Raw genomic sequence first — 57,671 nt, forward strand, 5'->3', positions numbered from 1 at the left:
AGGCGATCGGCAGGCCGATGGCCGACCACAGCGAATAGCGCCCACCGACCCAGTCCCACATCGGGAAGATGTTCTCTTCACGGATACCGAAGGCGACGGCGGCGGCCTTGTTGCTGGAGACGGCAATGAAGTGCCGGTACAACTCGGATTCCGCCCCGCCATGGGCCAAGTACCAGGTACGCGCAGCCATGGCGTTCTTCAGCGTTTCGAGGGTGTTGAACGATTTCGACGAAACAATGAACAGGGTGGTTTCGGCGCGCAGGTTGGCCGACAGTTCGTGGAACTCACTGCCGTCGATGTTCGCCAGGTAATGGCAGCGTACGCCGCGTTGTGCGTAGGGCAGCAGCGCTTCAGAGACCAGTTCAGGGCCGAGGAACGAGCCGCCGATGCCGATGTTGACCACGTCGGTGATCGGCTTTTCGCTGTAACCGCGCCACAGACCGTTATGAATGCGTCCGACCAGTTCGGTGATCTGGTTGAGCACTTTGTGCACTTCCGGCATCACGTTGACGCCGTTGACGCTGAGCTTGTCGCCCACCGGGCGGCGCAGGGCGGTGTGCAGCACCGGACGGCCTTCGGAGGCGTTGATGATCTCGCCGCTGAACATCGACTTGATCGCATCCTGCAGGCCGACTTCGTTGGCCAGGTTCACCAGCAGGTCACGGCTTTGCTCGGTGATCAGGTTTTTCGAGTAGTCGAGGAACAGGCCGCAGCTGCTCAGGGAGAACTGATCAAAACGCTTGGCATCGGCGGCGAAGGCTTCGCGCATGCTGAAGTTCTGCATGGCCTCACGGTGGTGCTGAAGCGCCTGCCAGGCAGGGAGGGCCGTCACATCACGGGGGTTACGGTAGTACGGCATTGCGAATGATTTCCTTGATGCATAATCTGTCCATGAACAACAGCCAGCTGCTGCCAATTTCGGCGGGCATTATAGGCACTGTGCTCGCTAGGGGAATGGCTGGCGGGATAAATTGTAAGCTTGGCCGCCATCGTGACATTGACTCTATTAGTCAGCCTCCCTTCAGATCTCAATCGCCCCCAAAAAATGCCGATCTGCCTGTGGAGAGACAGCTGGGACATCGCGCGCCCTATTCAAACCTGACGCAATTGATGCCTTTCGAACAAATCATACAGGCCTCAAAGAACCATCTGAGCCCGTAAGCATCTGAATTCTATAGCCATAATGGATAAATTTTAGCCAGCATTGAGTCCTATTTTGTAGCAATTGTGCTGAGATAACAGTCGATTGAGCAGGTCGCATTGCCAGCGCAATCAGTGGATATCGACGTTATAAGGGCCAAGACGGACCTACCGTGTAAACTGGCACATCCCGAGGTGATATCTTTTTGACATCACTCATAACTATGCAGCGCTTGGGCTACAGCCCCTAATCATCTAGCCCTGCCGACATACGGATCTTGCAGCCAACTATTGAGATGTGCAGAGAGGTGACTGTGTCGCTATCACCACAGATCGAGTGAATCGAGCAGGCTTAAGATTGCAAATTCGCTCAATTTTCTTGACGCTTGCGTCTCATCGAATTACCCTCGCGCACCTTAGAACATGGAAGTATCCGGGAAATCCCCAGCCTACCCGCCAAGGGAATCGGGCCTTTCGTGAAGATGAATTCCGGCGTGCTTAGGCGCGCTGCTTTGCTTTGCGGTAACCATCTTGAAGCCTCGTTCGTCGCTGCAGATTCAGAAATCAGTCATCTTTGCCCTAGTCCTGCGCGAGGCACGAGCCCGCATCGGGGATCGACGCATGGGCGCGGTCTGGATCCTGATCGAGCCAATTTGCCATCTGCTGATTTTCTCACTGCTGTACACCATGATTCGTGGCCGGACGATCTCCGGGGTCGAATATCCCGTTTTCGTGCTGGTGGGCATGGCTCCGTTTTTGCTCTACCGCAACACGGCACTCAGGTTGATGGACAGCCTACGGGAGAACCGATCCCTGTTCGGCTACAAGCAGATCAAACCCCTCGACACCTACATAGCACGCGTAATCGTCGAAGCCTGCATCAGCGGGCTTGTCTACGCCCTTATCGTGTTCGGCTTTGCCTGGTGGGGGTTCGATATGTCTATCAACAACCCACTGATGTGGTTCATGACACTGGCGCTTGGCCTGCTTTTTGCGTTCAGTCTCGGCATGGTATTGGCGCTGATCACGCATGCCTTACCTAGCCTGAAGCTGGTCATACGCATGGTTTTCTTCCCCCTCTATTTCATATCAGGGGTACTCATCCCTGCGGCGTACCTGCCACACGCATTGATGCCGATCCTGCTGCTCAACCCGTTTCTTCACTTGACCGAACTGATTCGCGGCGAGGTACTGCCGCATTACGCAATGGTCGACGGCATCTCAATCGGTTACGTGACTGGCTTCACCCTGGTGCTGTTGTTCATTTCGCTGGGCAGCTACAGGGCACGCAGGCTGCATTTGATTTCCACCAAGAATGGATAAGGCCCGGCTACCGTGTTCGAATTGAGAAACGTCACCAAGTCATATCTGACGCCCAAAGGGCGCCGATATGTCTTTCGGAATCTGTCGCTAGCTATTCCACCTGGGAAGAACATCGGCCTTATCGGCCGTAACGGCGCTGGCAAGTCAACACTCATGCGGCTCCTGGGTGGGGCCGACGTGCCTGACTCGGGCACGATTGTCACCGACAGAAGTATCTCCTGGCCGGTTGGTTTGACGGGTGGGTTCCAAGGCAGTATGTCCGGTAGGGACAACATCAAATTCGTCTGCCGAGTCTATGGCGCAGAAGGCGAAGCAATGCGCGAGAAGATTCGCTTTGTCCAAGAGTTCGCCGAAATTGGCACCTGGATAGACGAACCGATTAAAACATACTCGTCCGGTATGCGCTCTCGCGTTGCCTTTGGCCTAAGCATGGCGTTTGACTTCGATTACTACTTAATCGACGAAGTTATGTCGGTGGGTGACGCTCAGTTCAAACGTAAGTGCAGGAAGATTTTTCGCGAGAAGCTAAAGACCTCCAATGTTGTACTCGTGTCACACTCGATGTCAGAAATCAGCAAACTCTGCGATATCGTTTTGCTCGTGAAAGATGGCGAAATAGAGATTTACGAAGACGTGATCGAAGGCATCAAAGCTTATAGCGCCTAATAATATTTTTTTTGCAAGACTGTTCCATTCAAGGATGCATCACATTATGAGCAGCACGGGTAAATTCAAGGGCTGGGGCCTAGCAATCGCGATGGTCGCCCTACCAATGGTCCTGGCGGTCGTCTACTACGGTGCGTTCGCCGTTGACCGCTTTGTCAGCTCTTCCCAAGTGGTGGTGCGTCAAGACGGCAATAACCAGGCAGCGCAGGTCCCAGGTCTCGCGACTCTTTTGACCGGGACCAACCCGGCGTCGCGAGAGGAAACGCTTTACCTTCGTGAGTACATAACGTCGACAGACATGATGTTGCTACTGGAAGAGCGCGTGCACTGGATTGAACAGTATGCCGCCCAGCGCAGCGACATTTTCTTCTGGCTGGATGAGAATGCCGAACGTGAAGACCTGCTCAAGTACTACCAGCGCATGGTTTCAGCCCACTACGACGAAACGACTGGCCTGCTGCGCGTAGAAGTCCAGGCCTTCACGCCTGAGCTTTCCGAGAAGATGCTTCGCACCATCCTGCAAGCCAGCGAACACTTCGTCAACGAAGTCAGCCATAAGATTGCACGCGAACAAATGAAGTTCGCCCAAGGCGAACTGGAAACCGCACGGCTGAACTACGCCAAGCGCAAAACTCAACTGCTGACGTTCCAAAACGAGAACAAGGTTCTTGACGGCGGCACCACAGCCCAAAGTCGGGCAACTATCATTGCCGACCTCGAGAGCCAATACACGAAGGAGCAGGCCCTCCTTACCGAGATGACCTTCAAACTGCGCAATGATGCCCCTCAGGTCAGGCAGCAGCGTCAGAAGGTTGAATCGATTACTCAACAGCTGAGTAAAGAAAAACGCCTTTTGGTCTCCTCCCCACAAGGTACACAGTTGAACGTGGTGGCCTCGCGCTTCCAACAACTGACGCTGGATGCCGGGATCGCTGAAGAAAGCTACAAGACTGCTGTTGCCGCTGTTGACAACGCCCGCATCGAAGCTAGTAAGAAAATTCGGACGCTAGTAACAGTTGTTAGCCCAAACACCCCACAACTCGCCCTGTACCCAGAACGTTGGTACAACCTGGCGACCATTTTGCTTGGCCTGTTGATGCTCTACGGCATCACCCGCTTCATTCTGGCTTCGATCGAGGATCATCGTGATTAAATCCCTGGCTGTCTCTCGCACCTTCAACCTGAAGCTGGCAGCACTGGCCCTGGCAAGCCTGAGCCTGGCCGGTTGCGGCGGTACGATTTCCGGCGCAGGCCCTTACAAAGGCGCGATCGAAAGTAAAACCGAGGCCTACACCCTCGTCGACATTGACGCGAAGACCATCGCGCCCTACATGCGAGGTGCTGTTCCACCGGTGCTGGCAACGGTCACCAAGCCCGTGCCGCCGGAAGTACGGCTAATGGCAGGTGACACACTCAATGTATTGATCGCTGACACCGCACCGGAAGGTTCGTCTCTGTTCGCCCCGCTGGCTACGGGTGGCACACAGCTCAAGTCTCGTATTGACTCTGAAGGGAAGCTATCTCTCCCTTATGTGGGCCGCCAATTCGTCGCCGGCATGACATTGAATCAAGTTGAAAACATGATCCATCGTCAATTGAAAGGCATTACTACAGACGTGCAGACTCACGTCGAGCTGGTAGGTGACCTGTCGGGCTCGGTACTGGTTGCTGGCGCGGTTAAAACCCCAGGACGTTTCAGCACCCTCCAGGGTCCGCTGACCCTGCTCGACGCTGTCAACCAGGCGGGAGGCCCGGTACTCGAGCCTCACTTGGTTAACGTGACTGTGCGCAACGGCAGCCAAGTCCAACAGTTCAACTATGAAGAAGTTTTGGCAGGCAACAACATGGTTTTGCGCCCGAACTCTGAAGTAGTGCTTGACAGGGCACGACAGCGCTTCGTCGCCATGGGCGCTGTAACATCGCCAGGGCTGAAAGACTTGCCCGACCGCAATACTAGCCTCCTCGATGCATTGGGCAGCGTAGGTGGCCTGCGAGAAGGCAGCGCCAACGCAGAAGGCGTCTTCGTCTTCCGCATGGAGGCTGGCAAACCGAAACCTGTCGTCCTGCGCCTGAACATGCGAGACCCTGCGGCCATTTTCTATGCCCGCCAGGTGATGGTTAAACCAGACGATACGATCTACGTAACAAACGCAGCCGTGTATGAGTGGCAAAAAGTCATCTCCCCGATCGTGCAAACCATGGTTCTGGGACGCGCGACTGGTGTGAATTGATAGCTGGCGTAAACATGCCCGGGCAGCCGGGCATGATTACGCGCAGCGAGTCAGATGGACCACCTCATCGTCACCGACTCTTGAATACACCGGCATAACCGTCAGTCCTGAGTAAACAGCAACCTGAACGATGAATGACATCTCGATTATCGTACCTCTCGACTTATCACAACGTCCGCTGGATATTCTGCGAAAAGCAGTCCGGATGTCGGACGCTGCCGAGAGCGCGCGCATACCTCTGATTTTCTCGCTCAACGATCAGAACAGCCTCAATGACCGGCGCCTCAAAAAAAGCCTAGAGAACAACCGCTATACTACGCTGCTGGCCAAAAAGCACTATACAGGTTCAGTGAACCCATCTTTGCTCCGAAACAGAGCATTCGAAGTAGTGAACACTGAGCTGATTGCCTTACTAGACGTCGACATTTGGCCCGACTTTTCCCTCTTGGAAAAATACAGGGACCTTATAGCCGCTAGGCATTCCCCGTTCTATTTCCTCCCCTGCATGTATCTGACGGCCAAAGGGTCGAAAGACCTTTGCAAGGGGAAAACAACCCCAGCTTTACTGAAAGAAAAATACTTCTCGTTTTCTCGAAAAGAATTCCTGCACCTGGCGAACCCCTCGTCCGTCACTTTGATGAAAAGTGATGACTACGCTGCCATCGGCCAGTTCAACGAATCCTACAGCGGGCATGGTTACGAAGACTTCGACTTCATGATGCGTTTGGCGCAGCATTATGGATCATTGCAGCCCTGCAGAGAAATGATGTCTAACAGGAGTGCGCGCTCGCCATTGTTCACCTCGGGGTTCAGGCGCGCGCTAGGCCGCCTTTCTCTTGATGCTCTATTAAACAAAGATTTTGTTTTCCATCTTTATCATGAACGACCCAATGTAATCGCGCACAAAGAGAGACGGGAATCTAATTACTCAAGATTCGTGGAAACTCACAACAGGAACTGGGGCGACGACATTTCCAAAAGCCTATTGGAAGAATTTATCGAAGCCTGTCGCCTGTCTGATCGAAGCGTCGACGACTACTCAGCGCTTTTCGAGAACAAACCAGGCCACATAGACAGATTCGATACTTTCAAGCGACGTTTGAGATTTTTATTAAATGAATAAAAAGCCAGTGAAGTACAAAAAAATACGGAAATTTCTTCGTGACCCAAACATGTTTTTCTATGACATGTTTCGTAAACGTGTCTTCAAGGATGCTCCACCTGCAGCTATCACCAAGACCGAAGCAAAACCTCAGACGGTGACACGCAGTGTCGACCTTTTAGAGGTGAATCGCCTGGGGCTGCCGGAGTACATTCGCAAGTATCTCAATGCTGGAATAGGCGCCGAGGACGGCGTCAACCCTAACAGCTTGGTACTGTGGAGCGGGTATCTCAACGGCTTGATCAGCTTCATCGCCGGACTAAAAGAATCCACACCGACCAATGTAACAATCTACACCCTGGGCGGTGGATTCAATCTAGCCTCGCGTGCAGATGACCGCTTTGATGTGAAAGCAGTCTGTTCAGCGCTAGCGCAACGTCCAGATTTTGTCGTCGAACTGTGCAATATCCTTGGCGAGACCCATGTTCTGCACTTCTACCTCTACGACCTCGCCGCTACGGGTGAAGCCACCATGCGCTCGGGCCGGGCATGGCAGCGCCGCTTCCCAATAGATATGTTTGAAGAAATCTACGCCCCCAAAGCCAAGCGCGTGGATTATCAGACCATCGACGCGGTTTACACCTGGGTAAACCACACAGACGAAAACTGGCAAACCTTATGGACAGAGTCCTTCCCGGAAGAAGGCTTCGATCCAGACCGCTATACCAATAACGACGAGCTCCGCTATTCGCTACGCTCGCTGAATAAGTACGCACCTTGGTTGAACAAGATCTATGTTGTCTCTAACTGCCAGAAACCAGAATGGCTGCGCGATGACAAAAAGGTAGTATGGGTTGATCACAACGAGATCTTCCCAGATACCGATGTGCTTCCGAACTTCAACTCGCACGCCATCGAAGCCTGCCTGCATCGGATACCAGGACTTAGCGAAAACTTCATCTACCTAAACGATGATTTTGTCCTAGGCCAGCCGTGCCTGCCGACTGATTTCTTCGATGAGATCGGGCGCTCACTTGCCTACTTCGAACCTTACGGAATGGCCGGTGACGCAATCAACGAAGAGACACCAGACTATTTGGTCGCTGCTAGCAACTCACGCAAGTTGCTACGGACTGTTTTCCCGAGTTACGAAGCCAAAAACCTCCATCGGCATGTACCCTACTGCTTGAAAAAGTCGGTATTAGAAAAGATCGAAGGGCTATTCCCAGAAGTCTTCACCTTGACACGATCGGCCAAACGCCGTAGTCCGGATGATATCAACCTAACGTCATTCCTCTATCACCACTTTGCCTACGCATCGGGCCTGGCGGTCAAGGCAGATGCTCCAGGTATCATCATTCGCCCCACCAATATCTCCCGAGTGGTCAACAAAGAGCGCTTCAAGTACAAGCTCATTTGCTTTAACGATGGCAATGGCAGCGCAGAAGACACCACCTATAAGAATCAGACTCAGATTTTCTTCGATCAGCGTCTATTCCAAAGCGCCCCGTGGGAGCGTCACAGCCCCGCACCTAGTGCGTAAGCTTGCCTAGACGACCAGGATCAAGGAAAAATCCAGTGATTGAGAAGCTATTTAAATCAATGTTTCCCGAAACCAGCATCGATACGATGCTGGACGTAGAGACACGCACACTCCCGATCAAGGAGTATGCCCTGAGCGAGTTGGCGGCCAAGCAGATACTGCCGGACTTCTTCGAGCCGAACTGCAAGCTATTCACCACAGCCAAGATCTACAACGATATTCTCCAGCGAAAGAAGAATGTCGAAATCAAGTTCTTGGGAAAGAAGAAAGTTGTCAACTGCACACTCGTCATCCTCAGTGACACCGCCCAGATCCGGGTGATGTTCCGTCAGAGCCACGCAAAGGTATTCATTGGGGCGAAATGCGAAGGAAAGTTTGACATTCGCCTTAACAACCTCAAGCCGTCAATTTGCGTGGGCGATGCTGTTACCTCACGGGGTATGCACATCGCTGTGCATGGCACCGGTATCAGTATTGGCAAGCAATGCCTGATTGGTGAAGATGTCGTGATACAAGGCCATGATGCCCATGGCATCGTCGATATCGACACGCTTGAGCTGATCAACTCTGAAGACGCTCAGACCATCATTGAACCACGCGTCTGGCTTGGCAAGCGCGTCATCGTTCTGCCGGGCAATAGAATCTGCCAAGGTGCGATAATAGGCGCGGCATCCGTGGTCACGAAAGATGTACCCGCGTGCACACTCGCGGTCGGCATCCCGGCAAAAGTCATCAAGCACGGGGTAACGTGGTCTCGATCACGTTACAAAGTCGATGAGGAATGTAAAGACTTTATCAACAGTCTTTGAAGCACTTCGTCCATTAACCATTCGATAACATTTTATCGACTCATAATCAGGAAGATCACATGAGCACTCGTGCTAAAACCGTAATCACCTACGGCACCTTTGACTTGTTCCATGTCGGCCACGTTCGCTTGCTCGAGCGCGCACGCTCCCTGGGCGACCGCTTGATTGTGGCCGTCTCCGAGGACAGCTTCAACGAAGGCAAAGGCAAAAAATCGTACTCTAGTTACGCCGACAGAAGCCAACTCGTAGCAGCCTGCCGTCACGTAGACCTCGTCATCCCCGAACTCACTTGGGAGCAGAAGCGAGAAGACATCATCGCGCATAATGTTGACATTTTTGTGATTGGGGATGATTGGCAGGGCAAGTTCGACTTCCTTAACGACATTTGCGAAGTCGTATATCTGTCTCGCACTCCGGAGATCTCCAGCAGCTTGATCAAATCTCACCTGAAAAACCCAGCGACCCCTGCGGTCGCCTGAGGTCGGATGCGATGAGTGACCGCAAACAGGTTCATTACACCTACGTTGCCAGCGAAAATCTCCGCTTGCTGGAGCAGGAATTTGCTGCGGGCATCGACGCACAGCTGCCCGACTGGGAATCAACGCAAGCGCCCGTGGTCACACGGGCAGGCGCGGTGAACGTAACGTTTTTCATTTATCGACGTGCACACGTCATGATGTCTCATGGCCTTGCCGATAAGAATTACCTGACCCGACGCGACCCTCAACGGGGCTTTGAGATCAACAAGTATCGAACGGTCTGCGTGCCGGGTGATTGGCTCAAGCGTAAGTTGCTCACAACCCGTGGCGTGGAATTGTCGGCTAATCAGATTAAGGTCGTAGGTTGGCCACGAATCGATACGCTGCTGGCTGCCCAGCGTAAGTACTTGTCAGAACGAACGCTGGCGGAGAAGCTCGGAAAACTCTCCCCCTTCCGCAAGATTAAGGTCTTGTGGGCGCCGACGCATAACGCTGAAAGCAAAGCTGGCGTGATTTCCAGCTATCCGGGCATTCTTCACTACGAAGATAGATTGCGTACGCTCTTCGATTACGATGTCTCGCTCCATCCAAACCTACGAGAGTCCAAAAAACCGACTTTTGAAAAGCTCATCGAAGCGGATGTTGTTATCGCCGATCGTGGCACACTTGTTTATGAAGCGTGGGCGCTGGGTAAACCTGTAATCTTCCCGTCTTGGCTTATTGGTGAAGGCAACCTGTATGACGATCTCGGCTCGGCGGAAAGCCATATATTCCATGAGCGTCTAGGACTGCATGCCAACAGCTTTGATGAGATGGTGGACATGATCCGCCAGGTCACCTGCCCAGATGCACGCACTCTACAGTTTATGGAGTCTTACTTACCCCGGCGCACACTCGGCTCATCCTACAAGCTAATTGCGGAAGCGGTAGACGAGGTCTGGGAATCCGGCAATCTCAGGATCGCAAAAAAAGTTCTTGCACCGAGCCGCGGCACGCCTCCCTTGGTCGCTGTTTAAAGTACTTAATGCCCCACCTGTGAACAGGCGGGGCATTAAGTTTGTGTTGCCCACTGGGTGACCATGCTGCACTCTTTAAGCGCTTTGAATTTGCTCCTTATAGGCTTGGGACTTTGAGAACTCCGTGCGGAGGCTTCTCTAGCTCTAAGAAGAATAATTGACATAGTTATAAAGGCACTCGATCATCGGGCGACCTCTACGCTCGGCTACGCTGGCCGGGCCCCACACCGCGCCACGTTGCCACTTGCCGGCGCGCAGCATGAGTAGGAAGTAAAATGATAATAACTCAAGCCCTGGCACAAGAGTTTTGGAATAACCGTATTCTTTTCAAACTCAACTCTCCGAAACCGTCGCAGAAAAAGTACGGCTGGCTGACCCTTGACCAACCGATTCCTTCTTGGCGGGCAGTGACAATAGAGAGCCACTCAGCTCTTTACAAAGGCTCATACAGAGGCAGCATAGGAGGAGGCAAGTACTCCGGCCTGTGCTCCATCGGTTCACTCTCATACTCATATTCAGCCCTGGCTGAATCAATGACGGTAGGGCGATACTGCTCAATCTCGACTGGCCTCGTCATACTTGACTCTCACCACCCCATGGACCTCGTGACTACTTCTATCATCACGTTTAGGCCTGGTAACGATCTCGTCCGCGACTTCACTAACGAAGAGCAGACAAAGCAGTACAACTGGCACAAATATGACAGAAAGGCCTATCCGCAAATTGGAAATGATGTGTGGATTGGTCGCGATGTAACATTGAGGATGGGTATAACCATCGGCGACGGGGCCGTGATAGCCGCAGGTGCACTGGTTACAAAGGACGTCCCCCCCTACGCGGTTGTGGGTGGTAATCCTGCAAAAGTTCTGAAGTATCGGTTCTCGGAGGAAATAATTGCCGAACTGCTCCGACTGCAGTGGTGGAATTACGCCCCCAGCAAGATATGCCAAATAGGCTTTAAAGATGCGGGGAGGTTTTGCACCGAGTTACAGCACTCAATTGACGCGGCAGAGATCGAAGTTTTCAAACCGAAGACATTCACACTGCAACCCAACCCAAACGCTGCGATCAAAAAGTAAAATAAGCCAGCATTAGAAGGGGCACTTAGAATAAGCTCGGCGCCCCTCCCCCCCCCCAAAAAAAACGCCGGGACAAAACCCGGCGTTTTTTCGTTACTGGGCAGCGAGTGCAAAGTCCCCATAAGCGACCGCGTTATATTCGCGAGCATCAAACGGTCGCGGAATAAACTCCCCTTTGATAACTTGTTTAACACCTTCAGCCAAGCCCTCAGGAGTCAACGGGGTGAGTATACCCAAACCGTTCTCCAATACACTGTCAGGGCCAGGGATATCAGTGGAGACACAGGGAACACCCAACGTCATCGCCTCAAGCAAAACTATACCCTGCCCCTCGTAGTCTGAAGACAGCACGTGACACTGCGAAGCCTTCACGAACGGGAAAGGATTGCGCTGAACGCCAAGCAGTACCACTCGATCCTTCAGCTCAAGCTCTTTAATCAGATTTTCCAACTCCGCGTGAAGCGGGCCAGTACCAAGTATATAAAGAGCAACATCATGCCCTTCTTCTACGAGCAACTTGACCATCTCGATAAGTCTTACTTGGTTTTTTTCGGGCCACATGCGCGCCACGTTGACAATCTTGAATCGCGGATCAGATTTAAGCAAATGATAACCAGCGTCATCAGGCTCCAATTCTGCATCAGTGATAATTCGATTTACATCCAAGCCGTTTCTAACGAGATGGAACTGATCAACGATCCCAGGATTTATACCCTTGAAACTATCACGATTGGTTTGCATTGAGCTTTCAGACACATTAAGGAAAGCATCATAGTCTCTATAAAACTCAAAAACTTTTCGCAAATTAGGAAGACGCTTCTCTGACTCCTCCAGCATATCATTATGGAGGTAAATCAAATGACGATTAGCTGGAATAGCCGCCATGAAACCCGCCCAGAATGGGTGATAGCCCTGGTGATCAACACTGATCTCAGCCTCTAGGCCCGCGACCACACGATAGACTTCTTGCTGCATCGCAGATTCGTACACATCGCGCATTGTTTGCGAATAGAAGATACCTTCAGCGTTGAACTTATCAGAGACCCATTGCTGCTCGAGACTCATGGAAGTCCGACCACTTCGGAAGATGACATTCGCCACTTCCTCGAGTTTGCGTATCGCGTCAAACCCAGCCTCCTCCTTACGCAACTCTACTGTATCGAGAAGGAGCACTACATCTTTGCCTTGTGCAGCAAGATTCTGCACTAACGAAATTGCAGAAGTCGCCACACCATTGATAGTACCAAGCGCGGATCGTACAACAATCGGCTTTTTATCGTTACGCGGAGACGCTACTCCCCTTTCTTGGAAGAAAAACTCGACCACTCGCTGAGTCGAACGACCATCTTCAACACCACAGAAGCGCTCATGGAACTCTCGATAGGTTGCATTGACATACAAGCCTGGATCATTCAACGCACTATGAATCAAGCCGCGGAGCTCATCTGTCGTCTGGCATTGTGGCCACGGCAAGTCACTGCGCTCGAAGTACAGCCCGCGCTCGGACTTATACTCATCCCAGTCAGGAATAAAGTGGAGGACAGGACGCTGAAGCGTCATGTAGTCAATAATGATCGACGAATAATCGGAAATCAGAACATCTGCGACGGGCAACAAGGCATTAGTATCAATCGACTGTGGAGCCAGCTTTACTGGCAACTTCATCTCAACGAGCTGCTTTTCGACCAAATGATGGCCTCGGAAAAGCAAAGTGTAATCATCCGAAATAATGCTCTTCAACTGCTCAATCAGCACCTCAGCTTCTAGCTCAGGCGTATTCCAGCTACCGCGATACGTAGGCGCAAACAGGACAACTGGTTTGCGACTTGAAATACCCAAAGTCCGACGAACTTCGTAAAGCTTTTCCTGGTCAATCTTGTAAAGCTGATCATTTCGTGGATAACCACTAATCAACTGAGCGCCGCTCACAATCCGATCAATGCTATGACCTTCAATCTGAGTTAGGCGAGTGTGCTCATTAGGGAAAATCAAATGAGTTGCGTGCAGGAAGTTACGCGCCGTATTGGCACGCGTGTACGGCGGCGTATTCATTGCGCGGCCAAGCGTCTTCAGCGGAGTTCCATGCCAGGTATTCAGGTACTGCTGACCTGGCTTCCGGACAAAGTACTCTGCAAAGGTACCGTTACAAATCAGATACTTACACGAAGCAATCAAACGAAGGTAGAGTGCACTCCCCCGCTTGACAAAGAATACATTCTTTAAATTTCTAAATCTTTGCTCAACTTTAGTAAGATCGTTAATCACCCAGAAATGCTTATGATTGGCATATTCCTCACTAGCGAGAACATGCTCAAAAATTGCAAGCGGGTTACACGCCATTGATGACCCATTATGCACCTCATAGAGGATGCAATCATCCATTACCGGCAGTAGCTCGATATACTCTTTATACGTAGCATGGAAGTTGAGCGTGCTGTCGGTGAGGAACTTGTCTTCATAAGCACTGGTCGGACGCTGGATAATTTTGTACGAACGGAACGCTTCACAAGCTTTGTCAATCGCACCAGAGAGAGCCAACAATCTTCCGAGCTCATAATACAGACCAGCTTCATGCTGATTCGTACGCCAGATAGCCTGCTGGATCGCTTCAGCCGCGGCTGCCAGTTGCCCGACGACTACAAGGGCCTTGCTGTAGGAGATCCAAGTGGCCGGCTGGGTGCAATCTCTCTCCAAACGGCTTTCAATAAACTGAACTTCGGCGAGCTTCGTGTTTAACGAACCTGAAAGAGAGACAAGCTTCTGAACTTGTTCTTCTTGGGCGAAACGCACTGCATTTGCCAAGCTATCTCTTGCCGCGCCGGCCATCCCAAGCTGTAGATTAGCCTCATAAAACTCATACCAAACACTACTCTTCTCCGAGTTGTCGGCCAACTCGGCTTTGATGGTATCGATACGATTTGACATTAGCGATGCTTCATATCGCTTTCTGTCAAAGTCTTGGTGAGCCCCGCTACCCTGCATCGACATAAACAGATTACAGGCCTCGTCTAACCTACCCAACTCCATGAGCAGAATACCAGCCCGATAACGCCACTCGGCAATATTTTTTCCGCCGAGCGTAATCGCGTACTTATACGAAGAAAGGGCTGCTTCGAACTTATTCTGACGCTCCAGAGTAAAGCCAAGTCGGAAATGCGATTCAGCCGATTTCATCCGCAATCCAACGGCATTCCGGAACGAGACTTCAGCGTCAGCCCATAGATAGCATCGTTCCTGGGCACGACCAAGGCGGAAATGCAGATCGAAGTCAAATTTCACCAAGTTCAATTGCTCGGTAAACGAAGCATTTGCTCTGGACCAACGACCAGCGGCGGCATGAAACACGCCTATACCAAACTTACCCGCATTGTGCTTTTTGTCCAGCTCACAGGCTTTTTGATAGGCATTGATAGCAGCAGGCAAGTCAGCCGGCCCCTCATGACATGGTGTTTCATAGCAGTAGCCAAGGCGGTAGTACCACTCCGCAGGCACTGCCTTACTCAGCAAAATAGCATGCTCATAGGCGTTCGCCGCGGAGCGGAAATGCCCCATTTTTTTCTCAGCAACACCCAATCGATGATAAATGTCTGCGCTATTGCGCACTACGCGAACAACAGCTTGCAGTGTGGCAACTACTTGCCACCACTTGTGCTGCCCTTGGTAAGCAAGTGCCAATTTATTATTGAGACTGGCATCCTCAGGATAAACCGAAACCAAGCTCATGAGCGCAGACTCGGCCTGTGCCCACTGATGCTCTTTCAAATATCGCTCAATATCCGCAAGCGTTTTCTCTTCACGCTCTTCCCATTGCGGATCACTTAGGTATTCCAGATGAACACAGATCTTACTGGCGCTATTTGACTCTTCAAAATTGCTCAAATAATCGCGGCAAAAATCTTTGACCTCGGCGCTCACTTCAAGCTTGCTGCCAGCAACTATCAGTTCGAGCAACGCATCAAAACTCTCAGGATGGTAGCCCAGTTTTCGCCGATAGATTTCCGCCTCTGCAGAGTTTGGCGCCTTTTCCAAGATGGCATCCCCGAGGATCCACCGTGGAAAAATCACCGGCTTACCTAGAGCCCACGCCTCATATGCGACCGACGTGTAGTCAGTTATAACAATATCAGCGTCTATCAGCTCACGCGTTACTGGCCGTTTATTGATCTTATTTCGCTGGTCCTCGGAAACGGTTAGCTCGCAGTGATGCCCAAGCTCCTCTAGGTATTGCTGGAGACCCGAGCTAGAGCTCATAGGGTTTCCGGCCGCGTCAAACCAGTTACTGTGAATCGGGGCAAAAAGAACACGGGGAGTCGTTCTCTCACCCGTCTCGCCGGCTTGCTCAGCCAGCGATCTTAGATAGTCAATCCTAGGAGACCCCACAACCAAAACATCTGTGGCCTTTAAGCCGAGCCTTTTGTCGCCCAGCAGACTGCGCGCCATCCACTGCCCTGGAACAAGAATTTTCTTAAAGTTGCTAAGGGCTGACTTACCATCAGCTTGGATTTGATTGAGGTGCTGTCGGTCCGCCAGATCGAACATCAGGAAAACGTCAGCAGGAATGCCTGCAAACAACGAAACGGTCAGGCACGCGCCATCCTCAGCCTGCAAACCGTCTGGCAAGGCCTCTTGTAGAACCCCTTCTAGAGCTTCTGGTAGAGCCTCGAACCATTCGACCTGACGGCCGCCTGTCGACTTGATCTGGGAAAAAATTTGCGTACGGAGAAGCTTCAGATTATCCGAATCATGCCCCAGCAGTTGAACCTTTCTCTTCCCGCTCACACGAAGAACTTCAGACAGCCGCAACGAATCGTCGACACTCACAACTTCAGTCATCCCAAACCCTTTTAAAATGCTTAAATCCATGAATCCAATATCAGAAGAATCTAATTATCGCCTGCTATCCATTTCTACTAAACGCTCCAACCCGATGAAACGGCGAAAACTAAAAGCCCTGAAATTTTCAAAACGTGATGTCCTTCTCATTCGGACTTGCTTCATCTTCGATGAATGATACCCTAGCCACGCAATGAATTAAACAGGAAAGGATAATGTGCGTCAATTTAATGGCGCCTGCTTATTGACTTTTCTGGGCAGCCCAAAGGAGGCCAAATGCTCAATCGATTTAAAATAGCCCTTATCGCACTCCTCTCCATGGCCTATTGCCAGCATTCGTTCGGTTGGGGTGTCGAAGGACACAAAGTCGTGGCCCTAATTGCCGAGCAACAACTCACCCCGGAAGCCAGGGCCGGCATTGATATCATCATGCATCGAGATGCCAATGGCAAAATATCCGACATTGCATCATGGGCCGACAAAATTCGCGGTAAAGAGCCTGGCCCTCAGATCAGCCACGTTGTTAAAATCCCATTCAAAGCTACAAGTTACTCGGCTAAACGCGACTGTTCTGGGAAGTACAAATGTGTTGTCTATGGCATCCTGAAAGCCGAGAGCGAATTAAAGGATGGCAGACACGAAGACTCCGACCCCATAGAGCAACAGCGCGCTCTGAAGTTTCTCGTCCACTACATTGGAGACGTTCACCAACCTTTGCATGGGATACAAGAAACCGGCGCGATGCGCACCCAGCCCAGCCGACAGAAATGGGAACTCCACAAAGTTTGGGATACCATCATCATACGAAGCTCTAAGCAGAGCCCCGAGTCCATAGCTAAACGACTACTTGCCAAACACAAAACCGTGCAACAAGGCACTCCAGAACAATGGGCAATGGAGAGCCATGACATTGCCAAACGCATAATATATGGAGATAACTATGCTTTAGCTAAATCTAGACGCCCCATTTCCTTGGATAAGGATTACTACAAGGAAAGTATGGAAATCGTTGACGAGCGACTATTGGCCGCTGGCCTGCGGCTCGGCAACGTACTGAATGATATTTTCAAATGATTCACTCTACCGAAAACTCTAGTCATTGAGATTTCGCGCCACTCAATTTAAGGTTACTCATGATCAAGAAATGCTTATTTCCGGCCGCTGGTTACGGCACTCGTTTTTTGCCAGCCACCAAAGCAATGCCTAAGGAAATGCTGCCGGTTGTAAACAAACCTCTCATCCAGTACGGCGTGGAAGAAGCACTGGACGCTGGCTTAAGCGAAATTTCCATTGTCACTGGCCGCGGCAAGCGTGCCCTTGAGGACCATTTCGACATCAGCTATGAGCTGGAAAATCAAATCAAGGGTACCGATAAGGAAAAATACCTGGTAGGTATCCGTCGGCTGCTTTCGGAGTGCAGCTTCTCGTACACTCGCCAGACTGAGATGAAGGGCTTAGGCCATGCAATCTTGACAGGCCGCCCCCTGATCGGTGATGAGCCATTCGCCGTCGTGCTGGCAGATGACCTGTGCGTCAACCCTGAAGGTGATGGTGTTTTAACGCAAATGGTTAAACTGTACAAACAGTTCCGCTGCTCAATCGTTGCGATTCAGGAAGTCGACCCGCAAGAGACCCATAAATACGGAGTTATTGCTGGCGATATGATCCGTGACGATATCTTCCGCGTCACCAATATGGTCGAAAAACCGAAACCGGAGGACGCACCGTCCAACCTAGCGATTATCGGACGCTACATACTCACTCCAGACATCTTCGACATCATCGCAGATACTGAACCTGGAAAAGGGGGCGAAATTCAGATTACTGACGCCCTGATGAAACAGGCACGAAACGGTTGCGTAATCGCTTACAAGTTCAAGGGCAAACGCTTCGACTGCGGGGGCGCAGAGGGGTACATTGACGCAACAAACTTCTGCTTCGAGAACTACTACAAAGCAGGCAAGGCCTACTAAATAGAACAGGGCCATCACCGATGGCCCCACCCCATGCAATGAACGCAGTCGCCAATAGGCGTTAAACAACCTCGATATTATAAGTGTCTGGCTTAAGATGATACATGGACATATTGATTAGCATTACAGCAATATTCACAGTCTGCACGCCCACATCAGGATGGTCATTAATCAAAGGGTTCAACGAGTTCAAATAATTGAACTGCCTTCCCAGCTTTGACTCACGAACAATACTACCAATGTAACTGTACTGCGGCGAACGAGCTGAATAGATAATCGAAATCTTCTGCTTCAACAGCCTGTCCGACTCAAGAATCCTTGAGAACGTTTGTTGTTTAGTTTCTGGAAAAGTGCCCTGCGTAAAATGTGAGTCAGCAAAAACTCTCTCATAATACTCATCTGAGACTATTGGATCTACAACAACCGCATTAAACCCGCCTGTGACGCCATGATATAGCGCAGCGGTTCCGCCCTTGGACGCTCCGTACAACGTCACGTTTTCCGCAGAGACCCTCAGATCATCACTCACCTTGTGAATCAAGGCCGTCACACGATCACCGAACGTCCGATCCGAATTATTATTCAGATAGAAGCTTCCCACCACAGATCCAACATCAGCAATTCGCAAAACAGCGGCATCAGCTGGAATATACTTAGCAATAGATTTAAAATTAAAGGTAAACATCCTCATCAGGCTAGACATAAATATGTCCTCACCAATGGAGGAAAAAACAACCAAAAGCTTAGAAACCGCTGGATTTGCCGGAAGATCGACCTGATAAACCAGACCGTCTGAGGTTAGAAAGTCACCTTCCTTTACTCGATGCCAGAAATTAGCGATTTCGCTATTCCTAACAAATTTGGAAACATGCTCTTCCGATTTATAAAGACTAAAACCCGCATTGGCGAGTGCAACTACCAACTCTTTAGCGCCAGGGTCTTTTCGACTTACATGTAGTAGGTTATCACAGGAAGGATAGGCCGAATGATCAACCATAAAGTAGTTGTATGCACCAATATCCGACAATGCATCACTCACATTACAGCCTAGTACAACTTTTTTTGATTTCACCGCCATACCAAACCCAAACCTCGAAGCCCGCAAAGCTACGAGTATCAGGGCGTACCTAGCTCAAGTCAAGGGCACCCCCTCGACTGGACATTAAAAGTCCTCACAGTCATCCAAATGCAATAACCACCCAAGGCTGGAGCAGAGAAAAACCATTGCGATCGCGAATAAGGCAACAAGAAACATTATCCTGACCCTCCGAATATCGACACTGTAAGATCTATAGTCATCACTGAGCTGAATTGATCATAGAGCACCGAATATTTCAGTTTATGTATCAGGCAAGCACTGTTTCCAAAAAATCAGGGTCAACCGCAATGTTACAGCTCACAACCATTGACGAAAGGCGCGCTCGAACACGCTGAAACACGCCCTTTGATGCCTCGGGATCAGTCAAAAATCTCCACAATCCCGCTCACTTCGCCCGTCAAAGCATCTCTCACCGCCAACGCGCGGATCTTGTTTTCATGCATGTATCCTTCAGCCTCAGATATCAACGCATCAGAGGCAATCTCGTGTGGAGTAGCCGTCATGAACGCCGAAACCTTCTCCCCTACCACCCCCGGGTTATCTAGCAAAGCGCGGCGCAGGTCTCCGTCAGTGACGATCCCTACCAGACGCCCTTCGTCACTCACCAACGTGAGGCCAAGGCGGCCCTGCGTCATCATCAGCAGACAGTCATGGAAGCTGGTGGACGGACTGACGAAGGGCGCCGGGCTGTGCATAACATCTGACACACGAGTCAAGAGCTTTCTGCCCAAGCTACCGCCAGGGTGATAACGAGCAAAGTCCATCGGTTTGAACTGGATGGCCTCGATCAATGCAACTGCCAATGCATCCCCCATGGCCATGGTGGCGATGGTGGAAGTGGTGGGTGCAAGGTTGTTCGGACATACTTCTCGCTCGACAGAGATATCCAGCCAGATGTCAGCATGCCGAGCTAGTGTTGACTGCCCATTGCCAGTCATTGCAATAAATTTGTTACCAAAAGACTTCAGACTAGGAATCAGCTTAATTAATTCTTCGGTCTCGCCGCTGTAGCTAATCAGGATAAGCACATCGACTGGCTTGAGCATTCCCAAATCGCCATGGAAGGCCTCAGCCGGATGAAGGAAGAAACTGGGCGTCCCGGTAGACGCGAAGGTGGCTACCATCTTCTGACCGATAAGCCCGGACTTGCCCATACCGCAGACGACCGTACGCCCTTTACAGGCAAGAATGAGGTCGACAGCACTCTGAAACTCCCCGTCGATTCGGTCAGCCAGCTGACTGACAGCCTGGGCTTGAGCGATGAGGGCTTCTTTGGCAATGGTGAGATGATTCATGTCCGTCCCTGAATGCTGCAGGTTTGCAAGGGCACGAATATTAAGGGGTTTGCAACATTAAGCAAAGATAAGCTCTCCTGAACGATCCGGAATCAGACTACTGGGCTTCAGGCTTCATCCTACGCCCTCTTCGCCCAAAAATCAGGCATTCAGACTAGCCTTGTGCCATCAAGCGATTGACTGCGCTGCGAAACTTTTCGTTGTGCGTGGTTCTCTTATGACGCAGCATACCGCCCCCTCAAAAATACAGGTCGGACCGCCGGCTATACCTGACTACAGCTAATGACTGCCCCTACCCAGCCCTCTGCCCAACATAAGACCTTCTTCCGCTGGCAGCGAGCTTCACTCGAGCACCATATCCACACCTTGATGCCCCAGTGGGGCGGGCTCCCCCTGACAATTCACAGCCGCGACCTGGAGTCGAATGCCTCATTCGTCAACTATGTTCGGTTCCATCGCCTGATTGACCCCATCACCGGCAAACCGATGGATGTAGTGGAGAAATCGATACGCAAGGTGGCATTCATTGGCAGTCAGGAAGCACGATTCCACCGCGCTGAGGGGATGCTCCAAGGCAGCGTCTATTTCCGCTATCCGCCCTGCCTAGGCGTGATCGAGACACCATGGGAAAGCCTGATCTTCACTCGCTACATTCGAGGGCGCCCTCCCCGTATGCAATCCATCGGCCGCCATTTGGGGCGAGGCATCGCCGAGCAAGAGGAACGAAGTAGCGCCTACATCGAGGCAATGCCACGAAATCAGACCCTGCTCTTATGGAGCATGGACTTTTTCCGTCCTTGGTTCCTCTTGCGCCCACGTTTCAACTTCGCACGTTGCCTGCCTGAGCTAGAGCGTTTGGCTCGCGAAGACTCCCGATTTACCGGGCTGGCGCAGCGCCTCAGAGCATTTGCCCCCGTAATTCGCACGCTGGCATCTCAGGCAAGGCGCAGCCCCCGATGCATAAGCCACATGGACTATTTGCGCAAAAACCTGTTCATACGCAAGCGTCGCCTTTATCTCATCGATTGGAGTGAGGCCAAAATTGGAAGGATCGGGTTCGACGGCGGCGCCTATCTAGGTAGCCTATTCCGACGTAAGGAGATGTCAGAGTTCCTTTTAGCTCAAGCCCAATTCGAAAAAGCCTACCGCGAAGCGCTGGCTCCCCACTTCGACCAGGAAGACGCATTACGCAACCAGCGCTATGTCTTCTTGCAGACAGCGCTTTACCACTGCCTGCGCCCAGAAACCATCAAGGAATACCAAGAGCAGAATCGCATGCCGCTGCTGCTAGAAAAATACGAGTACCTGCTGACTCTGCTGTGAACAGATATCATTTTGATGTCATCCGTGGGGAACAGTAGGAATCTTCGGGTTTCATCGGAAATTTTCGGCTTGGGTCATCCTATGAACGTGAATTTGTATTAAGATTCGCGACCTCAAAATTCACTGGACCCTAAGGGCTTTTAGCCCTCAGCTGTCCGACGCATGGAACGCCGCTCCACGTTTATGGATGATGCTCTGCCTCGCCCACGCCTGCTGATCCTCTCAAAGGGAGCTCAGCAGATCACTACTTTGCCCTCGTTGCTGCCTGATTTTTCGCTGCAGAGCGGTGTCGTGGGTGATGTCCTGAAAACGGACTGGGTAATGGCATGGGGCCGTAAACCTAGCGCACTTCAGGCCATTGCTGAGGCTAAGAAAGCGGGCAAACCTGTCTTGACTCTGGAGGATGGCTTCCTTCGCTCGGTCGGTTTGGGTGCGGACGACCCACCACTCTCATTGATCGTCGATGACGTCGGTGTTTATTACGATTCCGGGCACCCTTCTCGTCTGGAGCAACTCATCTTCGAGCCACTCTCGCCCGAAGAACATGCGCGTGCACTTTCTCTTCAGGCACTATGGCAGCGAAATCGGGTATCAAAATACAACGACGCCAGAATCGAGACACCGACACTTCCGAACGACTGTGTACTGGTCGCCGACCAAACCCGGGGCGATGCCTCACTTCAAGGTGCTGGGCCCGCCGACTTCACGGCGATGCTCGATGCGGCGTTAGCCCGCTACCCCCAACACACCATCTTGCTCAAAGTGCATCCCGACGTCGTCGCACGCCGAAAAACAGGACACTTTGACTTGACCGAAGTGGCCAAGCACCCGCGGGTTCGGATCCTTGCTCAGAACATTCATCCCGCTGAGTTGATGCCGCGCGTACGAGCAGTTTACGTAATGACCTCGCAACTGGGCTTCGACGCCCTGCTCTGGAACGTGCAGGTACATACGTGGGGCATGCCCTTCTATGCCGGCTGGGGACTGACAGATGATCGCCTCCCTGCCCCTCATCGACGCACACCCGTGTGTCTGGCACAGTTGATCCATGCCAGTTTGGTGCGCTATCCGCGATATGTCTGTCCGGAGCGCGGCGACTCTTGCACGCCAGAAGCACTCATTAACTGGCTAGGCCTACAGCGACATCACCGCAGCTTGATGCCCCCACAAGTACAAATCTGTGGTTTCAGTCGCTGGAAAATGCCACTGGCTAAACTGTTTTTCGACGGCAGCGCGATTCGCTTCATCAAACCAAAAAAGCCTCTTTCGCCGTCGCTACCCGTCGTCTCTTGGGGCTGTAAACACGACGCCGAACTCCATGCCCACCCACAACAGGTCAACCGTGTTGAAGACGGTTTTCTGCGCTCTGTCGGCTTGGGCGCAGGTAAAGCACGACCATTGTCATGGGTGGTTGATGACCTGGGCATCTACTACGACGCTACTCGCCCCTCTCGCTTGGAGCAGATTCTCGCCAGCGGCAGCTTTGATCACGCCCTCCTGAGTCGCGCCGCAGACCTGCGCATGGCCATCTGTAGTGCTGGCCTGACCAAATACAATCTACCCGGTACTGCCTGGCAGCGTCCTCCAGCGGCGCAACGCGTCATTCTCGTCACCGGCCAGGTCGAGGGGGATGCCTCCATTCGCTACGGCAGCGCGCGCATTCGCAGCAACCTCCAACTGCTACGTGCAGTGCGTGAGGCCAATCCCTTGGCCTGGGTGCTGTACAAGCCGCACCCAGAGGTACTCGCCGGCACACGACCCGAGGGCGATGACGAAGCGCAAACAGTTCACTGGTGCAATGAGGTGATTGGCAACACGCCGCTGCAGCAGTTGCTGGAAGTGGTTGACGAATTGCATGTACTGACGTCGCAGTCGGGTTTCGAAGCGCTGTTGCGCGGCGTACCTGTAACGACCTACGGGCAGCCGTTCTATGCCGGCTGGGGGCTAACCGACGATCGTGAACTGGAACCGCAGGTTCAAGCGCGAAGGTCGCGAAAATTGACACTCGATCAACTGGTAGCGGGAACACTTTTGCTCTACCCCACCTACGTCAGTCGCATCACCAATCGTTTTACCACTGCTGAACAGACTCTCTACGAATTACAACATTGGCATGGGCTACCGCAGCTCGGAGCAATCTCCAGATGGCAGGACTTGAAACGACGCTTGAGCAGTTTGTTGGGCATGAAGCGCCCGACCGGCTGAATACGAGGGCGACGCGTGGTCCACTGCTGCGCATCCCTACGCACAATTTTCTGTTCCTGCAGGGTGTCAGTTCGCCTTTCTTCAGCCGCCTGGCCAAAGGGCTGCGTGACATTGGCCAAACTGTGCACAGTGTACGTTTCAATGTCGGTGACGAACTTTACGGTGCTGATGGCCCAAACATGAGTTGCCCGCAGAAGGCTGAAGACCTGGATGCCTGGTATGCCCATGTCTTTCGCCAGCTCGACATCACCGACCTGGTGCTGTTCGGCGATTGCCGCCCCGTGCACCGCACCGCAGTGAAGCTGGCCCGGTTGCAGGGCATTCGTGTGCACGTGTTCGAGGAAGGCTACTTCCGCCCGTACTGGATCACCCTGGAGCGCGATGGCGTCAATAACAACTCGCGCTTGCCAAGGGACCCCGACTGGTACCGCGAAGTGGGCAAGTACATCCCCCGCTACCAGAACGGCAACGCGTTCAAGCTGTCTTTTACCGCCCGCGCGGCACACGACGTGCTGTATCACGCCAGCGGAGCGTTGAACCCGCTGTTCTACCCGAAATACCAGACCCACGCGCCGTTTAACGCGGCAGTGGAATACGCGGGGTTCATTCGCCAGGGCTTGCGTCTTTTGCTCGCTCGCAGCCGCGACGACGCACTCGTGGCCGATGTTGCCCGTGAGCGCCAACCAACGTTCTTACTCCCGCTGCAACTGGACAGTGATGCGCAGATTCGCGATCACTCGCCATTCTCCAACATGACCCAGGTCATCAGGCATGTGATCGACTCGTTTTCGCTGAACGCGCCGTTCAACGCACGCCTGTTGATCAAAAACCACCCATTGACACCAGGGCTGGTCAACTACCGCAAGGTCACCGAAGCGCTGGCGCGCGAGTACGATGTGGCAGACCGCGTCGTATTCATGGAGAGCGGGCACATGCCGACATTGCTCTCTCACATCACCGGCATGATTACCATCAATAGCACCGCCGGCGCATCAGCCATCCTCCACGGCCGCCCAACCATCACGCTGGCCGACCCAATCTACGCCATGCCCGGTCTGACCCACCAAGGCGCGCTGGCCGATTTCTGGCAATCCCCGGACATGCCAGACATCAAGCTCTTTCATCGTTTTCGCAACACAGTCATCCACACCACCCAGGTCAACGGCGGTTTCTACACCGGCTGCGGCATCGACATGGCGGTCACCAATTGCCTCGAAGTGCTGATGGCGAAAACTTCAAGAATCGAAAAATACCTATGAACCACACCGCTTCACCTCGCTGCATCCTCATCACCGGCGCCACCGGCGGCATCGGCGGCGCGCTGGCGCCTGCCTATGCCGCGCCGGGCGTGACGCTGATTCTGCAAGGCCGGCGCCTGGACCGCCTGGATGAGATGGCCGAGCAGTGCCGCGCCTTGGGCGCCGAGGTACTGCTGGAAGCCATCGACGTGCGCGACCTGGATGGCCTGCGGGCGATGGTGCGGCGGGTCAGCGAGGCGCATCAGCCGGACCTGGTGCTGGTCGGTGCCGGGCTCAACACGGCAGTGGGCGCCAATGGCGAGGCCGAGTGCTGGGACGACAGCCGGGCGTTGCTCGAGGTGAATGTGATGGCGGCGCTGGCCACCGTGGAAGCGGCGCTGCCAGCCATGCGCAGCCGGGGCCATGGGCAGATTGCGCTGTTCAGCTCGCTGGCGGGCTGGCGTGGGCTGCCGGTGACGCCTACCTACAGTGCCAGCAAGGCGGCGATTCGGGTGTATGGCGAAGCGATCCGCGATTGGCTGGCGCCGGAAGGGGTGAAGGTGAATGTGATCGTGCCGGGCTACGTGGAATCGAAGATGTGCTTCGAAATGCCGGGGCCTAAGCCGTTTTTGTGGACCGCCGAAAAAGCAGCCAAGCGCATCAAGCGTGGGCTGGCTGCTAACCAGGCGCGTATCAGTTTTCCGTTCCCGCTCAACCTGGGCACCTGGCTGCTGGGGCTGATCCCGCAGTGGCTTTCTTCGATGATCCTGCGTGGGCTGAAGTACAGTGATTGATGTTTCTCTGCTGCCGGTTGCGTTGATCGGCCTGATGCTGACCGTGCTGGTCGAACGCTTGTTGATACCCCGCCCTGCCCTGCGCCGCCCGGCTGACTGCTGGATGCTGCATGTGGGGTTGTGGTGCGTGGGGTTTGGGTTGCTGTATGCGCTGACCGCGCGGCCGCTGTTCAGTGGCGTGAACCTGCTGTTGCTGTGGGTGCTGATCGTGCTGGTGAGCAACTCGAAGTACCACTCGCTGCGCGAACCGTTTGTGTGTGCGGATTTCGAGTACTTCAGCGATGCGGTGAAGTTTCCGCGGTTGTATTTGCCGTTCTTTGGGTTTGGCAAGGCGGCAGTGCTGGCGGTCGGGTTTCTGGTTTACCTGTGGGCGGGGTTGCGCTTCGAGGTGCCGGGGGCGCGGGTTGAGGCGTTGCTGCCGGTGGTGATTGGCCTGGGGTTGCTGCGGTTGGGGCATCGTCGGGTGGTGCCGAGCTTTGATGCCGAGCGCGATGTGCGGGGCTGGGGGTTGGCGGCCAGTTTGTGGCGGTATTTTTGGGCGGCGCGGGCGCCGGTTGATCAGGCTGGGTTGGGGTCGCCGTTTGCTTGTGAGGGTAGTGTCGGGGCGGCTGGCGCATTGGCGGGTAAAGCCGCTCCCACGGGGAATGGGCTGGCGGACTTGGTGTCGGTGCAGAGCGAGTCGTTCTTTGATGTGCGTGGCTTGTGGCCTGGCGTGCGGGCTGAGGTGCTGGGCGAGTATGACGTGCTGGCCAGCCAGGCGCTTGCGCGCGGCAAGCTGCAGGTAGCGGCGTGGGGGGCCAACACGGTACGTACCGAGTTTGCCTACCTCACGGGCATCCCGTCCGAGCGGCTTGGCGTGCACCGTTTCAACCCTTATCGCGTACTGGCGCGCCGGGGCTTGCCGAGCATCGCTTCGCGGCTGAAGGCGCTGGGCTATCGCACGGTGTGCATTCACCCGTATGACGGTGGGTTCTACGGCCGCAATAAAGTGCTGCCGGCGTTGGGCTTCGATGAGTTCATCGATGTGCGCGCGTTCAACCCGTCGCAAAAGGCTGGGCCGTTCATTGGCGATTGTGCGGTGGCGCAGAAAATTCGTGAACTGCTGGAGGCGCCTGGGCGTACTCAGCCGTTGTTCATCCACGCGGTCACCATGGAAAACCACGGGCCGCTGCACCTGGAAAGCGTGGCCGAGCACGAGCTGCCGGCCTGGTTCGACCGCCCGCTGCAACCGGGCATGCAAGACCTGGCGCCTTACCTGCGGCATATCGGCAATGCCGATCGCATGCTTGGCATGCTGCGCGAAACGTTACTGAGCCAGCCCAACGAGGCGCTGCTGTGCTTCTTTGGTGACCATGTACCGATCCTGCCCGAGGTTTACCAGGCGGTCGGCGCGCCGGCCGGCGACACTGACTACCTGATCTGGTCCAACCGGCGCCAGCCTGGCAGCCAAGCGTGCCCCATCGCTGTGCACAAGCTGTCCAGCGCGCTGCTGGCACACGCCCAGGCGCCCGCACAGGGCCAAGCGGCGCACAGTGCCGTGGCTGGGGTAGCCTGACGACGTGGTGCGCATCGTTCTGGGATCGGACCTGGCGCCGGAGCGTGCCGCAGACCCTGCCTTGGCCCAGTTGCTGACCCAGGGGCGCGGTTCGCTGGCGTTTCTGATCGGTAACCCTGCTTGCCGCTATCGCCTGCTGGGCGGGGCCATCCACTGGGACCGCGTGCTGCTGGCATTCGAAGGCGAGCAGGCGCTGGGCTTTGCCGCCTTGAAGCATGACGGGCGTGGGCCATTTGCGTTGCACTGGCGGCCGTTCATTCGCGAGTTCGGGCTAATCAGTGGCTGGGTGCGCTTTGCCGGGTTTTGCCTGAGCGAGCTGCGCGAGTGGCGTTACCCGTTCTTGTTGTATGGGCTGCGCGTGAGCAAGGCGGCTCGCCAACAGGGCATGGGGGCGGCGTTGGTGCAGGCGTGCTGTGCGCATGCGGCCAAGCTGGGCTTTACCGAGGTCGAACTGGAAGTGCCGCTGAACAACCCGCGGGCCAAACGGCTGTACCTGCACAATGGCTTTGCCCTGCGCCGCAAGCGTTGGGTGCCGTTCCCGCCGGTGCGTGGCATGTGGCGGGGGGTGCCATGAACCGTATTGAAGCGCCGGCAGCAGTGGCCTTGCAAGCACTGGTGGACGGCCCGGGTTGGGTCGGCATCATGTCGCAGTGGGTTGCCTGGAAGGTGCTGCACCTGCCGCAGTTTCTTGGGCCCGAGGGCCCGCCCTTCTGGCTGTGGCGCCGGGGTAGCAAGGCACCGAAGGGGCTCAAGGCGATTGCCGGTATCGGCTACAAGCAGTCTTCTGCGCAGGCGCGCGTGTTGTGCCAGCGCTGGGGGCTGCCTTATATCGCGCTGGAGGACGGTTTTTTACGGTCTTCGTCGCTGGGCATCGAAGGCGACACGCCGATGTCGATGGTGGTTGACCCGATAGGTATTCACTACCTGGCAGACCGGCCTTCGCTGCTCGAGAACATCCTGCAACAACCCGAGGCGCTGACCGAGCACGAGTTGGAATGCGCGCACGCACTGATCTCGCTGATGCGCAGCACGGGCATCGGCAAGTACAACAATGCCCAGGACCTGCCCGCAGACGACCCGCTGGGCCGTGAGCGGCCGTTGGTGCTGGTGGTTGACCAGACGGCGGGCGACTATTCGATCCCCGGTGGCGGTTTGTGCGAAGCGGACTACGTGCGCATGCTCGATGTCGCCTTGGCCGAGCACCCTGATGCCGATGTGCGGGTGCGTATTCACCCGGACTGCCTGGGCGGGCAGAAACCCAGCTGCCTGCTGGCCGCCGCGCAAGCCCGGGGCGTGCCGCTGGAGGCACGACCAGTGGCGTGGGCGTCGTTGGCCAAGCGGGCTCAGCGGGTGTATGTGGGCACCAGCCAGGCTGGGCTCGAGGCGTTGATTCAGGGCGTGGCGGTGACCTGCTTCGGGCTGCCGTTTTACGCTGGCTGGGGCCTGACCGACGACCGCATGCCCATCCCCCGCCGCCAGGCGCGGCCGAGCCTGGAGCAACTGGTGGCGGCGGCGTACATCCGTTATTGCCGCTATGTCGACCCGCTCACCGGCCAGCTGACCGATGCGCTGACCGTCGCTCGCCAGCTGGCGCGCAAAAAGGCACGCGACACTGAATTTGCCGGGCCTACCACAGTGCTGGGGGTCAAGCGCCACAAGCAGCACAACATTCGCCGCTTCTTTGCCAGCCGCTGGGGCCAGCTGCGTTTTACCGTGGATAGCCCGCAACTGGTGCAGCAGGTGGCGGCAGAAAACGGCCGGCTGCTGGTGTGGGCGGCGCGGGAGCCCGCCAGCCTGGCTGAACGCGCGCGCCAGCAGGGGGTGCCGATCTGGCGGGTCGAGGACGGCTTCATGCGGTCCACGGGGTTGGGGGTGAGTAACAGCCCGGCCCTGTCGTTGGTGCTGGACCGTGGCGGTATTCACTATGACTCCGCGTCGGACAGTGACCTGGAATGGCTGCTGCTCAATACCGACTTCGATGACGCCAGCCTGGCCGAAGCCGCGCAGTTAAGGGCACAGATCGTCGCCAGCGGCACCAGCAAGTTCAACCTGCGCAGCGGGCCGATTCCGCCGTTGCTGGGCCAGCCGGGCCAAACACGGGTGCTGGTGGTCGGCCAGGTCGAAGATGACGCTTCGGCGCTGTGCAGCGGCGGCGGCGCAGGCTGCAACCTGCGCCTGCTGCAACGGGTGCGCGCGCAGTTGCCGGACGCCTGGATCATCTACAAACCTCACCCGGACGTCGAGGCCGGCAAGCGCCAGGGCCAAGTTGCCCCGGCGCTACTGACGGGCCTGGCTGACCAAGTGTTGGGCGGTGTCGATATCGCCAGCCTCTACGGCCAGGTCGATGCGCTGCACACCTTGAGCTCCACCGCTGGCTTCGAAGCGCTGCTGCGCGGCGTGCCGGTGGTGACTTACGGCACACCGTTCTATGCCGGCTGGGGGTTGACCCACGACCACCAGCCGCTGCCGCGCCGCACTCGGCGCCTGACCCTGGACCAGTTGGTAGCCGGCGCCTTGATGCGCTATGCGAGCTATGCCGACGTTCAGCAAGACTTGCCCTGCGATGCCTGGCACGCCCTCGCTTGCCTGTCGATGCCGCGCCCTGCGCGGTTGGCCGAACACCGGCGCGTGGCGCCGCTGCTCAATTACTCCCGGACCATGCTCGGCTGCGGCCGGCCACTGGCCCCATCAAAGGACTAGAACATGCCCGTATCGATCAAGGACATCGGCCGCTATGCGGCGCTCCCCTGGCATTGCATGCAACTGGCCACCCACGCGAAATCGTTCGAGAACAACCCGGTACTCGGCAGTGCGCGGCTGAATGCGCTTGGCCTGCATGTGCAGCGTCGCCAATTGGCGATGGCCATGGCCAGCTACCGTCGCCAGGCCCTGGCACCGCGCCTGGATGCCGGCGAGCGTGCGCATTTTGAGGAAAACGGTTTTTTCATCCGCGAAAACGCCCTGCCCGCTGACCAGTTCGCGGCGTTGCGCGCAGAGTTGGGTGCCTTGCGCAGCACCGGTTGGGAGATGCGCCAAGGGCGTGCGGTTACCCGCCGGGTCAGCCTTGATCAGGATGTGCTGGCCAGCAACCCGGCCAGTGCGGCGTTTGTGGCGGACCGTGGGGTACGGGACCTGATTGCCTATGCATCGTCCAACACGGGCGGCATTACCTATCAGCTGCAGTCGATCATCATCGATGCCGCCAATGCCGACCAGGACCCGCAAACCCGCCTGCACGCAGACACCTTCCACCCCACCGCCAAGGCGTGGTTATTCCTGGATGACGTGGCCGACGACCAAGGGCCATTCAGTTATGTGCCGGGGTCGCACCGCCTGACGCCCGAGCGCCTGGCCTGGGAGTATCAGCAAAGCCTGGGCGCTGCCCGCTCGACCGAGCAGATGCACCGCGAGGGCTCGTTCCGTATCGACACCCCCGACCTCGCCGCCCTTGGCCTGCCGCAGCCGCGCCGCTTTGCGGTGCCCGCCAATACCCTGGTGGTGGCCGATACATCCGGCTTCCACGCCCGCTGCGCCAGCCACCAGGCCAGCCACCGGGTAGAAATTTACGCCAGCTTGCGGCGCAACCCATTCATCCCTTGGCGCGGGGCGCACCTGTTTGCCCTGCCGTGGATTGCCAACCATCACATGCGCTGGGACATCCGCCTGAAGCGCTGGATGGGGTTTGACAAGAAGAGCCATTGGCGGTTTGTGGAGCAGCTGAATGCCTATGAGCCGCCGCATATTTGAGGCAGTGCTCAGTTATCCCGTCGGTCAGCACGGACCTGTAGGAGCAGCCTTGTGCTGCGAAGACGCCAGTGGCAGCAGCGAAGATTGATTGCGCTGGCACCGGCCTCTTCGCAGCACAAGGCTGCTCCTACAAGGGACTGCGCCTGACGAAAGCCTTTGCATGTGCTCAGTTATTCCTTCGTTCAGCACCGACCTGTAGGAGCAGCCTTGTGCTGCGAAGACGCCAGTGGCAGCAGCAAAGATTGATTGTGCTAGCACCGGCCTCTTCGCAGCACAAGGCTGCTGCTACAAGGGACTGCGCCTGGCGAAAGCCTTTGCATGTGCTCAGTTATTCCTTCGTTCAGCACCGACCTGTAGGAGCAGCCTTGTGCTGCGAAGACGCCAGTGGCAGCAACGAAGATTGATTGCGCTGGCACCGGCCTCTTCGCAGCTCAAGGCTGCTCCTACAAGGGACTGCGCCTGACGAAAGCCTTTGCATGCGCTCAGTTATTCCTTCGGTCAGCACAGACACCTGTAGGAGCAGCCTTGTGCTGCGAAGACGCCAGTGGCAGCAGCGAAGATTGATTGTGCTGGCACCGGCCTCTTCGCAGCACAAGGCTGCTCCTACAAGTGGCTGCGTGTGACGAAAGCCCTTGCGTGTGCAGGATTAAAAGCTGACGCCAAGTTTTATACCGTATTCATCCTGCACCTGCGTATCCGTTGGGGTCATTACAAACTGCCCGTCCAACTCATATTCAAAGCGGCTGTAATACAACGAGGCAATCACCGGTACCACGCCGTCCTGATTAAACAGCAGGCTCATTTCGGCAAATGGGTGAGTGCCGTCTTTCAAATCCACTTTCTCGTTGCTGATGCCATGGATCTCCAATTGCGAATCACCATTGATCAGCTTACGCACGCCGGCTTCGAAACGTAGGGTCGCGGTATTGAACCGGTAGTTGTAACCCAACGCCACCTTGGCAAAAGGCGTGCGGTTGGTGAGGTCGATGTCGTACTTGCGGTTGTTCGGCTGCAGGCGGTTCCATTTGTAACCGCCGCCCACCAGCAGGTCGACGGAATGGCGCTCAGCCAGCGCAATACGCCAGCCCAGGTCGAGGTCGGCCTGCGCGTCCTTGACCTTCTGGTTCTGGTGCTTGCTATAGAGGCCGCTGAGTTCTGCCTGATAAATGAACCCGTCGGTTGACGTCATTTTATTGCCGAAGTTAATGAATGCGCCGCCTTCTGGCATATGTTCCGTGTCGGTTTTACCGTGCCCGGTGAATTCCTGTTCGGTGTAGCTTCCCTGTAAGCCAAACGCAAAAGCCGGTGCAGTGTGAGAAGTCGCATCGCAAACGGTTGGCACGGCGCAGACGCACACCGATACAACAGCAGCAAGAGTCACTCTGCTCATAAATACTCCATCGGATACACGACGGGCCCAGGGGGTGGCCCGGTTAATGATCACGATAGTCGTATTTTTTAAAGTTGCAGGCGTTACGCAAACTTTACACAGACACTTTTGTGCGTCGCTTTAAAGAGGAATTATTTAGATGTTTAACACTAGAGCGCTCGAAGTAAGTTCGGCTTTTCTTGCTTCGATTTAATATGATTAGCCGCTTTGCAGTGGCCAGATTCCAGCTATCATTGATGGCTCATTGATAGCACGCCAAAAGGGCTGCCAAGCAACCCCTCAGACCTTACCCCATCACCCCAGCCGCGCCATTTCTTCAGCGACCACCGCCACCGTGTGCTGGATCTGCTCGGGCGTATGCTCGCACGAGACAAAAAAGCGCACCCGCGCTGCCTGCTCCGGCACGGCCGGGTAGACGATCGGCTGGGCATTGATGCCCCGCTCAAACAAGGCACTGGACAACCGCCCCGCCTTGAACGAACTGCCGGTAATCACCGGGATTACCGCAAGCCCCGTGCTGGTGGCGGTGTCCAGGCCCGCTTCACGCGCCAGGCGCAAGAACAACTCGCCCCGCGCCTGCACCTGGGCAACCCGCCCGTTATCCGCCGCCAGCAGCTGCAACGCCGCCAAGGCCGACGCTGCGACCGCCGGCGGCATGCCGACGCTGTACAAAAAGCCCGGGGCCAGAAACTTAAGGTGCTCGATCAGCGCCGTGCTGCCAGCGATATACCCGCCGCAACTGGCCAAGGTCTTGCTCAAGGTGCCCATCCAGATGTCGACGTCATCACCCGCCAGGCCAAAGTGCTCACGGATACCTTTACCCGTGGCCCCCATCACGCCCAGCGAATGCGCTTCATCCACCATCAGAAACGCTTTGTGCTTGCGCTTGATGTCGACGAACCGGGGCAGCTCAGGGTAGTCGCCGTCCATGCTGTAGATGCCTTCGACCACCACCAGCACCCGCTCGAAGTGCTGGCGCTGCTCGCTCAACAGGCGGTCCAGCGCCTGCCAGTCGTTATGCGCAAAGCTCAAACGCCGTGCACCGGACAACTGAATGCCCTGCAGGACGCTGTTGTGAATCAGCTCGTCATGCACCACCAGGTCGCGCGGCCCAAACAGGTAGCCTATGGTGGTGACGTTGGTGGCATGGCCACTGACCATCACCACGGCGTCGTCCACCTCGTACAGCCTGGCCAACCCCTGCTCCAGCTCACGGTGCAGCGGGCGATCACCCGAGACCGGGCGGCTGGCAGACACCGAGGTGCCGTAGCGGTCGATCGCCGCCTTGGCCGCCTCGGCAACGTTGGGGTGGCCGGAATACCCCAGGTAGTTGTAACTGGCGAAGTTCAGGTACTCGCGCTCGCCAATCTGGGTTTGCGCGCCAGCGGTGCCTTGGTGCAGGCGGAAAAACGGGTTGCTCAGCCCCAGCCGCTGCGCGGTTTGTTGCATCACCCGCAGGTGCTGGTAACCCGGGTGTTGGTCGAAACGGTAAAACGCTTCAGGCACCTTCAATGCAGCCTGCTGCACCTGCTCCAGGGTGGCACCTTCCGCGCCTTCGGCGCCTGTGTTACGGCGCCGCGCAAGGGCTTGCTGGATCAGGCGTTGCTTGGCGTCGCCACCAAGGCCGGTCGGGGTTTTGGCTGTCATCTGAGCTCTTAGTCAATCAATCGGTTAGGTGCCACACTGGTCTCGGCCAGTTCTGCATTCAGTTCAGCCACTTGTTCGGCGCTGAGTTCGCTGCCATGACGGGCGAGCACGTTTTGCGCCAGCTGGTCTTCGCCAGTGCCGGCTTCACCGCGCAACAGCTCAAGCAAGCGCACGCTGAGCTTATCGATGCTGGAACTGTCACTGAGTTCCATGACCGGCAGGCGAATGCCGAAGCGCTCTTCCAAGGCCACCACCAGCTCGACACTCATCAGCGAGTCCAGCCCCAGTTCCTGCAGCGGGCGCTGTGCATCCAGGCGCGCGGGCGGCAGGCGCAGAATCTCGCACACCTCGTGCTTGAGCATCTCGGCAAAGCGCTCGAGCAATTCGGCATCGTCAAGCTCGGCCAGCATGCGCTGGATGTCTTCACCGCCGTTGTCGTCTTCCTGGTCACCGCCGTGGGCACGGGCCAGTTCGCTGAAGCGTGGCGAGGTGGCCGTCGGCAGGAAGCGCGACAGGGCTTTGAAGTCCAGCTCGAGCACGCCTTGGCCGTTGTCACCGCTCAGCAGCATGGCTTCGAGCTGGGCCAGGGCCGCCTCGGCGCGCAGGGCAGCACCACCCATGCGGCTTTGCAGGGCATCCTTGATCTGGCTGTTGCGGGCCAGGAAGCCGACGTCGTCAATCGCGCCCCACAGCACTGCGGTGGCCGCCAGCCCTTGGGCACGACGGTGGCGCGCCAAGGCTTCGAGCCAGTGGTTGGCGGCGACGTAGTTAGCCTGGCCGGGGTTGCCGAACAGGGTGGTGGCCGACGAGAACATCACGAAGAAGTCCAGCGGCAACGCTTGGGTCAGTTCATGCAGGTACTGCGCGCCCTTGGCCTTGGGCTCAAGCACGCGACGCAGCTGGTCGCCATCGAGGTTGCGGATCAGGCTGTCGTCGATCACTGTCGCCGCATGCACCAGGCCTCGCAGCGGCCATGGGCTGGCTGCGATGCGCTCGAACACCGCGCGCAGCTGGCCGGCATCCGTGATATCGCAAGCCACTGCCTGCACATCGATACCTTGAGCCTGCCACAGCGCCAGCTGCGGCTGGGCCTCGGCACTGGCCGGGCCACGACGGCCCAGCAGCACCAGGTGGCGGGCGCCCTTGTCGATCAACCATTGCGCCGTGCGCAGGCCGAAGCCACCCAGGCCACCGGTGACCAGGTAACTGGCATCGGCTGCCAATTGCACGTTACGCAGCGGTTGTTCGCGGGTGTCGACCGTGCGTTCGATCGGGTTGGCGTAGGTGATCACGACCTTGCCGATCTGCCGCGCCTGCTGCATGTAGCGGTAGGCTTCGACCACCTGGTTGGCGTCGAACTCGCGGAATGGCAGCGGGTGCAGGATGCCTTGGGCAAACAGCGCCATCATTTCGGCGAACAGGCGACGGGTCAGTTGCGGGCGTTCGCTCATCAGCTGGTCGGCGTCGATGCCGAAGTAGCTGATGTTGTTGCGGAACGGGCGCAAGCCGATACGGGTGTTCTGGTAGAAGTCGCGCTTGCCCAGTTCGAGGAAACGGCCAAACGGCTTCAGCACACGCAGGTTGCGGTTGATCGCCTCGCCCGCCAGCGAGTTGAGCACCACATCGACGCCACGCCCGCCGGTTGCGGCCAGTACCTGGTCGGCATAGGCCAGCGAACGCGAGTCGTAGACGTTGTCCACGCCCAGCAGGCGCAGGAAGTCGCGCTTCTCGTCGCTGCCGGCGGTGGCGTGGATCTCGGCACCCAGCCACTTGGCGATCTGGATCGCGGCGATGCCCACGCCGCCAGCCGCGCCATGGATCAGCACTTTCTCGCCCGGCTCTACGCGTGCCAGGTGGTGCAGCGCGTAGTACACGGTGAAGAAGGTGCTCGGAATGGTCGCTGCCGCTTCGAACGACATCCCCTCTGGGATGCGTGCCACGGCGTTGGCGTTGGTCACCAGGCGGTTGGCGAAGCTGCACGGGCCAAAGCCCACCACGCGGTCGCCCGGGGCGAAGTCGCCAAGCACGTCAGCGCCCTTGCCTTGCACCACACCGGCAAACTCGAAGCCCAGGGTTGGGCCAGAGAAGCCGTTCTCGATCGCCTCATCAGACAGCAGGCCGAGGGCGAACATCACGTCGCGGAAGTTCAGGCCGGTGGCCCGTACGGCGATGTCCAGCTCGTCCGCCGCCGGTTGGCGCGGCTCGCGCAGCTCCCAACGCAGGTTACGAAGCTGGCCAGGCAGGTCGAAGCCCAGGCACACCCACTGCGCTGCGCTGTCGGCGCTGGCGGGCTGGTCTGCCAATACACGCAGGCGCGGCACATAGCGGCGGCCTTCGGCGTCCAGCGCCAACTCGGTTTCGCTGTCGGCGTGCAGCAACGAGGGCAGCACGTGGTCGATCGGTGCCGCGTGGGCCAGGTCCAGCAGGCGAATGCGGCAGTTGACCGATTCGTTGGCCAGGGTGCGGCCAAAGCCCCAGAACGCCGCGTCAGCGATGGCCGCGACGTCGGCGGCGGTGTCGGTGCCGTACAGGTGTTCGGCAGCGCCACGGGTCAGCAGCCAGCATTGCGGCGCCAGCGCCAGGGCCTCGCAGGCCTGCACCAGTGCGGCTGCCTGCAGGCAGCGCTCAGCCTGGTTGTCCAGGCCGGCAGCGCTGTCGAAGCCTGCCAGGTGCAGCACATGCGCTGGCGCCTGGTCCAACGCGCTGAGCTGGGCAGCCAGCGCCTGCGCATCGCCAGGCAGCAGCAGGCTGACGAGCTGGCCTTGGGCACGCAGTTGTGCGGCCAAGCACTCGGCAGCGCCCTGCCCGGCTTCGGCAAGCAACGCCCAGTGTTGCACAGGCACCTCTGCCGAGGCATGCACAGCGCCCGCAGGCTTGTCGGCCAGCAGCACGTAGCTACCGCACGCGCTGCCAGGCAAGGCATCGACGGTGTGCAGCGGGCCAAGGCCGTGGCGTTGCAGTTCATGGCTCCAGAAGGCCGGGGCCTGCTGACGCGAAAGCGCGTGCTGCGGGCCAGCCAGCCACCAGTCAGGCTCGCCACCGAAGACGAAATCAGCCCAACGCGCCGGGTATTGCCCCAGCAGCGCCAGTTGGCCATGGGGGTTAAGCTGCGCGCTGGCCTGGCGCAAGGCATCGCCCACTGCGCCAAGTGCGGCGAGGTCGGTCGGCACCAGTGCCCAGTCAAAGCGGCCGGCGTCGGCCAATTGCTCCAGGCTCAGCACGCTCAGCGCAGGGCAATCGTCATGCAGGCGTTGCTGCAGCTCGGGCTCCGCCACAGCGTAGACATAATCGATGCGGTCGAAGTCGAGCCCTGCGTACAGCAGCTCGGCAAACGATGCGCCGCCAAAGCCGATTTCCAGCACACGCAGGCGCTGCCCGGCCGGCAATTGCTCAAGGCGCAAGGCCAAGGTTTGGCTGATACCGGTGAGGAGGCGCTGCTGGCCGGCCGCACCGAGCACCAGGCGCGCCAGGCTGCTGCCGCTGGTTTCGCGCGGCAACAGGCTTTCGAGCGTTTGCTCGCCCGTCAGTAAGGTCGGCAGGTGACGGCCAATACGCCCCACCGAATGAATGATCTGGAAGTACTCGGGGTAGCTCTGGAACAGTTCCTGCCAGATGGCCTCCGACAACGGGCGCTCTTCGCTGTCGACCAACTGCCAGCTGCCATCGGCGTTGCGCAGCACATTGCCGTCCTGCTCGGCGTGGCGCAGCAGGGTCGCCAGGTAATCGCCCTGGCCCTGGGACCACAGCGCGACCTGTTCGGCGCTCAGCTGGCCACCGGCCTGCTCGACCAGGTCGAGCACAAAGCTGGCACACAGCACATCCAGCAGCGGTTCGACTTCATTGAGGTAACGCAACTGCGCCGGCTCGTCGGCCAGGCTGTGCAGCGCGTCGGCCACCGGCGTACCGGACACGGCGTGGCGTTGCACGGCAACGGCATTGCCCGGTGCGGCCAGGCCGACGTGGCCGAGGCGCTTGATATCGCCACTGCGGTCGTACTGCAGGCGCACGGCGCGCATGCGCGCATCCTTGATCGCCAGCACGGCAGCGCCGCTGGCATCAAACAGGGTGAAATCGACCAACAGCGAATGCGCGGTGCGCTTGCGCTGGCGTACTTCGGCCAGCACCGGCACAGCACCTGCCGTGCTGAAGGCGATACGCCCCAGCTTGACGGGGATGAAGGCCAGCCCGTTGTTGCGGCCCGGGCTGCTGGCCAGCAGTTCGGTAATCAGCTGGAAGGCACCGTCCAGCAGCGCCGGGTGCAGGTGCAGCGCGTCCAGTTCGTGCTCGATGGCGGCAGGTACGGCCAGTTGCGCCAGCACCCGCTCTTCTTCGACCCAAGCCGCGGCGACGGTCTGGTAGGCCGGGCCGTAGTTCAAGCCGACCGCACAGGTCAGTGCCAGGTGCTGCTCGCCGCTGAAGTCCGCCGGGCGCTGTGGCAGCGCCGGCGCATGGGTGTCCAGCATGACGCCACGGGCTTCGCCCGGCAGGCGCGCGACCACGTGCTGCACCCAGTCTTCATGCTGCGCCAGGTTGCGCGAAATGATGCGCAGCGTGCCGTCGGCCTCTTCGATGTGCACGCGGACTTTTTTGCTGCCCTCGCTGCTCAGCAGCAGCGGGTTGTGGATTTCCAGCTCTTCGATGTCAACGAACTCACCCGGCTGGTGCAACTGCGCCGCCGCCAGGGCCAACTCGGTGAAACCAGCACCGGGGAACAGCACCGACTCGCCCACTTTGTGGTCAGCCAGGGTCGGGAACAGTTGCGTGTCCAGGCGGTTTTCCCAGGTCAGCGGCTGGTCGACGACGGGGTAACCCAGCAACGGGTGCACGCGCTTGCGGTTCAAGGGGCTGTGCGACTCGGCACTCACCGGCAAGCTGAAGTGATCACGCTGCCAGGCATAGTTCGGCAGGCGTACCTGGCGCCCGGCAACCGGGAAGCGCGTTGCCCACTGCGGCTCGACGCCGGCAATCAGCAGGCGGGCCACGGTGCGTTCCAGCAGCAGTGGGCTGTGGTCGTTGCGCTTGAGCGTGCCGACCACCTGGCCAGGCTGCTCGCACTGGTTCAGCACATCGGTGACATAGCTGCGCAGAATCGCGTGCGGGCCGATCTCGACGAACAGGTTATGGCCGTTGCGCACCAGCGCGTCCAAGGCGCCCTGGAACAGCACCGGGAAGCGGATGTTCTGCCACCAGTAGTGGTTGCCCAGGCGCTCGCCATCCAGCTCGCCGCCGACCACCGTGGAGTAGAACGGGATCTGCGTGGCGCGCGGGCGGATGTGCGCCAGGTCGTCGATGACGGCCTGTTCAATCGGGTTCATTGCTGGCGAGTGGAAGGCGTAGTCCAGGTCCAGGCGGCGGGCGAACACCTGGCGCTCGGCAAGGGTTTCTTCCAGCAGCGTCAGGGCGTCGACCTCACCTGCCAGGGTGGCGCCACGGGCACTGTTTTCACCGGCGACGACCAGGCGGCCGTCCAGCTTCAGTTCAGTGATCAGCTCGCCAGCGGCTTCACCCGACAGGCCCACGGCGGTCATCTGCCCGGTACCGCGGGTCAGCCCTTGCAGGCGGCTGCGGTGGAAGATCACTTGGGTGGCGTCTTCCAGGCTCAGGGCACCACTGGCCCAGGCCGCGGCCACTTCGCCGACGCTATGGCCGATCACCGCGACAGGGTGGATGCCTTCGGCGGCCAGCACGCGGGTCACCGCCACTTGCAAGGCAAACAGCGCCGGCTGGGCGATTTCGGTGCGGGCATAACGGCCTTCGCCGTTGTCACCCAGCAGCTCGGCGCGCAACGAATAGCCCGCCAGCGGTTGGAACAACGCATCCACTTCATCCACCGCAGCAGCAAACAGCGGTTGACCGAGCATCGCCCGGCCCATGCCTTGCCACTGCGAGCCGTTACCGGAGTAGACGAACACCGGCGCCGAGGCGGCTTCCAGTGCCTGGCCGGCTTCGAGCACCGCGCTCAGTTCACTGAGGGTTGGGTCCTGGGCATAGTCGTCCAGGGCCTGGGCGGCTTCGGCGGCATTGTCGCTGACCAGCAGCAGGCGATGGCTGTGCGCGTCCCGGCGGTACATGGCCTGGTAGGCCACGTCGTAATAATCCAGCTCTGGGTGGGCGGCCAGGTACGCGGCAAAGCGCTCGGCGGTGGCGCGCAGGCCTTGTTCGGTCTTGCCGCTGAGCAGCAGCGGTACGCGTCGCGCCTCGGCAGCTTTAGCCGGCGCAGCCTGCGGCTCGGGGCTCTGCAGGATGACGTGCGCGTTAGCACCGCCAAAGCCGAACGAGTTAACGCCGACCGTCAGTTGGCCTTCAGGCTTGAGCGGCAGCGGCTCGGTGACCACCTGCAGGTTCAGGTCGCCAAACGCGATATTCGGGTTAAGCGCCTTGACCCCGATGGTGGCCGGCACGGTGCGTTCGGTCAGGCAGTTGAGCGCCTTCATCAGGCCCGCCACACCGGACGCGGCCTCCAGGTGGCCAAGGTTGCTCTTGACCGAGCCAATCGGCAACGGGTTGCCATTGCCACGCGCCTGGGCCAGTGCTTCGCCGATGGCACGGGTTTCGATCGGGTCACCGACCGAGGTACCGGTACCATGGGCTTCCAGGTAATCGAGCTGGTCGGGGCTGATGCCCGCCTTGGCGTAGGTCTGCTTGAGCAACGCAGCCTGGGCTTCGGCGTTAGGCAGGGTCAGGCTGGACTTGCGCCCGTCGGTGTTCACCGCACTGGCCGCAACCACGGCCAAAATCGTGTTGCCATCGGCCACGGCCTGGTCGTAGTCCTTGAGCAGGAACAACCCACCGCCTTCCGAACGCGCATAGCCATCGCCATTCTCATCGAACGACTGGCAGCGCCCGGTGCGCGACAGCATGGTCGCCTTGGCAAAGATCATGAAGCCGAACGGGTGCATGTGCAGGCTGATGCCGCCGGTCAGCGCCTGGTCGACATCACCGCTGAGGATGGCCTGGCACGCCTGGTGGAAGGCCACCAGCGAAGAGGAACAGGCGGTGTCGATGGCCATGCTCGGCCCACGCAGGTCGTAGAAGAACGACAGGCGGTTGGCGGCAATGCTCATGGTGTTGCCGGTGGCGGTTGCACCATCAATCGACGCCAGGTCTTCGACCAGCCGGTAGGACTGCTCGACACCGGCGATGCCCAGGTACACGCCACAGTTGCTGCCGCGCAGGCTCGACGGCTTGACCCCGGCGTTTTCGAAGGTTTCCCAGCACATTTCCAGCAGCATGCGCTGCTGGGGGTCCATCATCCCCGCTTCACGCGGCGAAATATTGAAGAACCCCGCGTCGAACGCGCTGATGTCGCCCAAAGTGCCCGCGGCGAAGGTGTAGCTGGTCGCAGGGTTGGCCTTGTCCGGGTGCAGAAACTCAGATTTCTCCCACCGAGAAGGGTCGACCTGGGTGACCAGGTCGCGCCCCTCCATCAGGTTTTGCCAGAAGCTGGCATTGGAAGATCCAGGGAAGCGGTACGAACAGCCAACGATTGCAACCTTTCTACGCTTAATCAAAACCTATTCCTTCAAATCTCATCGGGCACCGTCCCATCCGTCGGACAGCCGGCATGCCTGGCCTGGCCATGAATCTGGCAGGTCGTTTTATGACACTGATGATCGTCTGGTTATCTGAAGCTGCTATGCACGCTGGGAACGCAAGACTTTTGGTCTGAAGCAGGCGTGGGGATATTCAGATTTGTGTGTGGGGATGATACGCGGGTTGGGGGGGTGGGGAAAACCCTGGGGTGCTGCGGGGTTCACATTAACGCTGGGCGGTTGTGCTGCCCCGCTCTAATGAGGGCCATTGCGGCCCTCATGGCTGGCACTGCTTAACGTGTAGAACTGGCCGCTGCTATAAGGAGCGGCCTTGTGTCACAGAGGATGCTTACCGATCCAAGCGCCGCTGCTGATAAATCCAGTCAACGATTTCCCCTTCCGGGGCATAGCCGATAACGGTCTCACGCAGCAACTGACGCACGCGAACAAAATCATCTGCAGCTGCTGCGCCCAGCAACTGGCTCAGCGCGTCCTTGAGCTCTTCCCAGGTCAGGAAATCTTCACTGGCACTCATGATCATTGGATGGCGGGTCGCTATCACGTTGTCACCGATCAACAGCTCTTCGTAAAGCTTCTCGCCCGGCCGCAACCCGGTGAACTCGATAGCGATGTCACCCATGGGGTTGCGTTCGGAGCGGACGCTGAAACCGGACAGGTGGATCATCTTCTCGGCCAACTCGACAATCCGCACCGGCTCGCCCATGTCGAGCACGAACACGTCCCCGCCCTTGCCCATCGAGCCCGCCTGGATCACCAACTGCGCGGCTTCGGGAATGGTCATGAAGTAGCGGGTGATTTTCGGATGGGTAACGGTCAGCGGGCCGCCGGCCTTGATCTGCTTATGGAACAGCGGGATTACCGAGCCCGATGAGCCCAGCACGTTGCCGAAACGGACCATGGTGAAGCGGGTTTTGTTGACCTGCGAAACATTGCCCCCATCGCCAAACAGCACGGGCGCCAACTCGCGGCTCAAGGCCTGCAGGGTCATCTCGGCAAGGCGCTTGGTACTGCCCATCACGTTGGTCGGGCGTACCGCCTTGTCGGTCGAAATCAGCACAAAGTTGGCGACCCCTGCCTGCAATGCTGCTTGCGCGGTGTGCAAGGTACCAATGACGTTGTTAAGCAGGCCTTCGCTGATATTGTGCTCGACCATCGGCACATGCTTGTAGGCCGCAGCATGGTAAACCGTATCGACCCGCCAGGTTTTCATGATGTCGAGCATCTGCGCCTGGTTACGTACCGAACCCAGGATCGGCAGCAGGCAAACAGACAGCGACTCACGGGCAATGCGCTGTTCCAGTTCAGAAAGAATGCTGTAGAGGTTGAATTCGCTGTGATCGAACAGCAGCAGCGTTTTCGGGGACTGGGAAAGAATTTGCCTGCACAGCTCGGAGCCGATCGAGCCACCGGCACCGGTGACCAACACGGTTTGTTCAGCGATGCAACGTTCAAGCAGGTCGCTTTGTGCGGGCACCGGGTCACGGCCCAACAGGTCGGCAATGTCCACTTCCTGAATATCATCCACCTTGACCTTGCCGCTCGCCAGGTCGATGAAGCTGGGCACACTGCGCACATGCAGCGGGAAGTCTTCGAGGAAGTTAAGGATCTCCCGACGGCGGGTGCGGGTCGATGACGGCAGTGCCAGCAGGATTTCCTGGGCGCCGGTATCGTCGATCAACTGCTGCAGTTGCTCTGGGCGATACACTTGCAAACCCGCGATCACACGGTCGGTAATGCTCGGGTCATCGTCGATGAATGCCACCGGCCGCATGGCTTTGTCCATGCGCAGCGCCGTTGCCAATTGGTTACCGGCGGCGCCGGCCCCGTAGATTGCCACCCGTGGCAAGCCATCGTCTCGTTGAGCGAACGGTACGTGCTGGACGGCGGCAGCAAACCAGTCACCCAGGAAGTACTGGCGCATGGCGAGCCGCAGGCCACCGACCATGATCAGGCTCAACCACCAGTAGTTGAAGGTGATGGAACGCGGCACTACGTTCTGATGGTTGCTGGACCAATAGATGATGAAGCCGAGGATCAGCGCAGACAGCGTGACCGCCTTGATGATCGCGATCAGTGCGTCGTTACCAAAATAACGCATCACCGCGCGATACAGCCCGAAGCGAATGAAAAGCGGGATCGACACTACCGGCGCACACAGGAACAGCCACATGTGGTCGACGATCGGATTGGCCAGGTCGTCGATGCCAAGACGAACGACAAAGGCAAGCCACAAGGCGAGCCAGATCATCACTACGTCGGTAGAGAGCTGCAGCAGCCGCTTCTGGCGCCGCGTTAGCTGTAAAAGCCAGCTGCGCATCTTATCGTATCCTTGAACCATAGCTAGTCAGGCCTCTTTCAATCCGGCATTGAACCTTAACGCCAAACACACCAAGGGAATATAGGCCAGCACAAGACCGGCTATACCGTCGAGGTGGGCGGAGCCCACCAACAACGCGATGGGCAACAGCCACCCTATATTGATCAGCAGCACAGCGAGGGTCACGGTACGGTGGCTCCCATAATGCCTTGAAGCATACTGGTAAGCATGGCTGCGATGGGCTTCATGGACTTTGTCACCGCGCAACAGACGGCGGATCAACGTCCACGTGGCATCAACGATGAATACCCCTAGCAGTATCATCCAGCTCCAGAAAAACGCAGGCGAAATCCACGCTGCCTGGAGCGCGAACAGGCCCAGCATGATCCCCAGGAAGCCACTACCGGCATCCCCCATGAAAATCTTCGCAGGCGGGAAGTTCCAGACCAGAAAGCCCGCCACTGCCATCAGCATCAACCCTGACAGCCACAGTTGCGATATGTGCCCCCCCAGCAAACAAAGCAGGCCTCCCCCCAGGCATGCGGTAACCGCCTGCACACTCGCCAGCCCGTCGATCCCATCCATGAAGTTGTACAGGTTCAACAACCACACAAGGTAAACGGCCGCCAGCAAGTGGCCTATCACCCCTAAATCAACAACCACGCCGAAAAACTCGAGCGGTGGCGCACCGTTGAGCCAGAAAAGCCCCCAGGCAGCGGCCGCAAAATGCCCGAGCAACCGCCATCCAGCAGGGACGTGCCCGTGGTCATCCAGAAACCCGACAAGGGCAGCAATCAGGCCGGCACCGAACAGGCCCACAGCAACAGCCCAGTCGATCGCATCCACATAGCCCAGCCATGCCAGCGCAATGAGAAAACTGACTACGATCGCCACACCGCCGCCGCGGGGCGTGGGTATCGTGTGCGAACTACGGGCATTGGGCACATCGATCATGCTCGTCGCCAGTGCGTAACGACGCAGTGCTGCAGTCAATACAAGCGACACAATCACAGTCAGGGGTAAAAGTAACCAAAGGCTCATCTAGGTTCCTGCTCACGGTAAGCTTTAACAGTGCGCTTCAACTCTTCGGCAACCGATGATCGAGGCGTCCAGCCCAGCACGCGGCTGTTTTTTTCAATGTCGACTCTCAACGAGCCGCACAGCCGGTCCACAACGGCCCGCTTACCCAGCAGTTCAGCGAAGCCGCGGAGTAACGTGACGGGGAACGGCAGCAGACGAGAGGGTTTCCCAAGTGCCTGCGCAACGTTGCGCAACAACTTGGGGGTAGAAAGATCCTCGCCATCTGAAATCAGGAACACCTGGTTCGCTGCACCCGGATGGTCGATGCAATGGATCAGGAAGTTGGTCAGGTTTTCCAGGCCGACCAAACTCCTGCGGTTATCAACCAAGGCCAACGGAAGCGGCACGCCCCGATCGACCCACTGGATCATCTTCAGGAAGTTGGCCTTTACACCCGGCCCATAAATCAGCGGTGGCCGGACGATGACGACGTCCATCGCCGAACGTTGAGCCAGCTCCATGAGCCCTTTTTCAGCCTCCCATTTCGAAAGGCCGTAGGGGTCGGTTGGGCCGCAGTCGTCTTCGGCAGTGAAGGCTTTTCCGTCCGTACCCTCGCCGTTGACCTTGATCGAGCTGAGATAAATGAAGCGTCGAACGCCTGAGCGAGCGGCCTCACGCGCCAGCTTCAACGTGCCTTCCACGTTGACCTCGCGGAATGCAGCCAGCGGATCTGCGGTAGTTTCGTTCATGACATGAACGCGCGCCGCGCAATGCACGACCGCATTCACCCCAGCCAACGCCGACGACCAGTCGGTCTCACTGTTGATAGCTGGGGTAACAACGGTATTTCCCTGGCTCTTCTGCGCAGAGGCGCTGGAGCGAAACTGCGCGACGACCTCAAAGTCATTGCTTGCCAGCAATCGCGTCACCAGCGCACGCCCAACAAAACCGCTAGCGCCCGTAACGAGGACGCGCTGAGAAGAAGATAACGGCTGACTGCCACTCATGAGCTGAATCCTTCGTACTTTTCAATCAACAAGGCTGAGCACCGTGCTGAATCAAAATCCCTTATAGCCCGCTCCCTGGCGTGCATGGCCATTTCCTTCAGACGCTCAGGCTCAGCCAAAAGCGATCGAATCGCCTCGGCCAAGGCGTCGGCATTCTGCACGGGGACCAATAACCCTGTCTCACCGTCCACAATGGCATCGGTCAAACCGTAGATGGCGGTGCCTACCGTCGGCACGCCCATCGCCGCCGCCTCTATCACCACGGTGCCAAAACCTTCTCGATAACTCGGCAAGCACAACAGATCGGCGATCGCCATGTACTGCTCAGGCGCAGCTTGCAAGCCCAGCACTTTCACCCGCTCAACACATGCAGGCGTCAAATGAGACTCGACCACGGCGCGGCCGTCCGCTTCATAGGGCCCAACCAGCACCAGATAAAGCTCCGGGTAGTGCGCTTGCAGCTTCAAAAAAGCCTGCATCAATTCACCGACGCCTTTCTCCGGCGTCACCCTGCCAACGAACAGCAAGACTTTAGCGTCCGCTGGAATACCCAACTGTTGACGCATTGCGTCGTTGGCAGACGTCGAAAACCGTGCGGCGTCAAAACGACGAATATCAACGCCGGCGAGTGACCCGGAACCGATCACTGAAATTCTCGAAGCAGCGACAACCCCTTCCCTTACCAGGAAGTCGCGCTGGCTGACGCTGTCGGTGAAGGTATGTGAATTGAGCCTGGCGATGAGCATATCGCAGAGCTTGAGCAGCTTCTTCTTGGCCCCACTCATGGTCACCCAAGGCTGCCCGGTAAAGGTGTGCAGGCGTACCTTGACCCCAGCAATCTTCGCGGCTATTGCCGTAAGCAACCCAGCTTTGGGCGTGGTGGAATGCACGATGTCATAACGCTGTTTGCGGAACAAGACGACCAGCCGTATCAGGCTGACCAAGTCTTTGAAAGGGCTGATTTCACGAGCGATCTCGACCGGAATGAAACGTATGTCCTCACGGGCTTGAAGCGCCCCTACCAGCTCGTCGTTGCTGGCAATCACGTGCACTAGCGCGCCCGCTTCACCCAGGGCTTGCAGTTGCGCACTGAGCTGGGTCACTACAAAAAACGGAACCGTTGAGATTCGCGCCACCCTTAGGCCTTTGATCGACATCGCTTGAGGTTCCAATTTGCATGTTCATTATTTTCTATCGCCTGATGGGCCCTCTGGGCTGGCCACTGGCGCACCGCTATTTTATTTCAACACTTCGCTGATATGCGCTGGGACGCTGTAACGCGGTACAAAATTCAGTTCGTCGCGTATTTTGCCTATCGGGTAAGCGGTTTTATTGACCAACGCATCAACTCGCCCCTGTGTCAGAGGCAAACGCGTGACGTTGCCAGCCACCCACACGGCAAGCCTCACCACCCCCTCCGGCACCCTCAAACGCGGCGATGACACCCCCTGGGCAGCGGCCAGGGCGTTGACCACCTCGCTGAACGGGCAATCATTCGACAGGTTGTAGAGTTGCCGTGAGGCACGCGGATCTACGGCGCAGCGCACGAGGGCCGCAGCAACATCGTCGGCATGAATGTACGTGGCAATCGCCTCTTTGTAGCCGACGTAAAAAAACAATTTCTTGCGAATCATCGCACCCAGCTGCCGGATCGAAGCGTTCGGCATATCGTCTGCAAAAACGTTGGAGGGCCGAAGAATAGCCCAATCAGCGAAATCGCCCTGCAGCGCAGGGTGAGACATGATCAATTCATCAGCCTGGGTCTTGGTGACTTCATAGGTCCCCTGCGGGTTGGCTGGCGTCTGCTCGGTGACGATACGTTCACGGCCAGCCGCCGGGCCATATGCCCCGACGCTACTCAACTGCACCCAGCGCAAGCGTCCTGTGCGGCTGCGTGCACGGCCCACGGCACTGAGTAAACGCTCGACCGCGTCAACATGCAGCGCAGGCATCAGTTGTTCATTTCTGATCTCGCCCGCGCAGTTGATGACGACATCGCAGCCGCTGAGCACGTCATCCACATTCAACTGCGGGTCAGTCAGGTCCCCGGCGAATACCTCTAGCTGCGTGGCATCAAAAAGCGCTGGCTTGCGGGTCAGAACACGAATCGAGAGCGCCTGCTCCTTAAGAAGACGTACCAACCGCGACCCAATAAAGCCGTTTGCGCCCAACACTAAAATCTTCAATTACGCCCCCCCGTTTTCCACCTGTGCGCCCGCAGCCTAGACACCACCAAGCAAGTCCAAAAAATGATAAGGCAGGAATGGGCTAGGCCCCTGCCCCGACTCTTGCAAATAGTTCCTGTAACTGGCCACTACCGAGATAAGCCCAACCAGCGAAAGCCCCAACTTTATCGCCCAGTCGAAATCAAGCTCGTTGTCGTTATAAATAACCATGACCGCCAATGGCAGTGAAAACGACAGCAAATCAAGGAAGCGCAAACCCGCGTAGCTTACGGTCGCCAAGCCAAACGAAGCCGCCGTCAACAGGACCGCCAGAACCAACAATTTAAACTTGTCCGGTCGCGGCATACGTGAGGCGATTACCGCCAACAGCATCACCGCAATCAGCACGACCTTGCTCAACCCAGAAAACCTCCCGGGCGACGCGACCTGCTGATAAGCGTTCAGCTTCATCAAGAAGTAGTCGTTATTCAAGAGCACGACCAACAACGCACAGACGACGAAAACGGCGAACCCCAGCATGCTGGCCCAGCGTGTCCAGCGCATACGCAGTGCCAACAAAAAACCCAGATTGAAAAGGGACGAGTAATGAAACGCCAAGGCAACTATCGATAACGCTGCGCGTTGTGAATAACGGTACCGACGAATGTACTGAAACACCAACAGAAGTACGGCGCTGGCCAAGCCTAAGCGCAAGGTATTCATGCTGTACTGATAGATAAATGACGGCAGGAAAAACGACAACAGGAAGAAGCGTTCATTTCTATTCGAGTGCAACAGAAAATAGAAAAGCACGCCAAATAACACAAGCGCGAACAGCCTGACCGCCCCTACTGCAGAACCCGTGACCGTCTTGAAAAGCCAGCCGGACACCATGAACAGAGGCTCTACACCGCCGCTGAACGCCGCAGGGTCCACGGACTCCAGCAAGAATTCGTAGGTGTTTGTGTCCGTACCCACCGCACCTCGGAAAATAGCCAATATCGCCACGAAAGCGATCACCACCGCAGCAGGGATACGGCTTCGGTTTCTGACCACCTCCGAAACCATAAGCCCGAGCAGCATGATCCCCCAGCCGACGATATAAATCATAGAGTCCTTCGAACCGATGAGTTGATGACGCGACGAACAAACTTCCCGAGTGACCATGAAACGGCGAGCAAGCACGCAGGAAGGCCTATGTACCTGCGCTTGAGCAGCGACAGGTGCACCGCCAACTCGCCTCTCTCCATACGCCAGAGTTGACCACTCAGGCCTGAGTCGCCGTACACGGGCTTGAAGGTGTTGACGAGTGGGTAATCCACGTTAAAGCATGCCCCACCGCCGAAACAGATATCACACCACAACTGGTAATCTTCGCAGTAACGCATGCCCTGCTTGAATCTATACTTCACGTCTTGCCGAATCATGACAGAAGAGGTGGAAAAGCGATTGGACAGCAGCAGCTGACGCCCCGTCACGGGGATGAAACGTACATCGTCAATCGACGGCTCGCTGCGCTGACCTGCCGCAAAGTGCTGGCCAAGCAAGTCGACCTCGGGATGCTGCTCAAGCCACTGGTATTGCAGCTCGGTTTTCTTGATATGCCAGCTGTCATCAGAATCAAGAAACGCCACGTACTTCCCAGTGGCTTCTGCCCAGCCAGCATTCCGCGCATTGCCTGGGCCGCCATTTTTCTTCAGCGCAATGACCTTTACCCAGCCCGGCGGGTACCTCTTCGCTTCGGCGTGCAGCTGTTCAAGCGTGTCATCTGGGCTGCAGTCGTCAACCAGGATAACCTCAGCAGGCCTCAGTGTTTGAGCAAACACAGACTCAACCGCGCGCGCTATCGAACCCTTGCAGCGATAACAAGGGATAACAACACTGACACTGACGACAGCACTGAGCTCGGCCAAACGACTTCTCCAACACACCGACAAATAATAAAGCACCAACAACCGGGCACACGACGTTGATCAGGCTTTCAGCTCTTGCTGTATATAGTCCAGCTTGAGCAAGGTCTCCTTGATCTCTTCGATCGACAACAACACGGTATTGTGTGAGGTGTAGTCATCGAGATGGGAAACTTCTTCCTCGCCATTGGAGGAATATTTTTCGTAGTTGAGATCTCGGTTATCAGCAGGCACCCGATAATAACGGCCCATGTCTTCGGCCTTGGCCATTTCTTCACGCGATATCAGCGACTCGTAGAGCTTCTCGCCATGCCGCGTGCCGATGACCTTGATCTCATTCTTAAGCTTGAACAGTTGTTGCAAGGCGGTCGCCAGGTCACCCACCGTTGAAGCAGGCGCCTTCTGCACAAAAATATCCCCTTGCTGGGAATGCTCGAATGCGTGCAGCACCAAATCGACGGAGTCCTCAAGCGACATGAGGAAACGCGTCATGTTGGGGTCGGTAATAGTAAGCGGCTGGCCACTTTTCAGCTGGTTGACAAACAAGGGGATGACCGAGCCCCTGGACGCCATCACGTTGCCATAGCGGGTAGCGCAAATGACAGTTTGTGAACTCGCAGGAATCATACGGGACTTGGCAATGACCAGTTTTTCCGCCAACGCCTTGGAGATGCCCATCGCGTTGATCGGGTACACCGCTTTGTCGGTGCTCAATACCACCACGCGCTTGACCTTGCACTCGACTGCCGCGTTGAGCACATTCTCAGTACCCATCACGTTGGTCTTCACCGCTTCCATCGGGAAGAACTCGCAAGACGGCACCTGCTTGAGCGCTGCAGCATGGAAGATGTAATCCACGCCGACCATCGCTTGCAACAGGCTGGAATAATCACGCACATCGCCAATGTAGAACTTGACCTTGTCATTACCCAAGGCAATGCGCATGTCTTCCTGCTTTTTCTCGTCCCGACTGAAGATTCGAATTTCTTTCACATCGGTATCGAGAAACCGCTTAAGCACTGTATTGCCGAACGACCCAGTACCACCCGTAATCATCAATACTTTATTTTTAAACATTTCCAAACCCTGAAATATCTTATTTAAAGTCGCGCATCTTAACGATCAGATCAGCCCAGCTCGGGGGCAGGTAACCTGTCGCCTGACGAAACCGGCTCGAGTCAAGCGAGCGATCAATAGCAACCGCGTCATCCGCCACGATATCGATCGTCTTACCGTATTTCTCAGCGACCAACTTCAACAATGAGTATTTATCAATCGCCTCCGCCGAAACATGGTAGAGGCCATTCAGCGCTGCATTGGGCAGCACGTAGTCCGCAATGACCCGCGCCATTTCAACCGTTGGCAGGCCTGAAAATATTGCCTTCTGGTAACCCTTGACACTGCCGGACTGAGAAAGGAACCAGTCAACCAGTGACTTGCTCCCTGACAGCTCGTGACCAATGATCGAGGTTCGCAACGTGATCGCGTTCGCTGAATCATGTACTTCACCGATGTACTTCGACTTGCCGTACAGGTCTTCAGCATCAGAAACATCAGCCTCTACGTACTGCCCCTGGGTGCCGGCATAAACACAATCGGTACTAATATGAACCAGCCGCGCACCAATCAGTTGCGCGAGCTTCTGCAGACGGTGAGGCAGCAGCGCATTGATCGGCAATACCGCGAGCGGGTCATTTGCAGTTGAAAGTTGCTTTATCAGCCCAGTGCAATTGATAACGACATCCGGCCGATACTGCATAAAGAATTCAAGCAAGTCGTCTTGGCTAAGCACATCAAGCCCTACCACCAAACGTTCACGTTCACTGGCAGAAAAATACTTGAGCGACGCGGAACTACGTACCGTGCCCCATACTGTGTAGCGCTGATCAGACACCAAGTACCTGAACACCGCATTACCCAGCATCCCGGAAGCACCCAGCACAACTATCTTCATTATAATTCTCCGTAATCAAGACAGACTATACGCTCATGTCACCTGAGTCCAGCCAACTGCTTGCGAAAGATAAATGCCCCCAATGCAGCCAGCAACGCCGAAGCCAGGCATGCACCCACCACGCCCGCCACCGCGCCAGACAACCATTGGAAACAAAGGAAGAATAAGCCATTCGCCATCACGGCAGTCACCAACGCAGCGTATAGACACGCGCGATAAGCAGGCAGCAACCAAGGAAATCGGCGACACGTAAAATATACCGTACAGCCAAACGAAAAGGCGTTGTAAAGCAGCCAATTGTAAGCACCGCCAACAGCCCCAAAGCTTGCCACCAGCGCTGGCAGGGCGAACAAGATAATCGGCACCGCAACCAGGTTCAAGCGGAACGCAAGCGACGTCCACCCCGCAGCCATCTGCAGCGAGAAAGGAACGATCAACAAGGACTGCAGTGCTGTGCCCACCAGCAGCCAAGGCACTACCGTGTCGATACCCTCTGCCAAAAACGGCTCGAACATCATGTGCAAGGCCGCGCCGGCATACCAGAATACCGCACTGCACATAATGGTCATGATCAGCGCAAACAGTACCAGTGCAGCTCGAAATACTTTTTCGATACGCGCCAGTTCACCAACACGCAGGTCCCGCGAGAACCGTGGGAACAACACCGTATTAAAAGCTGTCGAAAAAATATAAGGAAAACCTGCAATCGTGCTGGCAAGGCTGTAGTACGCATAGTCTTGCAGGCCGAGCGCACCGCTCATGAACAACTTGTCATATTGCACGGTTATCACCGAAGTCAAGGAGATCAGAAACACCCCTCGACTAAATGCCAAGCCGCTAAGAACGTATTTTTTGTGAACCCTACCCGCCCCCAGCAAGTCACGACGGTACAGCACATACATCAATGTCGCGACATACATCAACTGGATGAAAACCTGGAGTGTAAAATAACCCGTCACACCACCGAATGCGGGAACACTATGAACCAACCCTAATACGCCGAGGGTACGCATCAACGAGTAGACGATGTACACTTTGTTCAGCGGGTATTGCAGTTCATTGCCTACAAATACGCCCTGTAGCAACATCACTGGCAAATTAAGGCCAATGAATATTGCCATGCAGTAAAGGGCGTACAGTGCTTGATCCTGGCTGATATCAGTGAGCTTCAGCCAATGGCTCACGAGTGCCGGCGACGCCAGCGATATCGCGCACGCCGCAATCAAGCCCACTGCAGAAAAGACCAACAGGTAGGTATTCACCAGCGCCCTGACAGAGCGCATTGAACGGTCAGCGCTCGCAACGCCTCTGATCCTGGCCAAACGCTGGATGACGTTACTGGTCAGCCCGCCCTCCAGCACCATCAGCACCATCAGCAGTGTAGTAAAAAACCCGACCAGGCCTACCGCTTCTGCGCCGAGCACATAAGCGGCCAGCGGCAATGAAATGACACTTGCCAATGCATAGATGAGCTTTCCGGAAAAACTGGCCAGCAGCAGTGACGAGAGATTAGCTATCTTCATTGCCTCCCACCAATCACTCTGTCACGCTGCGCGTTCTCGTCGATGAAGTGCAGATGCCCGCCCCCGCCAACCTTGCTTCCAGCTTACTGTCCAGGGCCTGCCGTGCGAGGTACACATCTTCTACCACGCCAACCACTTCGCGCCCGTTACTGGCATTAGGCTTCATCACCCTTTTCAGGCGGGAGAAGGTATATTTTGTGAGCACGGATACAAACTCAGAAACCAGCCGGACCATGCCCACCTGGCCATTGCCACCTGCCTGAGCCGCCCGACGCGCTGCAAAAATTTCTTTTGCGTAGTCTCGGTGATAAAAAAGGCACAAGGCATAAAGGCGCGCCAAGTTGAACTGCGACTGCCGCTTCTCATCTTTCATACCTTCCAGCGTTGCCCAGGCAGCGTGGGCCCAAACAGTTTCAACACTGAAGAACATGGGCAACTCAGCAGGCCACTGCAAGTCCGTGAAGGGCTTCATATGAGGGTCATCTTTCAAGTTGCCCTTGTGCTTGCCCATGGCGCTACGCCCGCTGTTACTTCCACCACCACCGCCTGGCATGGTGAAGGGGAAATCGAGCAAGCAATAAGTTTTGCCGATCATCGCAAGCGACACGGACGCTGACATGTCGGGGCTAGTCCCGAAGAAAATCTTTCCACTGCGGCGACGCAGTTCATCCAGCAAGCTACGCCTTACCAGGCCATGGTAAAGCTTCGGCAGCGCATCGGTGCCCTGGCATGCCTCATGGAGTGCTTTGTCTAACTGCTTGCTAGCCTGCAACGTCTCGGCACCCCGCCCAAACGTTTCCAGGTAAATGCGCCCTGCATGCGCAGCACCGTAAAACTTGGTGCGAAAGTCTGGCCAGTAATAGAAGGCTTTAACCTGCGGCGTCAGCATGTCGACGTTTTCAGCCTTTGCGTATTCGGCCGCCTCGAGAATCCGTTGCGAAACAGTATCATCATCACCAATCAGGCAGACGTACTCGCCCTCTGCCAACTGCATGGCCCGCTCATGGTTCTCGGTCATGGAAAGACGGCTTTTCCAATGGACGTAAACCAATCTCGAGTCCGCCTGATCAGCCGCCCAGGCAGCCAACTGGCAATCATCGTTACTGGTATCGTGCACCACGACCTGAAGCCGCTCGGACTTTATTTCGAGCAAGCTCTTCACACAGGGAATCGCGTACTTCGAACGGTTATGAGTTGGCACTACAATGGAAACTAGATATTGCTCACTCATCCTCAACCACTGCCTTATGTCTTTTGAGTTTTCGGCACTATTAGCCGACGCTTCACAGGCCAGCAGTGTTCGACAGTTTACTCATTGCCGCACACCACCAGCACCTCTGCTGACCACTAATTCTGGCGCGCTTGCCTGAACCGCCACGCCTCACGAATGAGCGCGATGAATGTGCCGATGAACAAGCCAACCAACACGCCGAGCCCCACAATCAAAGCCTTGCGAGGCTTGACTGGAGCTTCAGGTGGCTCCACTACGCCATCCTGCCGATAAACTTCAAACTGATCAGGCGTCAGCGTTACCGAACGATAGAACGACACCTTTTGTTCTCGCTCACGCAAGTTACTCACGAACGGGTCATCAGACACGCGCGCCTGCAAATTCTTGATTTCCGACTCCAGCGCTTTGCTTCCGCGCATGTACATCAGCGAGCCATTCATCCCCGCAGAGACTTCCGCTGACAACCCGGTGGTAATGATCGGCGGCTTTTCAAGACCGATGGAGCGCGCAGTGTGCAACGCCTCCGTCAACTGGATAATCCGGTCCTCACGCTCACGCGAGGCATTGGCACGCGCGGCATCGATAGCTCGCTGTAGGTTGTCGGCTTCTACCTTGAACTCGGCAGTGACCTTTTTTATCAGTTCACTTTTGGTTCGCTCACCCGCCATCTCCGCATACTTCACAACCCAATCAGCCGCCTGATGGGGATCCTCGGCACGTGCAGAAACAGAAGAACGGCCCTCCTCCTCATTAGCATTGAGCACCTGTAGCTGCCCATAGAATTTGGCGTAAAGACCAGCCGAACCTGCACCAAGGCCCTCACCAAGACTGGGTAGGTAAACTTGCTCGAAAAACGCTTGCCGCAACGAATCTGACTGCAGATTGCGCCGGTAGATCTGGCCAACCTCCCGCTCACGAATGGGAGCGAGCAAATCATCCCCCCCCACACGTCCGACATTCAACTGACTGATATCACTGCTCAGTGGCGGCTGCAGAAGAACCTTGGCCTCATACACCGGCGTCGCCAGCATTGCGTAGACAACTGCCAGTGCCGCAACCAACACAGTGACCACCAGCACCAGCAAGCGTTGCCGCCAAAGCCCCTCGGTCAAATCGAAAATATCATACTCACGCGCTTCACCGAGGCGCTCACGATCATTGCGCATTTCTTTTAGTTATCCTTGAATCCGACGATCTGCACGATTCCCTGGCAAACCAGGGAAAGCCACTTTCAGCAACCCACCCAAATCGGTGGATCAAGACATAGCTCAGCGGCGATGTGTCACCCAGCCGCCCGCATTCGAGCCTGCCCCACTATGAATCAGAGTACAGCATTCGCTCTAATTCGACCGAGGAAAGCACAATCTATCAGTTTCTTGGCACAGCGGATAACACGCAGATCATCTTGCCGCTTTCAGGGAATACTCACCTCCACTTCATGCTTGGCTCCCTGTGGGCGACTGAGCAGTGCTCGGCTCAAGGCCGCCTTTGCAGCTGGCTCCCCATGCACCAAAACCACCTTGGCTGGCGGCGTGGCGCCGCTCATGGCAAATTCGAGCAGGCCATGCTGATCCGCATGCCCCGAATACCCACTCAACGTCATCACCTTCGCCCGAATCTCATAAGCCTCTCCATCCAGATCAATCTGCACAAACCCTTCCGCGCCCTCACTGGCCTGGATCACTGCCCCCGGCGTGCCCCTGCCCTGATACCCGACGAACAGCACCTCATGCCTCGGATCCCCAAGCATGGCCTTGAGGTAGTTGACGATCCGCCCACCCGAGCACATGCCGTTGCCTGCAATGACAATCGCCGGGCGCCCGGTGCTTTTGAGGTAATTCACCACCTGCTGATGCCTGGCATGGGTATCCACACTGATCAGCTGACCAAAGCCCAGCGGGTCACGCCCCTCAGCCAACCGCGCGCGGGCTTCTTCATTCCAGTATTCATGCAGGTCGCGGTAAACGCTGGTGATGCGTTGAGCCAAGGGCGAATCAAGAATGATGGGTAATTGTGACCAATCAAGCGGACTATCACCCGGCGCTTGACCCGCGCTCAACAGGGCCTTGCGATGAAGGATGTCTTCGAGCTCGTACAACAATTCCTGGGTACGCCCCAGGCTGAAGGCCGGGATGAGGATCGTGCCGTTATCGGCCAATGCCCGATCGATGAGTGCTTCCAGTTTTTCTCGACGGTCGTCGGTACTGGGGTGCAGGCGATCACCATAGGTGCTTTCGAGCACCAGCACGTCAGCGCGCTCTGGGGGCTGCACGGGCCGCAGCAAGGGATTGGTGGAGGGCCCTAGGTCGCCGGAGAACACGTAGCGGGTGTTGACCTCCCCGCGCGCCACGTCACACTCGACATAGGCTGAACCCAATAGGTGCCCGGCGCGCTGCAAGCGAATGCGGCAGCCAAGACCAGGACGATCGATGAGAGCATGCCATTGCTCGAAAGGCAGCGGGACGATCAGTTCATCGAGCATCGCGAGATAGCGCTTCACGTGC

Annotated in this window: 40 protein-coding genes (1 of these 40 running past the window's edge); 20 read left to right on the plus strand and 20 right to left on the minus strand. The window is 56.8% G+C overall.

The genetic code is table 11. The features are described 5' to 3' along the window. A partial coding sequence (locus tag AC5PZ0_RS26560; protein WP_493856063.1) for a phosphoglucose isomerase-related protein occupies positions 1-859 on the minus strand: 859 nt, incomplete at its 3' end. A gap of 812 nt (positions 860-1,671) precedes the next feature. Here AC5PZ0_RS26560 and AC5PZ0_RS26565 point away from each other — a divergent pair. The 10 genes from AC5PZ0_RS26565 (at position 1,672) to AC5PZ0_RS26610 (ending at position 11,388) form a co-directional block, all read left to right on the plus strand. Beyond that, positions 1,672-2,463, plus strand: a complete 792-nt coding sequence (locus tag AC5PZ0_RS26565; RefSeq protein ID WP_085273733.1) for an ABC transporter permease — start codon at positions 1,672-1,674, stop codon at positions 2,461-2,463. Positions 2,464-2,475: 12 nt separating this feature from the next. Next, entirely contained in the window at positions 2,476-3,129 is a 654-nt protein-coding gene (locus AC5PZ0_RS26570) for an ABC transporter ATP-binding protein (protein WP_085273734.1), read from the plus strand. Between the two features lie 46 nt (positions 3,130-3,175). Continuing rightward, complete coding sequence (locus AC5PZ0_RS26575) at positions 3,176-4,282, plus strand: KpsE/RkpR family capsule polysaccharide export protein (RefSeq protein WP_085273735.1); 1,107 nt, start codon at positions 3,176-3,178, stop codon at positions 4,280-4,282. Further along, positions 4,275-5,360, plus strand: a complete 1,086-nt coding sequence (locus AC5PZ0_RS26580; RefSeq protein WP_085273736.1) for a polysaccharide biosynthesis/export family protein — start codon at positions 4,275-4,277, stop codon at positions 5,358-5,360. Before AC5PZ0_RS26575 ends, AC5PZ0_RS26580 begins: the two co-directional genes overlap by 8 nt. Before the next feature lie 130 nt (positions 5,361-5,490). Further along, positions 5,491-6,483: a galactosyltransferase-related protein gene (locus AC5PZ0_RS26585; protein WP_454242344.1), complete on the plus strand. Its 993-nt coding sequence runs from the start codon at positions 5,491-5,493 to the stop codon at positions 6,481-6,483. Then, on the plus strand, positions 6,476-8,005 hold the full coding sequence (locus tag AC5PZ0_RS26590; protein WP_454242345.1) for a stealth conserved region 3 domain-containing protein: 1,530 nt from the start codon (positions 6,476-6,478) through the stop codon (positions 8,003-8,005). The genes AC5PZ0_RS26585 and AC5PZ0_RS26590 overlap by 8 nt, the downstream gene beginning before the upstream one ends. 35 nt (positions 8,006-8,040) lie before the next feature. Continuing rightward, positions 8,041-8,814, plus strand: a complete 774-nt coding sequence (locus AC5PZ0_RS26595; protein WP_493856064.1) for an acyltransferase — start codon at positions 8,041-8,043, stop codon at positions 8,812-8,814. A 59-nt stretch (positions 8,815-8,873) separates the two neighbouring features. Further along, positions 8,874-9,293, plus strand: coding sequence for a glycerol-3-phosphate cytidylyltransferase (gene tagD / locus AC5PZ0_RS26600; RefSeq protein ID WP_493856065.1), 420 nt, complete (start codon positions 8,874-8,876; stop codon positions 9,291-9,293). 11 nt (positions 9,294-9,304) lie between these two features. Beyond that, positions 9,305-10,309, plus strand: coding sequence for a CDP-glycerol glycerophosphotransferase family protein (locus tag AC5PZ0_RS26605; RefSeq protein ID WP_186679446.1), 1,005 nt, complete (start codon positions 9,305-9,307; stop codon positions 10,307-10,309). Positions 10,310-10,584: 275 nt separating this feature from the next. Beyond that, a complete protein-coding gene (locus AC5PZ0_RS26610) occupies positions 10,585-11,388 on the plus strand; it encodes a CatB-related O-acetyltransferase (RefSeq protein ID WP_493856066.1) in 804 nt (267 codons plus the stop codon). 93 nt (positions 11,389-11,481) lie between these two features. Here the strand turns inward: AC5PZ0_RS26610 and AC5PZ0_RS26615 are convergent, their stop codons facing one another. Beyond that, a complete protein-coding gene (locus AC5PZ0_RS26615) occupies positions 11,482-16,221 on the minus strand; it encodes a CDP-glycerol glycerophosphotransferase family protein (protein ID WP_493856067.1) in 4,740 nt (1,579 codons plus the stop codon). Between the two features lie 276 nt (positions 16,222-16,497). Between AC5PZ0_RS26615 and AC5PZ0_RS26620 the strand changes: the two genes are divergently transcribed. Together AC5PZ0_RS26620 and galU are read left to right on the plus strand one after the other, a co-directional pair. Continuing rightward, a complete protein-coding gene (locus tag AC5PZ0_RS26620; protein ID WP_493856068.1) occupies positions 16,498-17,295 on the plus strand; it encodes a S1/P1 nuclease in 798 nt (265 codons plus the stop codon). A gap of 59 nt (positions 17,296-17,354) precedes the next feature. Further along, complete coding sequence (gene galU, locus AC5PZ0_RS26625; protein WP_085273745.1) at positions 17,355-18,194, plus strand: UTP--glucose-1-phosphate uridylyltransferase GalU; 840 nt, start codon at positions 17,355-17,357, stop codon at positions 18,192-18,194. A gap of 61 nt (positions 18,195-18,255) precedes the next feature. Here galU and AC5PZ0_RS26630 read toward each other — a convergent pair whose 3' ends face one another. Together AC5PZ0_RS26630 and AC5PZ0_RS26635 are read right to left on the minus strand one after the other, a co-directional pair. Next, the gene (locus AC5PZ0_RS26630; protein WP_493856069.1) at positions 18,256-19,272 is read right to left on the minus strand and encodes an XcbB/CpsF family capsular polysaccharide biosynthesis protein; all 1,017 of its coding nucleotides are present in this window, start codon (positions 19,270-19,272) and stop codon (positions 18,256-18,258) included. A 380-nt stretch (positions 19,273-19,652) separates the two neighbouring features. After that, the gene (locus AC5PZ0_RS26635) at positions 19,653-20,588 is read right to left on the minus strand and encodes a KpsF/GutQ family sugar-phosphate isomerase (RefSeq protein ID WP_085273747.1); all 936 of its coding nucleotides are present in this window, start codon (positions 20,586-20,588) and stop codon (positions 19,653-19,655) included. A gap of 282 nt (positions 20,589-20,870) precedes the next feature. Here AC5PZ0_RS26635 and AC5PZ0_RS26640 point away from each other — a divergent pair, with 282 nt between their 5' ends. The 8 genes from AC5PZ0_RS26640 (at position 20,871) to AC5PZ0_RS26675 (ending at position 31,450) form a co-directional block, all read left to right on the plus strand. Then, positions 20,871-21,911, plus strand: coding sequence for a phosphotransferase (locus AC5PZ0_RS26640; RefSeq protein WP_454242350.1), 1,041 nt, complete (start codon positions 20,871-20,873; stop codon positions 21,909-21,911). A 183-nt stretch (positions 21,912-22,094) separates the two neighbouring features. Beyond that, entirely contained in the window at positions 22,095-24,116 is a 2,022-nt protein-coding gene (locus AC5PZ0_RS26645) for a capsule polysaccharide biogenesis protein (RefSeq protein ID WP_454244194.1), read from the plus strand. Beyond that, the gene (locus AC5PZ0_RS26650; RefSeq protein ID WP_493856070.1) at positions 24,056-25,375 is read left to right on the plus strand and encodes a capsule polysaccharide biogenesis protein; all 1,320 of its coding nucleotides are present in this window, start codon (positions 24,056-24,058) and stop codon (positions 25,373-25,375) included. The genes AC5PZ0_RS26645 and AC5PZ0_RS26650 overlap by 61 nt, the downstream gene beginning before the upstream one ends. After that, a complete protein-coding gene (locus tag AC5PZ0_RS26655) occupies positions 25,372-26,148 on the plus strand; it encodes an SDR family NAD(P)-dependent oxidoreductase (protein WP_027595982.1) in 777 nt (258 codons plus the stop codon). The genes AC5PZ0_RS26650 and AC5PZ0_RS26655 overlap by 4 nt, the downstream gene beginning before the upstream one ends. A gap of 7 nt (positions 26,149-26,155) precedes the next feature. Next, on the plus strand, positions 26,156-27,703 hold the full coding sequence (locus AC5PZ0_RS26660; RefSeq protein WP_493856078.1) for an LTA synthase family protein: 1,548 nt from the start codon (positions 26,156-26,158) through the stop codon (positions 27,701-27,703). Positions 27,704-27,707: 4 nt separating this feature from the next. After that, positions 27,708-28,277 (plus strand): GNAT family N-acetyltransferase, encoded by a 570-nt coding sequence (locus AC5PZ0_RS26665; protein WP_027595980.1) that lies wholly within the window; start codon positions 27,708-27,710, stop codon positions 28,275-28,277. Continuing rightward, entirely contained in the window at positions 28,274-30,403 is a 2,130-nt protein-coding gene (locus AC5PZ0_RS26670) for a capsule polysaccharide biogenesis protein (RefSeq protein WP_493856071.1), read from the plus strand. The genes AC5PZ0_RS26665 and AC5PZ0_RS26670 overlap by 4 nt, the downstream gene beginning before the upstream one ends. 3 nt (positions 30,404-30,406) lie before the next feature. Further along, positions 30,407-31,450 carry a phytanoyl-CoA dioxygenase family protein gene (locus AC5PZ0_RS26675; RefSeq protein WP_493856072.1) on the plus strand — a complete coding sequence of 348 codons (1,044 nt, stop codon included), beginning with the start codon at positions 30,407-30,409 and terminating at the stop codon, positions 31,448-31,450. 646 nt (positions 31,451-32,096) lie between these two features. Here the strand turns inward: AC5PZ0_RS26675 and AC5PZ0_RS26680 are convergent. The 16 genes from AC5PZ0_RS26680 to AC5PZ0_RS26755 form a co-directional block, all read right to left on the minus strand. After that, a complete protein-coding gene (locus AC5PZ0_RS26680; RefSeq protein ID WP_274883847.1) occupies positions 32,097-32,840 on the minus strand; it encodes a hypothetical protein in 744 nt (247 codons plus the stop codon). Positions 32,841-33,134: 294 nt separating this feature from the next. Continuing rightward, positions 33,135-34,487 carry an aminotransferase class I/II-fold pyridoxal phosphate-dependent enzyme gene (locus AC5PZ0_RS26685; protein WP_238215131.1) on the minus strand — a complete coding sequence of 451 codons (1,353 nt, stop codon included), beginning with the start codon at positions 34,485-34,487 and terminating at the stop codon, positions 33,135-33,137. Between the two features lie 8 nt (positions 34,488-34,495). Next, positions 34,496-41,998, minus strand: coding sequence for an SDR family NAD(P)-dependent oxidoreductase (locus AC5PZ0_RS26690; protein ID WP_493856073.1), 7,503 nt, complete (start codon positions 41,996-41,998; stop codon positions 34,496-34,498). A 370-nt stretch (positions 41,999-42,368) separates the two neighbouring features. Next, positions 42,369-44,357, minus strand: a complete 1,989-nt coding sequence (locus tag AC5PZ0_RS26695; protein WP_493856074.1) for a polysaccharide biosynthesis protein — start codon at positions 44,355-44,357, stop codon at positions 42,369-42,371. A 27-nt stretch (positions 44,358-44,384) separates the two neighbouring features. Then, a complete protein-coding gene (locus tag AC5PZ0_RS26700) occupies positions 44,385-45,398 on the minus strand; it encodes an MraY family glycosyltransferase (RefSeq protein WP_412764231.1) in 1,014 nt (337 codons plus the stop codon). Next, a complete protein-coding gene (locus AC5PZ0_RS26705) occupies positions 45,395-46,384 on the minus strand; it encodes a UDP-glucose 4-epimerase family protein (RefSeq protein ID WP_454242357.1) in 990 nt (329 codons plus the stop codon). The genes AC5PZ0_RS26700 and AC5PZ0_RS26705 overlap by 4 nt, the downstream gene beginning before the upstream one ends. Continuing rightward, positions 46,381-47,541, minus strand: a complete 1,161-nt coding sequence (locus AC5PZ0_RS26710; protein ID WP_493856075.1) for a glycosyltransferase family 4 protein — start codon at positions 47,539-47,541, stop codon at positions 46,381-46,383. The genes AC5PZ0_RS26705 and AC5PZ0_RS26710 overlap by 4 nt, the downstream gene beginning before the upstream one ends. A gap of 81 nt (positions 47,542-47,622) precedes the next feature. Further along, complete coding sequence (locus AC5PZ0_RS26715; RefSeq protein ID WP_454242358.1) at positions 47,623-48,570, minus strand: NAD-dependent epimerase/dehydratase family protein; 948 nt, start codon at positions 48,568-48,570, stop codon at positions 47,623-47,625. Between the two features lie 36 nt (positions 48,571-48,606). Then, positions 48,607-49,659: an EpsG family protein gene (locus AC5PZ0_RS26720; RefSeq protein ID WP_265968859.1), complete on the minus strand. Its 1,053-nt coding sequence runs from the start codon at positions 49,657-49,659 to the stop codon at positions 48,607-48,609. After that, complete coding sequence (locus AC5PZ0_RS26725; RefSeq protein WP_265968861.1) at positions 49,656-50,462, minus strand: glycosyltransferase family 2 protein; 807 nt, start codon at positions 50,460-50,462, stop codon at positions 49,656-49,658. The genes AC5PZ0_RS26720 and AC5PZ0_RS26725 overlap by 4 nt, the downstream gene beginning before the upstream one ends. Before the next feature lie 60 nt (positions 50,463-50,522). Further along, positions 50,523-51,536 (minus strand): polysaccharide biosynthesis protein, encoded by a 1,014-nt coding sequence (locus AC5PZ0_RS26730; RefSeq protein ID WP_186682309.1) that lies wholly within the window; start codon positions 51,534-51,536, stop codon positions 50,523-50,525. 19 nt (positions 51,537-51,555) lie between these two features. Next, positions 51,556-52,413, minus strand: a complete 858-nt coding sequence (locus AC5PZ0_RS26735) for a dTDP-4-dehydrorhamnose reductase family protein (protein ID WP_238215156.1) — start codon at positions 52,411-52,413, stop codon at positions 51,556-51,558. Positions 52,414-52,451: 38 nt separating this feature from the next. Further along, positions 52,452-53,936 carry an oligosaccharide flippase family protein gene (locus tag AC5PZ0_RS26740; RefSeq protein ID WP_454242359.1) on the minus strand — a complete coding sequence of 495 codons (1,485 nt, stop codon included), beginning with the start codon at positions 53,934-53,936 and terminating at the stop codon, positions 52,452-52,454. Positions 53,937-53,949: 13 nt separating this feature from the next. Beyond that, on the minus strand, positions 53,950-55,167 hold the full coding sequence (locus tag AC5PZ0_RS26745) for a glycosyltransferase family 2 protein (RefSeq protein ID WP_493856076.1): 1,218 nt from the start codon (positions 55,165-55,167) through the stop codon (positions 53,950-53,952). Positions 55,168-55,283: 116 nt separating this feature from the next. Beyond that, positions 55,284-56,333 (minus strand): LPS O-antigen chain length determinant protein WzzB, encoded by a 1,050-nt coding sequence (locus tag AC5PZ0_RS26750; RefSeq protein ID WP_238215159.1) that lies wholly within the window; start codon positions 56,331-56,333, stop codon positions 55,284-55,286. Positions 56,334-56,581: 248 nt separating this feature from the next. After that, positions 56,582-57,671 carry the 3' portion of an MBL fold metallo-hydrolase RNA specificity domain-containing protein gene (locus AC5PZ0_RS26755; RefSeq protein ID WP_493856077.1) on the minus strand. 350 nt of this gene lie beyond the right edge of the window, so only the last 1,090 of its 1,440 coding nucleotides appear in the window; its start codon lies off the right edge, out of view — the gene reads right to left on this strand; it ends in the stop codon at positions 56,582-56,584.

This window comes from Pseudomonas sp. 5.2 (genome assembly GCF_059025405.1).

Coding starts and splice junctions, on each gene's coding strand:
- AC5PZ0_RS26575 (WP_085273735.1), top strand. CDS start 3,176: ATGAGCAGCACGGGTAAATTCAAGGGCTGGGGCCTAGCAATCGCGATG.
- AC5PZ0_RS26585 (WP_454242344.1), top strand. CDS start 5,491: ATGAATGACATCTCGATTATCGTACCTCTCGACTTATCACAACGTCCG.
- AC5PZ0_RS26590 (WP_454242345.1), top strand. CDS start 6,476: ATGAATAAAAAGCCAGTGAAGTACAAAAAAATACGGAAATTTCTTCGT.
- tagD (WP_493856065.1), top strand. CDS start 8,874: ATGAGCACTCGTGCTAAAACCGTAATCACCTACGGCACCTTTGACTTG.
- AC5PZ0_RS26605 (WP_186679446.1), top strand. CDS start 9,305: ATGAGTGACCGCAAACAGGTTCATTACACCTACGTTGCCAGCGAAAAT.
- AC5PZ0_RS26610 (WP_493856066.1), top strand. CDS start 10,585: ATGATAATAACTCAAGCCCTGGCACAAGAGTTTTGGAATAACCGTATT.
- AC5PZ0_RS26615 (WP_493856067.1), bottom strand. CDS start 16,221: ATGACTGAAGTTGTGAGTGTCGACGATTCGTTGCGGCTGTCTGAAGTT.
- AC5PZ0_RS26620 (WP_493856068.1), top strand. CDS start 16,498: ATGCTCAATCGATTTAAAATAGCCCTTATCGCACTCCTCTCCATGGCC.
- galU (WP_085273745.1), top strand. CDS start 17,355: ATGATCAAGAAATGCTTATTTCCGGCCGCTGGTTACGGCACTCGTTTT.
- AC5PZ0_RS26630 (WP_493856069.1), bottom strand. CDS start 19,272: ATGGCGGTGAAATCAAAAAAAGTTGTACTAGGCTGTAATGTGAGTGAT.
- AC5PZ0_RS26635 (WP_085273747.1), bottom strand. CDS start 20,588: ATGAATCATCTCACCATTGCCAAAGAAGCCCTCATCGCTCAAGCCCAG.
- AC5PZ0_RS26640 (WP_454242350.1), top strand. CDS start 20,871: ATGACTGCCCCTACCCAGCCCTCTGCCCAACATAAGACCTTCTTCCGC.
- AC5PZ0_RS26645 (WP_454244194.1), top strand. CDS start 22,095: ATGGATGATGCTCTGCCTCGCCCACGCCTGCTGATCCTCTCAAAGGGA.
- AC5PZ0_RS26650 (WP_493856070.1), top strand. CDS start 24,056: ATGGCAGGACTTGAAACGACGCTTGAGCAGTTTGTTGGGCATGAAGCG.
- AC5PZ0_RS26655 (WP_027595982.1), top strand. CDS start 25,372: ATGAACCACACCGCTTCACCTCGCTGCATCCTCATCACCGGCGCCACC.
- AC5PZ0_RS26670 (WP_493856071.1), top strand. CDS start 28,274: ATGAACCGTATTGAAGCGCCGGCAGCAGTGGCCTTGCAAGCACTGGTG.
- AC5PZ0_RS26675 (WP_493856072.1), top strand. CDS start 30,407: ATGCCCGTATCGATCAAGGACATCGGCCGCTATGCGGCGCTCCCCTGG.
- AC5PZ0_RS26680 (WP_274883847.1), bottom strand. CDS start 32,840: ATGAGCAGAGTGACTCTTGCTGCTGTTGTATCGGTGTGCGTCTGCGCC.
- AC5PZ0_RS26685 (WP_238215131.1), bottom strand. CDS start 34,487: ATGACAGCCAAAACCCCGACCGGCCTTGGTGGCGACGCCAAGCAACGC.
- AC5PZ0_RS26695 (WP_493856074.1), bottom strand. CDS start 44,357: ATGCGCAGCTGGCTTTTACAGCTAACGCGGCGCCAGAAGCGGCTGCTG.
- AC5PZ0_RS26700 (WP_412764231.1), bottom strand. CDS start 45,398: ATGAGCCTTTGGTTACTTTTACCCCTGACTGTGATTGTGTCGCTTGTA.
- AC5PZ0_RS26705 (WP_454242357.1), bottom strand. CDS start 46,384: ATGAGTGGCAGTCAGCCGTTATCTTCTTCTCAGCGCGTCCTCGTTACG.
- AC5PZ0_RS26710 (WP_493856075.1), bottom strand. CDS start 47,541: ATGTCGATCAAAGGCCTAAGGGTGGCGCGAATCTCAACGGTTCCGTTT.
- AC5PZ0_RS26720 (WP_265968859.1), bottom strand. CDS start 49,659: ATGATTTATATCGTCGGCTGGGGGATCATGCTGCTCGGGCTTATGGTT.
- AC5PZ0_RS26730 (WP_186682309.1), bottom strand. CDS start 51,536: ATGTTTAAAAATAAAGTATTGATGATTACGGGTGGTACTGGGTCGTTC.
- AC5PZ0_RS26735 (WP_238215156.1), bottom strand. CDS start 52,413: ATGAAGATAGTTGTGCTGGGTGCTTCCGGGATGCTGGGTAATGCGGTG.
- AC5PZ0_RS26740 (WP_454242359.1), bottom strand. CDS start 53,936: ATGAAGATAGCTAATCTCTCGTCACTGCTGCTGGCCAGTTTTTCCGGA.
- AC5PZ0_RS26745 (WP_493856076.1), bottom strand. CDS start 55,167: ATGAGTGAGCAATATCTAGTTTCCATTGTAGTGCCAACTCATAACCGT.
- AC5PZ0_RS26750 (WP_238215159.1), bottom strand. CDS start 56,333: ATGCGCAATGATCGTGAGCGCCTCGGTGAAGCGCGTGAGTATGATATT.